This window comes from Gordonia alkaliphila (genome assembly GCF_039542465.1).
Classification (GTDB): domain Bacteria; phylum Actinomycetota; class Actinomycetes; order Mycobacteriales; family Mycobacteriaceae; genus Gordonia; species Gordonia alkaliphila.
On record NZ_BAABIE010000001.1, the window covers coordinates 56719 to 113504 of the forward strand.

General features: G+C 69.9%; 54 protein-coding genes and 1 riboswitch (2 of these 55 only partly in view). Of the genes, 37 read left to right on the forward strand and 17 right to left on the reverse strand.

The window, feature by feature from the left end:
* Positions 1 to 490 carry the beginning of an isochorismate synthase gene (locus tag ABD989_RS00265; RefSeq protein WP_345312003.1) on the reverse strand. 596 nt of this gene lie to the left of the window's left edge, so the window shows 490 of its 1086 coding nt (coding positions 1–490); the start codon lies at positions 488 to 490; the stop codon falls past the left edge of the window.
* Between the two features lie 127 nt (positions 491 to 617).
* Positions 618 to 732: riboswitch (SAM riboswitch) on the forward strand.
* 16 nt (positions 733 to 748) lie between these two features.
* Here ABD989_RS00265 and ABD989_RS00270 point away from each other — a divergent pair.
* Positions 749 to 1999, forward strand: coding sequence for an aminotransferase class V-fold PLP-dependent enzyme (locus ABD989_RS00270; protein WP_345312004.1), 1251 nt, complete (start codon positions 749 to 751; stop codon positions 1997 to 1999).
* 117 nt (positions 2000 to 2116) lie between these two features.
* On the opposite strand, the gene ABD989_RS00275 is transcribed toward ABD989_RS00270, so the two are convergent.
* Entirely contained in the window at positions 2117 to 2596 is a 480-nt protein-coding gene (locus ABD989_RS00275) for an inorganic diphosphatase (protein ID WP_345312005.1), read from the reverse strand.
* A 119-nt stretch (positions 2597 to 2715) separates the two neighbouring features.
* Between ABD989_RS00275 and dacB the strand changes: the two genes are divergently transcribed.
* The 17 genes from dacB to ABD989_RS00360 all read left to right on the forward strand — a co-directional run bounded on the left by dacB (position 2716) and on the right by ABD989_RS00360 (position 22346).
* The gene (gene dacB / locus ABD989_RS00280) at positions 2716 to 4104 is read left to right on the forward strand and encodes a D-alanyl-D-alanine carboxypeptidase/D-alanyl-D-alanine endopeptidase (RefSeq protein WP_486327073.1); all 1389 of its coding nucleotides are present in this window, start codon (positions 2716 to 2718) and stop codon (positions 4102 to 4104) included.
* Between the two features lie 94 nt (positions 4105 to 4198).
* A complete protein-coding gene (locus ABD989_RS00285) occupies positions 4199 to 5278 on the forward strand; it encodes a zinc-dependent metalloprotease (RefSeq protein WP_345312007.1) in 1080 nt (359 codons plus the stop codon).
* The gene (gene tilS / locus ABD989_RS00290) at positions 5257 to 6234 is read left to right on the forward strand and encodes a tRNA lysidine(34) synthetase TilS (RefSeq protein ID WP_345312008.1); all 978 of its coding nucleotides are present in this window, start codon (positions 5257 to 5259) and stop codon (positions 6232 to 6234) included. Before ABD989_RS00285 ends, tilS begins: the two co-directional genes overlap by 22 nt.
* Positions 6235 to 6278: 44 nt before the next feature.
* Positions 6279 to 6845: a hypoxanthine phosphoribosyltransferase gene (gene hpt / locus ABD989_RS00295; protein WP_345312009.1), complete on the forward strand. Its 567-nt coding sequence runs from the start codon at positions 6279 to 6281 to the stop codon at positions 6843 to 6845.
* Positions 6846 to 7011: 166 nt separating this feature from the next.
* A complete protein-coding gene (ftsH, locus tag ABD989_RS00300) occupies positions 7012 to 9414 on the forward strand; it encodes an ATP-dependent zinc metalloprotease FtsH (RefSeq protein ID WP_345312010.1) in 2403 nt (800 codons plus the stop codon).
* A gap of 48 nt (positions 9415 to 9462) precedes the next feature.
* Positions 9463 to 10065, forward strand: a complete 603-nt coding sequence (folE, locus tag ABD989_RS00305) for a GTP cyclohydrolase I FolE (RefSeq protein ID WP_246993748.1) — start codon at positions 9463 to 9465, stop codon at positions 10063 to 10065.
* Positions 10065 to 10985 (forward strand): dihydropteroate synthase, encoded by a 921-nt coding sequence (gene folP, locus ABD989_RS00310; RefSeq protein WP_246993749.1) that lies wholly within the window; start codon positions 10065 to 10067, stop codon positions 10983 to 10985. Before folE ends, folP begins: the two co-directional genes overlap by 1 nt.
* Positions 10978 to 11364 carry a dihydroneopterin aldolase gene (gene folB / locus ABD989_RS00315; protein WP_345312011.1) on the forward strand — a complete coding sequence of 129 codons (387 nt, stop codon included), beginning with the start codon at positions 10978 to 10980 and terminating at the stop codon, positions 11362 to 11364. The genes folP and folB overlap by 8 nt, the downstream gene beginning before the upstream one ends.
* Complete coding sequence (folK, locus tag ABD989_RS00320; RefSeq protein WP_345312012.1) at positions 11361 to 11885, forward strand: 2-amino-4-hydroxy-6-hydroxymethyldihydropteridine diphosphokinase; 525 nt, start codon at positions 11361 to 11363, stop codon at positions 11883 to 11885. The genes folB and folK overlap by 4 nt, the downstream gene beginning before the upstream one ends.
* Complete coding sequence (locus tag ABD989_RS00325; protein WP_345312013.1) at positions 11882 to 12421, forward strand: DUF3180 domain-containing protein; 540 nt, start codon at positions 11882 to 11884, stop codon at positions 12419 to 12421. The genes folK and ABD989_RS00325 overlap by 4 nt, the downstream gene beginning before the upstream one ends.
* Before the next feature lie 85 nt (positions 12422 to 12506).
* Entirely contained in the window at positions 12507 to 13766 is a 1260-nt protein-coding gene (locus ABD989_RS00330) for a DUF6779 domain-containing protein (protein WP_345312014.1), read from the forward strand.
* A gap of 573 nt (positions 13767 to 14339) precedes the next feature.
* Complete coding sequence (locus tag ABD989_RS00335) at positions 14340 to 15014, forward strand: MspA family porin (protein ID WP_345312015.1); 675 nt, start codon at positions 14340 to 14342, stop codon at positions 15012 to 15014.
* 383 nt (positions 15015 to 15397) lie between these two features.
* Complete coding sequence (locus ABD989_RS00340) at positions 15398 to 19144, forward strand: nSTAND1 domain-containing NTPase (RefSeq protein ID WP_345312016.1); 3747 nt, start codon at positions 15398 to 15400, stop codon at positions 19142 to 19144.
* Between the two features lie 103 nt (positions 19145 to 19247).
* Positions 19248 to 20156: a Rossmann-like and DUF2520 domain-containing protein gene (locus ABD989_RS00345; protein WP_345312017.1), complete on the forward strand. Its 909-nt coding sequence runs from the start codon at positions 19248 to 19250 to the stop codon at positions 20154 to 20156.
* Positions 20157 to 21119 carry a pantoate--beta-alanine ligase gene (gene panC, locus ABD989_RS00350; protein WP_345312018.1) on the forward strand — a complete coding sequence of 321 codons (963 nt, stop codon included), beginning with the start codon at positions 20157 to 20159 and terminating at the stop codon, positions 21117 to 21119.
* Between the two features lie 4 nt (positions 21120 to 21123).
* On the forward strand, positions 21124 to 21549 hold the full coding sequence (gene panD, locus ABD989_RS00355) for an aspartate 1-decarboxylase (RefSeq protein ID WP_246993759.1): 426 nt from the start codon (positions 21124 to 21126) through the stop codon (positions 21547 to 21549).
* Positions 21549 to 22346, forward strand: coding sequence for a type III pantothenate kinase (locus ABD989_RS00360; RefSeq protein ID WP_345312019.1), 798 nt, complete (start codon positions 21549 to 21551; stop codon positions 22344 to 22346). The genes panD and ABD989_RS00360 overlap by 1 nt, the downstream gene beginning before the upstream one ends.
* Here ABD989_RS00360 and ABD989_RS00365 read toward each other — a convergent pair.
* A complete protein-coding gene (locus tag ABD989_RS00365) occupies positions 22343 to 22942 on the reverse strand; it encodes a TetR/AcrR family transcriptional regulator (RefSeq protein WP_246993761.1) in 600 nt (199 codons plus the stop codon). The two genes, ABD989_RS00360 and ABD989_RS00365, sit on opposite strands and share 4 nt — an antisense overlap.
* A 105-nt stretch (positions 22943 to 23047) precedes the next feature.
* Here ABD989_RS00365 and ABD989_RS00370 point away from each other — a divergent pair, with 105 nt between their 5' ends.
* From ABD989_RS00370 to ABD989_RS00380, 3 genes are read left to right on the forward strand one after another with little or no spacing between them, the layout of a single operon-like run.
* A complete protein-coding gene (locus tag ABD989_RS00370; protein ID WP_345312020.1) occupies positions 23048 to 24223 on the forward strand; it encodes a thiolase family protein in 1176 nt (391 codons plus the stop codon).
* Positions 24224 to 24262: 39 nt separating this feature from the next.
* Positions 24263 to 25423, forward strand: a complete 1161-nt coding sequence (locus tag ABD989_RS00375) for an acyl-CoA dehydrogenase family protein (RefSeq protein WP_345312021.1) — start codon at positions 24263 to 24265, stop codon at positions 25421 to 25423.
* A complete protein-coding gene (locus ABD989_RS00380) occupies positions 25420 to 25863 on the forward strand; it encodes a MaoC/PaaZ C-terminal domain-containing protein (protein ID WP_246993767.1) in 444 nt (147 codons plus the stop codon). The genes ABD989_RS00375 and ABD989_RS00380 overlap by 4 nt, the downstream gene beginning before the upstream one ends.
* Positions 25864 to 25937: 74 nt before the next feature.
* On the opposite strand, the gene ABD989_RS00385 is transcribed toward ABD989_RS00380, so the two are convergent.
* Complete coding sequence (locus ABD989_RS00385; protein WP_246993768.1) at positions 25938 to 27635, reverse strand: TIGR03767 family metallophosphoesterase; 1698 nt, start codon at positions 27633 to 27635, stop codon at positions 25938 to 25940.
* Between the two features lie 236 nt (positions 27636 to 27871).
* On the opposite strand from ABD989_RS00385, the gene ABD989_RS00390 reads away from it, so the two are divergent.
* Both ABD989_RS00390 and lysS read left to right on the forward strand, forming a co-directional pair.
* Positions 27872 to 28288, forward strand: coding sequence for a rhodanese-like domain-containing protein (locus ABD989_RS00390; protein ID WP_246993770.1), 417 nt, complete (start codon positions 27872 to 27874; stop codon positions 28286 to 28288).
* Positions 28289 to 28352: 64 nt separating this feature from the next.
* The gene (lysS, locus tag ABD989_RS00395) at positions 28353 to 29879 is read left to right on the forward strand and encodes a lysine--tRNA ligase (RefSeq protein WP_345312022.1); all 1527 of its coding nucleotides are present in this window, start codon (positions 28353 to 28355) and stop codon (positions 29877 to 29879) included.
* Positions 29880 to 29891: 12 nt separating this feature from the next.
* Here lysS and ABD989_RS00400 read toward each other — a convergent pair whose 3' ends face one another.
* Positions 29892 to 31400 carry a bifunctional aminoglycoside phosphotransferase/ATP-binding protein gene (locus ABD989_RS00400; protein WP_345312023.1) on the reverse strand — a complete coding sequence of 503 codons (1509 nt, stop codon included), beginning with the start codon at positions 31398 to 31400 and terminating at the stop codon, positions 29892 to 29894.
* Between the two features lie 78 nt (positions 31401 to 31478).
* On the opposite strand from ABD989_RS00400, the gene ABD989_RS00405 reads away from it, so the two are divergent.
* Entirely contained in the window at positions 31479 to 32177 is a 699-nt protein-coding gene (locus ABD989_RS00405) for a GAP family protein (protein WP_345312024.1), read from the forward strand.
* Between the two features lie 35 nt (positions 32178 to 32212).
* Here the strand turns inward: ABD989_RS00405 and ABD989_RS00410 are convergent, their stop codons facing one another.
* Positions 32213 to 33760, reverse strand: coding sequence for a FadD3 family acyl-CoA ligase (locus ABD989_RS00410; protein WP_345312025.1), 1548 nt, complete (start codon positions 33758 to 33760; stop codon positions 32213 to 32215).
* Between the two features lie 41 nt (positions 33761 to 33801).
* On the opposite strand from ABD989_RS00410, the gene ABD989_RS00415 reads away from it, so the two are divergent.
* From ABD989_RS00415 to ABD989_RS00440, 6 genes are all read left to right on the forward strand, one after another.
* A complete protein-coding gene (locus ABD989_RS00415; RefSeq protein WP_246993780.1) occupies positions 33802 to 35076 on the forward strand; it encodes an acyl-CoA dehydrogenase family protein in 1275 nt (424 codons plus the stop codon).
* On the forward strand, positions 35073 to 35885 hold the full coding sequence (locus ABD989_RS00420; protein ID WP_246993782.1) for an SDR family oxidoreductase: 813 nt from the start codon (positions 35073 to 35075) through the stop codon (positions 35883 to 35885). Before ABD989_RS00415 ends, ABD989_RS00420 begins: the two co-directional genes overlap by 4 nt.
* A 51-nt stretch (positions 35886 to 35936) precedes the next feature.
* Positions 35937 to 37109 carry an acetyl-CoA C-acetyltransferase gene (locus ABD989_RS00425; RefSeq protein ID WP_345312026.1) on the forward strand — a complete coding sequence of 391 codons (1173 nt, stop codon included), beginning with the start codon at positions 35937 to 35939 and terminating at the stop codon, positions 37107 to 37109.
* Between the two features lie 125 nt (positions 37110 to 37234).
* On the forward strand, positions 37235 to 38743 hold the full coding sequence (locus ABD989_RS00430) for an aldehyde dehydrogenase family protein (protein WP_345312027.1): 1509 nt from the start codon (positions 37235 to 37237) through the stop codon (positions 38741 to 38743).
* Positions 38744 to 38875: 132 nt separating this feature from the next.
* Positions 38876 to 39475 carry a TetR/AcrR family transcriptional regulator gene (locus ABD989_RS00435; RefSeq protein WP_246993788.1) on the forward strand — a complete coding sequence of 200 codons (600 nt, stop codon included), beginning with the start codon at positions 38876 to 38878 and terminating at the stop codon, positions 39473 to 39475.
* Between the two features lie 77 nt (positions 39476 to 39552).
* On the forward strand, positions 39553 to 41115 hold the full coding sequence (locus ABD989_RS00440; RefSeq protein WP_345312028.1) for an AMP-binding protein: 1563 nt from the start codon (positions 39553 to 39555) through the stop codon (positions 41113 to 41115).
* A 105-nt stretch (positions 41116 to 41220) separates the two neighbouring features.
* On the opposite strand, the gene ABD989_RS00445 is transcribed toward ABD989_RS00440, so the two are convergent.
* On the reverse strand, positions 41221 to 42333 hold the full coding sequence (locus ABD989_RS00445) for a class I SAM-dependent methyltransferase (RefSeq protein ID WP_345312029.1): 1113 nt from the start codon (positions 42331 to 42333) through the stop codon (positions 41221 to 41223).
* Positions 42334 to 42426: 93 nt separating this feature from the next.
* Here ABD989_RS00445 and ABD989_RS00450 point away from each other — a divergent pair, with 93 nt between their 5' ends.
* On the forward strand, positions 42427 to 42888 hold the full coding sequence (locus ABD989_RS00450; RefSeq protein WP_345312030.1) for a hypothetical protein: 462 nt from the start codon (positions 42427 to 42429) through the stop codon (positions 42886 to 42888).
* A 76-nt stretch (positions 42889 to 42964) separates the two neighbouring features.
* Here ABD989_RS00450 and ABD989_RS00455 read toward each other — a convergent pair whose 3' ends face one another.
* From ABD989_RS00455 to ABD989_RS00470, 4 genes are read right to left on the reverse strand one after another with little or no spacing between them, the layout of a single operon-like run.
* Positions 42965 to 44050 (reverse strand): NAD(P)H-dependent flavin oxidoreductase, encoded by a 1086-nt coding sequence (locus ABD989_RS00455; protein ID WP_345312031.1) that lies wholly within the window; start codon positions 44048 to 44050, stop codon positions 42965 to 42967.
* Entirely contained in the window at positions 44047 to 44808 is a 762-nt protein-coding gene (locus ABD989_RS00460; RefSeq protein WP_246993798.1) for a CoA-transferase subunit beta, read from the reverse strand. The genes ABD989_RS00455 and ABD989_RS00460 overlap by 4 nt, the downstream gene beginning before the upstream one ends.
* On the reverse strand, positions 44805 to 45698 hold the full coding sequence (locus tag ABD989_RS00465; protein ID WP_246993800.1) for a CoA transferase subunit A: 894 nt from the start codon (positions 45696 to 45698) through the stop codon (positions 44805 to 44807). Before ABD989_RS00465 ends, ABD989_RS00460 begins: the two co-directional genes overlap by 4 nt.
* Positions 45699 to 45700: 2 nt before the next feature.
* Positions 45701 to 46462, reverse strand: a complete 762-nt coding sequence (locus ABD989_RS00470; RefSeq protein ID WP_246993802.1) for an enoyl-CoA hydratase family protein — start codon at positions 46460 to 46462, stop codon at positions 45701 to 45703.
* 68 nt (positions 46463 to 46530) lie between these two features.
* Here ABD989_RS00470 and ABD989_RS00475 point away from each other — a divergent pair, with 68 nt between their 5' ends.
* From ABD989_RS00475 to ABD989_RS00485, 3 genes are read left to right on the forward strand one after another with little or no spacing between them, the layout of a single operon-like run.
* Positions 46531 to 47307, forward strand: coding sequence for an SDR family oxidoreductase (locus ABD989_RS00475; protein ID WP_246993804.1), 777 nt, complete (start codon positions 46531 to 46533; stop codon positions 47305 to 47307).
* Positions 47308 to 47335: 28 nt separating this feature from the next.
* On the forward strand, positions 47336 to 48232 hold the full coding sequence (locus tag ABD989_RS00480; RefSeq protein WP_345312032.1) for an SDR family oxidoreductase: 897 nt from the start codon (positions 47336 to 47338) through the stop codon (positions 48230 to 48232).
* Positions 48219 to 48584, forward strand: a complete 366-nt coding sequence (locus tag ABD989_RS00485) for a DUF8021 domain-containing protein (RefSeq protein ID WP_345312033.1) — start codon at positions 48219 to 48221, stop codon at positions 48582 to 48584. Before ABD989_RS00480 ends, ABD989_RS00485 begins: the two co-directional genes overlap by 14 nt.
* Before the next feature lie 66 nt (positions 48585 to 48650).
* Here the strand turns inward: ABD989_RS00485 and ABD989_RS00490 are convergent, their stop codons facing one another.
* The gene (locus ABD989_RS00490; RefSeq protein WP_345312034.1) at positions 48651 to 49307 is read right to left on the reverse strand and encodes a GNAT family N-acetyltransferase; all 657 of its coding nucleotides are present in this window, start codon (positions 49305 to 49307) and stop codon (positions 48651 to 48653) included.
* Between the two features lie 101 nt (positions 49308 to 49408).
* Between ABD989_RS00490 and fadD8 the strand changes: the two genes are divergently transcribed.
* Positions 49409 to 51004, forward strand: a complete 1596-nt coding sequence (gene fadD8, locus ABD989_RS00495) for a fatty-acid--CoA ligase FadD8 (protein WP_345312035.1) — start codon at positions 49409 to 49411, stop codon at positions 51002 to 51004.
* Between the two features lie 33 nt (positions 51005 to 51037).
* Here fadD8 and ABD989_RS00500 read toward each other — a convergent pair whose 3' ends face one another.
* From ABD989_RS00500 to ABD989_RS00510, 3 genes are read right to left on the reverse strand one after another with little or no spacing between them, the layout of a single operon-like run.
* The gene (locus ABD989_RS00500; RefSeq protein ID WP_345312036.1) at positions 51038 to 51541 is read right to left on the reverse strand and encodes a group III truncated hemoglobin; all 504 of its coding nucleotides are present in this window, start codon (positions 51539 to 51541) and stop codon (positions 51038 to 51040) included.
* Positions 51542 to 51582: 41 nt separating this feature from the next.
* A complete protein-coding gene (locus tag ABD989_RS00505; protein WP_246993814.1) occupies positions 51583 to 52065 on the reverse strand; it encodes a nitroreductase family deazaflavin-dependent oxidoreductase in 483 nt (160 codons plus the stop codon).
* Positions 52066 to 52070: 5 nt separating this feature from the next.
* On the reverse strand, positions 52071 to 53234 hold the full coding sequence (locus ABD989_RS00510; protein ID WP_345312037.1) for a steroid 3-ketoacyl-CoA thiolase: 1164 nt from the start codon (positions 53232 to 53234) through the stop codon (positions 52071 to 52073).
* A gap of 160 nt (positions 53235 to 53394) precedes the next feature.
* On the opposite strand from ABD989_RS00510, the gene ABD989_RS00515 reads away from it, so the two are divergent.
* Both ABD989_RS00515 and ABD989_RS00520 read left to right on the forward strand, forming a co-directional pair.
* A complete protein-coding gene (locus tag ABD989_RS00515) occupies positions 53395 to 54666 on the forward strand; it encodes a cytochrome P450 (RefSeq protein WP_246996927.1) in 1272 nt (423 codons plus the stop codon).
* A complete protein-coding gene (locus tag ABD989_RS00520; protein WP_345312038.1) occupies positions 54653 to 55114 on the forward strand; it encodes a nuclear transport factor 2 family protein in 462 nt (153 codons plus the stop codon). The genes ABD989_RS00515 and ABD989_RS00520 overlap by 14 nt, the downstream gene beginning before the upstream one ends.
* 95 nt (positions 55115 to 55209) lie before the next feature.
* On the opposite strand, the gene ABD989_RS00525 is transcribed toward ABD989_RS00520, so the two are convergent.
* Positions 55210 to 55632 (reverse strand): DoxX family protein, encoded by a 423-nt coding sequence (locus ABD989_RS00525; protein ID WP_345312039.1) that lies wholly within the window; start codon positions 55630 to 55632, stop codon positions 55210 to 55212.
* 202 nt (positions 55633 to 55834) lie between these two features.
* Positions 55835 to 56786 carry the 3' portion of a thiolase domain-containing protein gene (locus ABD989_RS00530; protein ID WP_345312040.1) on the reverse strand. The gene runs 218 nt beyond the window's last position, so only the last 952 of its 1170 coding nucleotides appear in the window; the start codon falls outside the window, past its right edge; the stop codon is at positions 55835 to 55837.

Here is a 56786-nt window from a genome sequence, read left to right on the forward strand (position 1 = left end):
GGAGTTCCGGGCTCGCGCCGAGCAGCCACTGTCCGGCGTGGCCGGGGGCGGCGTCGAGGGTGGCGCCGAAGATCGCCGCGCCGGGCCCGATGTGGGCGAAGGCGGCCAGCAGATCGGTGGGCGCGACGGCCGACTCCAGCGTCCACTCCGCTTGTCGGGCCAACACCACCTTCGCCACGGTGCCCGCGTCGATGGCGGCCAGTGCTGCGCGCACCCGCGCGGCGTGCTCGGCCGCGGGGGTGAGGGTTTCGGCGAGGAGGCGCGCGGGTCGGGGCGGATGCGCCCGCAGCGGCGCCGAGTGGGACCATCGTTCGGGAACGGTGAGAGCGGCCGCGGCGGCCGTGTCGAAACCGAGGGCACCGGTCACCACGGGGGCGGATCCGGCGGCCAACGCGGCCCGCGCCGGGGCCACCGCGTCGAAGCCGGCGGTGACGCCCTCACCGCGACAACCGTGCCCGTCGCGGGCGAGGACGAAACTGGGCTGCGGCACGGGTCCACGCTACTGCCCGCCGGTCCGCGACCTGCGTCACAGTCGCGAAAGGGCAGGTCAGGCTAGTTAAACTCACCGCGCTCCTAACCGTCGCGGGAGCGTCGCCGATTCGGCACAGTAGTCAGCGGGTCACGAGTATCAGCGTCTAAGCCCGGGCTGGCTGATCGGCAACCCTCCACCGCGGTGGGGTGCTCCCGGTGACGACCCGGCTGTCGGCCGACTGGTCGCGGCAAGCGCGGATTCGCTAGGAGCTTTGTCATGACCGCTGTGCTGGACGCCCCCGCCTACCTCACCGATTCGTTCGCCGGAGCCGGCGTCACCGCGCTGGCCGAAGTGGTCGGTGCCGAGCAGACCGTGCCCACCGTCGACGGGACCGCCGTCCGGTACGCCAACTTCGACTACGCGGCCAGCGCCCCGGCGTTGACCGAGGTCGCCGCGGTCTTCACCGAGGCGCTCGGCCAGTACGCGAGCGTGCACCGCGGCGCCGGTCACCTGTCGCAGGTCACCACCGCCCGGTACGAGCAGGCCCGCGAAACGGTCCGCAGCTTCGTCGGCGGCCGTGCCGACGACACCGTGGTCTTCACGCGCAACACCACCGACGCGATCAACCTGGCCGCACATGCGGTGCCCGGCGACGTGGTGGTCCTGGACATCGAGCACCACGCCAACCTGCTGCCGTGGCAGCGGACCGGGCGGGCGCGTGTGGTGACCGCGCAGCCGACCTTCGCCGACACCCTGGCGGCGCTCGACGCGGAACTGTCTCGCAAGCCGGCCGCGCTGCTGGCGGTGACCGCGGCGTCGAACGTCACCGGTGAGGTGCTGCCGATCCGCACCCTCACCGCGCTGGCGCACCGCCACGGCGCACGCATTCTGATCGACGGGGCCCAGCTGGTGGCGCACCGGCCGGTGTCGTTGGCCAGCTACGGCGTCGACTACCTGGTCTTCTCCGGCCACAAGGTGTACGCGCCGTTCGGGGCCGGGGTGCTGATCGGCCGGTCGGACTGGCTCGACGACGCCGCGCCCTACCTGGCCGGCGGCGGTGCCACCGCGCACGTCGACCTGGACGCGGGTACCGACTGGCACACCGGTGCCGCCCGCCACGAGGCCGGCAGCCCCAACGTGCTGGGCGCGGTGGCGATCGCCGCGGCCGCCGACACCATCAAGAACCTCGGCTTCGAGCTGATCGGGTACCACGAACGCGACCTGCTCACCCGCCTCGACGAGGGCCTGGCCGCGCTCGACGCGGTGACACCGCTGCAGATCTTCGACGACGTCGAGGACCGCGTCGGTATCGCCGGCTTCGTCGTCGACGGCTTCGCCGCCCGCGAGGTGGCCGAATACCTGAGCAACCACCACGGCATCGGGGTGCGCGACGGCAAGTTCTGTGCGCACCCGCTGCTCACCCGCCTCGGCTACCCGGAGGGGGCGGTGCGCGTCAGTTTCGGCCTCGGCACCGGTTCCGAGGACGTCGATCGTCTGCTCGCCGCCTTGGCCGAGCTGACCGCCTGACGGCGATCGAGCGCTCGACCTTTGAGGGGTGGGTCGAGCGCTCGACGTGGGATCGACGGAAAAACGGCACCCGAACGCGCAGGCGTCCGGGTGCCGATTCGGCTTCAGTGAGTCAGATCAGGGCTGGTAGCGATCCACCGCGGCCTGCGCCACCTTGATGGCCTCGTCCTTGCCGACCCAGCCGCCGGGGGTGACTTCCTTGCCCGGCTCGAGGTCCTTGTAGTGCTCGAAGAAGTGCGCGATGGCGCCCAATTCGAAATCGTCGACGTCGCCGATGTCCTGGATGTGATCCCAGCGAGGATCGCCGGCCGGCACGGCGAGCAGCTTGTCGTCGCCGCCGGCCTCGTCGGTCATGGTGTACATGCCGACGATGCGGGAGCGGACGATCACGCCCGGGAACACCGATTCGGTGAGCAGCACCATCGCATCCAACGGATCGCCGTCCTCACCGAGGGTGTGGTCGATGTAGCCGTAATCGGCGGGGTAGCCCATCGAGGTGTAGAGGTACCGGTCGAGGTACACCTTCCCCGTCTCATGGTCGACCTCGTACTTGTTACGGGCGCCCTTGGGGATTTCTACGGTGACCTCGAACTCCATACGTTCTCACTCCTCTGGTCTGCGGGGGACGATCAGGGGTCAAGGATACTGTGGGAACAGTCAGGCCCACGCGGGCAGCCCAGAAGTTGTGGCGCGCGGGTAGCGAAGAGCCCGAAGGGATTCCTGTGGCGACGAAGATCGGCCGACGTCGGTGGCGGTCGGTATTGCTGACCGCACTGAGCGTCCTGCTGGTGGCGGCGCTCGCGGTCGGCGGCTTCCTCGCCTACAACTGGTACTACCTGCGGCCCGAGCCGGTGCCGGTCGGTACCCCCGCCCAGCCGGCCGCGGCGACCGTGGATCCGAGCATCCTGCCGGTGGATCCGTCGGCGCCCGCGCCCACCGCCCGCGGCGTGGCGGCGCAGCTGCGCGCCGGGCTCAAGGATCGTGACCTCGGCAAGCTCACCGGCATGGTCTCCGACCCGCTGACCGGCCAGACGCTGTGGACGCAGTCGCCCGACGAGCCGCGCACGCCGGCCTCCAACGCCAAGATCCTCACCGCGGCCGCGGCGCTGCTGCAGTTGGACCACGACGCCCGCCTCACCACGGAAGTGGTGGCCGGTGAGGACGGCCAGGTGATCCTGGTCGGCGCCGTCGATCCGACACTGTCCGGGCAGGCCGAAGGCTCGGACACCTACTACACCGATGCGCCGCGCATCGCCGACCTCGCCGCCCAGCTCCAGCGCTCCGGCATCGAGATCACGTCGGTCGCGGTGGCGCCCACCTCGGTCACCGGACCCGCGATGGAACGGACCTGGGACGACGCCGACATCGAAGGCGGCGACATCGCACCGATCACCTCGCTGATGATCGACGGCGCGCGCAAGGACCCGATGGACGAGTACTCGCCGCGGTCGGACACCGGCCCGCTCGACGCCGGGCGGGCCTTGGCGGATGCGCTCGGTCTGCCCGGTCCGGTCGCCGAGGCGGAACCGGCGTCGACGGCGAAGGTGCTGGCCTCGGTCCAGTCGGCGCCGCTGAGCGCCCGCGTCGGCGACATGATGCGGCTGAGCGACAACGTGCTCGCCGAGACCCTCGCCGTGGAGCTGTCGGTGGCGATGGGCGGCCCGCCGAGCATCGCCGGCGGAGCGGACGCCGTGGTGCAGGTGCTGCGGTCCAACGGATTCGACGTCGGCGGCGTGGTCCTGCGGGACGCCTCCGGGCTGTCGGCCGCGGACAAGGTGCCCGCCCGGCTGCTCGACGAGCTGGTGTCGGCGGCGGCCGGCGACAAGCAGCCGAAGCTGCGCCCGCTCCTGGACACCTTCCCGGTGGCCGCAGGCACCGGAACCCTGACCGATCGTTTCGATCCGAAGACCAACCCCGGTGCGGGCTGGGTGCGGGCCAAGACCGGCACCCTGACCGGAGTCAGTTCGCTGACCGGCATCGTGCAGACCGTGGACGGGCGGGTGCTGGCCTTCGCATTCATGTCCGGCGGCACCTCGCCGGCGGACGCGCGACCCGCACTGGACGCGCTGGCCGGCGCGCTCCGGGAGTGCGGTTGCCGTGGCTGACGCCGAGAGCCCGACCACCACAGACCTGCCGGACCCATCGACCCTGCCGGACCCATCGACCCTGCCGGACCCATCGACGAGGAGTGCTGACGCGGTGACTGAGACCCAGATCGAGGACGATGCTCCGGAAGCGGCGCAGGCACCCAACATCGACTGGGGCCTGGCCGCGTCGCTCGGCCGCAAGGTGGCCCGGCCCGGTCCGCGCGTCACGCGCTACACGATGGACCAGATCCACGCCGAGCTCGCCGACGCCTCGGTGCGCGCCGAAGCGCCGGTCCGCGAGGTGACCGGCCTGGCCGACGGACTGCAGGTCCCGACCGCGCGCATCCTCGACCGCGCCGGCTGGATCGACGCGGCGGCGCTGTCCATGCCGGCGATGTTCGGCGGCGAGTCGGCCGTCGGCGAGAACCCCGGACTGGTGCAGAACACGCTCGGCAAGGTGGCCGGAGCGCAGGCCGGCGGGTTGCTGGCCTTCCTCTCCGGCGCGATCCTCGGCCAATACGACCCGTTCTCGATCGACGACGAGACCGGCGAGGCCGGGCGGCTGCTGCTGGTGGCGCCCAACATCCTCGCCGCGGAACGACAGCTCCGCGCGGTGCCGTCGGACTTCCGCCTCTGGGTCTGCCTGCACGAGGTGACCCACCGTGTGCAGTTCTCGGCCAACCCGTGGCTGGCCGGCTACATGCAGGAGAACGTCGCGACGCTCACCGATGATGCGGGGGAGTCGACGCTGGACATGATCACCCGTATCAACGAGTCGGTGCGCAGCGGCCGCAGCCGGGAGAAGGGCGTGCTCGGCGTGATGCAGCTGATGCAGGCGCCCGAGCAGCGCGACGCCATGGACCGCGTGCTGGTCCTCGGCACCCTCCTCGAGGGGCACGCCGATCACGTGATGGACGCGGTGGGCCCGGCGTTGGTGCCGACGGTCGCCGACATCCGGGCCGGCTTCGACGCCCGACGCCGGCGCCCGCAGAATCCGCTGCAACGTATCATCCGAGCGCTGATCGGCATGGACGCCAAGATCGCGCAGTACGTCCGCGGCAAGGCCTTCGTCGACGCCGTGGTGGCCGAGGTCGGCATGGACGCCTTCAACACGGTGTGGACCTCGCCGGAGACCATGCCGCTGATCGGCGAGATCGACAAGCCGGACCAGTGGATCGCGCGGGTGCTCTGACCGGGCGTTCGCGCGCCCAGCAGGAGGTGATCGGGGCGGTCCGCGGATTCGCACGCGCCCACCTGGCCGGGCCGGATGTGGCCGTCGCGGTGTCCGGCGGTGCGGACTCGCTGGCGCTGACCGCGGCCGCGGTGCGCGCCGGGCTGTCGGTGACCGGGCTCGTCGTCGACCATCAGTTGCAAGAAGGTTCGGCGGCGACCGCGGCGTGGGCGGCGGCGACCGTCGTCGAACTCGGTGCCCAGGCGCGGGTGCTGACCGTGCGGCCGGACGGGGGCGGCGGTCCCGAAGCGGCGGCGCGCCGGGCGCGGTACGACGCGCTGGAGCAGGCGCGCGGCGGCCGGCCGGTGCTGCTCGGGCACACCCTCGACGACCAGGCCGAGACGGTGCTGCTGGGTCTGGGCCGCGGTTCCGGGGCCCGCTCGCTGTCCGGGATGGCCCCGTGGACGGCGCCCTGGGGGCGCCCGCTGCTCGGCGTGCGCCGTGCACAGACGCGGCAGGCCTGCGCCGACTGGGGACTGGAACCGTGGCAGGACCCGCACAACGACGACCCCCGGTACGCCCGCGTGCGGGTGCGCCACGACCTGCTGCCGCGCTGCGAGGAGGCGCTGGGCGGCGGGGTGGCGCAGGCTCTGGCGCGGACCGCCGACCAGTTGCGCGCCGACGACGCAGCGCTGACCGAGTGGGCCGACCGCGTCTACCCGGAGATCTGCGACGGCGTCGAGCTGGTCGTCGAGGCCGCGGCCGCGCTGCCCGGCGCCGTCGGGACGCGGGTGCTGCGACGTTGGCTGGCGCGGGTCGGCGCAACCGAGCCCACCGCGGCCGTCGTCGCGCAGGTCTGGGCACTGATCGCCGACTGGTCCGGGCAGGGGCCGGTGGCGATCGGCGGGGACGCGGAGCATCGCCTGGTGGTGCTTCGGAGCGCAGGCTTCCTCCGCGCCGAGCACCGGCCGCGCTGAACCGGGGGACCCGGGTACCGACGTCTCACGGCTGTGGGAAACTAGTGGGCGTGGCGAACGGGTACCCGGAAAACGACATCGAGACGATCCTGATCACCGAAGATCAGATCGCGCAGCGCACGGCCGAGATGGCCGCGACGATCGCGGAGCGGTATCGGGACACGCCCGACGACCTCCTGCTGGTCGGCGTGCTCAAGGGCGCGGTCATGTTCATGACCGACCTGGCCCGCGCCCTGCCGGTGCCCAATCAAATGGAGTTCATGGCGGTCAGCAGCTACGGCTCGTCGACCTCCTCGTCGGGCGTCGTCCGCATCCTCAAGGACCTGGACCGCGACATCGCCGACCGCGACGTGCTCATCGTCGAGGACATCATCGACTCGGGTCTGACGCTGTCGTGGCTGATGAAGAACCTCGCGACCCGGTCGCCCCGGTCGCTGGAGGTGGTGACCCTGCTGCGCAAGCCGAAGGCGGCGCAGCTGGCGGTGGAGGTCGCCGACGTGGGCTTCGACATCGAGAACGAGTTCGTCGTCGGCTACGGCCTGGACTACGCCGAGCGGTACCGCGATCTGCCGTTCATCGGACGACTGGATCCGTCGGTCTACTCGAGCTGATCCGCTCGCGTTCGGGCCCGTCGTCGAACGCCGCTTTCGCCCTGCGGGAACAGAATGCCGGTCGCGGGGCGTTGAAAGGTAGCCTCGTAAAGCGAGACTGACGGGAAGGACAAGGGTCGACGCACGCCCTCAGCGGGTGCGGTGCGCGCAGGCCCGTGCGAAAAGTATGAACCGAAAGAAGCTCTACCGGAATCTGGCCATCGTGGCCGTGATCATCCTGGCCCTCTGGGGTATCTCGGTGCTGACCTCCGACGACAACGAATACACCGGTGTCGACACCTCGGTCGCGATGTCGCAGCTGAACATCAAGAACACCGAGTTCATTCAGATCGACGACAAAGAGCAGCGCCTCCGGATCACGTTGAAGGATCCGATCAAGGTGCAGGACCAGGACGTCACCAAGATCGAGGCGCAGTACCCGTCCGGTGTCTCGGCGCGTGTCTTCCAGTCCGCCACCACCACCGGCGCGCCCTATCAGACGCACATCACCAAGGACTCCGGTTTCTGGCAGTCGCTGCTGATCTTCGTGCTGCCGATGGTGATCCTGTTCGGTCTGTTCTTCTTCGTGATGAGTCGCATGCAGGGCGGCGGCCGCGGCGGCGTCATGGGCTTCGGCAAGTCCAAGGCCAAGCAGCTCACCAAGGACATGCCCAAGACCACCTTCGCCGACGTCGCAGGCGCCGACGAGGCCGTCGAGGAACTCGACGAGATTCGCGACTTCCTGCAGAACCCGGCTCGCTACCAGGCGCTCGGCGCCAAGATCCCCAAGGGCGTGCTGCTCTACGGTCCGCCCGGCACCGGTAAGACCCTGCTCGCGCGCGCCGTCGCCGGCGAGGCGGGCGTGCCGTTCTACACGATCTCCGGTTCGGACTTCGTGGAGATGTTCGTCGGTGTGGGCGCCTCGCGGGTCCGCGACCTGTTCGAGCAGGCCAAGGAGAACAGCCCCTGCATCATCTTCGTCGACGAGATCGACGCCGTCGGTCGCCAGCGCGGCGCCGGCCTGGGCGGCGGTCACGACGAGCGCGAGCAGACGTTGAACCAGCTGCTGGTGGAGATGGACGGCTTCGGCGAACGCTCCGGCGTCATCGTCATGGCGGCCACCAACCGCCCCGACATCCTCGACCCCGCGCTGCTGCGTCCGGGCCGTTTCGACCGGCAGATCCCGGTCGGCAACGCCGACATCGCCGGTCGTCGCGCCATCCTGGGCGTGCACGCCAAGGGCAAGCCGATCGCGCCCGACGCCGACCTGGACGGGTTGGCCAAGCGCACCCCGGGCATGTCCGGCGCCGACCTGGCCAACGTGATCAACGAGGCCGCGCTGCTCACCGCGCGCGAGAACAAGACCGTGATCACCAACGAGCTGCTCGAGGAGGCGGTCGACCGCGTCATCGGCGGTCCGCGTCGTAAGAGCCGCGTGATCAGCGAGCACGAGAAGAAGGTCGTGGCCTACCACGAGTCCGGTCACACGCTGGCCGCGTGGGCGATGCCCGATCTCGATCCGATCTACAAGGTCACCATCCTGGCCCGCGGACGCACCGGCGGTCACGCACTGGCCGTGCCGGAGCAGGACAAGGACGTGATGACCCGCTCGGAGATGATCGCGCGCCTGGTGATGGCGATGGGCGGTCGTGCCGCCGAGGAACTGGTGTTCCACGAGCCGACCACCGGCGCCAGCTCGGACATCGATCAGGCCACCAAGATCGCTCGCGCGATGGTGACCGAGTACGGCATGAGTGCCCGCCTCGGTGCGGTCCGCTACGGCCACGACCAGGGCGATCCGTTCCTGGGTCGCGGCGGCATGGGCGGCGGCACCCCGGAGTACTCGTCGGGCATCGCCGCCGAGATCGACGAAGAGGTGCGTCGTCTCATCGAGGCCTCGCACACCGAGGCCTGGGCCATTCTGGACCAGTACCGGGACAAGCTCGACGAGCTGGCCGGCGCACTGCTGGAGAAGGAGACCCTGGTCCGCAAGGACCTGGAGGAGATCCTCGAAGGCGTCGAGAAGCGGCCGCGGATGACCGAGTTCAGCGAGTTCGGCAACCGGACCCCGAGCACGAAGCCGCCGATCAAGACGCCGGGCGAACTGGCGATCGAACGCGGCGAGCCGTGGCCCCCGGTGCCCGAGCCCGCTCCGGCGCCGCCGCAGCAGCCGTTCCCGCCGCAGTACGGACATCCGGGACCGAGCCAGGGCATGGGACACCAGCCCGCGCCGCAGTATCCGGACCTGAGCGGTCGTGCGCCGGGGCAATACCCAGGCTCGAACGGTCAGCCGGTGCCGTCGCAGCCCCAGAACGGTCAGCCCCAGAACGGTCAGCCACAGAACGGTCAGCCACAGAACGGTCAGCCCCAGTACGGCGAGCCCCAGACCGGTCAGCCCCAGTACGGGCAGCAACCGCAGTACGGGCAGCAACCGCAGTACGGGCAGCAACCGCAGTACGGGCAGCCCCAATACGGGCAGCCGGCGCCGGGTCAGTCCGGCGAACACGGTCAATCGCGCCCGGACTACGGTGCACCGCGCGACTGGCAGGCACCCGGATGGCCGCCTGCGGACGACCCGCGCAACAACTGATTCGGTGCCCGATTCACTCAGGTTCCACAGGAAGGAAGCACGGTCTTCATGAGCGACGATGAGGTGCTGGTCACCGCGGACGGCCGCAAGTTCGATCAGGCGCGCGCCGAGGCCGCGGTGCGGGAGCTGCTGTTCGCCGTCGGCGAGGACCCCGACCGCGAGGGTCTGCGCCGCACGCCGGAGCGGGTGGCACGCGCGTACCGCGAGATGTTCGGCGGGCTGTACACCGAGCCGAGCGACGTGCTCGCGACCGTCTTCGACGAGGATCACCGCGAGTTGGTGCTGGTCAAGGACATCCCGATGTACTCCACGTGCGAGCACCACCTGGTCGCTTTCCACGGCGTCGCGCATGTCGGCTACATCCCGGGCGCCAGCGGACAGGTGACCGGCTTGAGCAAGCTGGCGCGACTGGTGGACCTGTACGCGCGTCGGCCGCAGGTGCAGGAACGGCTGACCAGCCAGATCGCCGACGCGCTGGTGGAACGACTGAATCCGCGCGGGGCGATCGTGGTGATCGAGGCCGAGCACCTGTGCATGGGCATGCGGGGCATCCGCAAGCCGGGCGCGAGCACCACCACGTCGGCGGTGCGCGGCATCTTCCAGACCAGCGCGGTCTCGCGCGGTGAAGCACTCGACCTGATCACGCGCTGATGGCCGCCCGCCGGGACGCGGCGCCGACGCGGACCCTCGTGATGGGCGTCCTCAACGTCACCGCGGACTCGTTCTCCGACGGCGGGCGCTACCTCGATCCGCGAGCGGCGATCGAGCACGGATTGGCCCTCGCGGCCGCGGGCGCCGACATCGTCGACGTCGGCGGGGAGTCGACGCGGCCGGGCGCCGATCGGGTGGATCCGGCGGTGGAGGCGCAGCGCGTGGCGCCGGTGATCGCGGCGCTGGCGGCCGAAGGGGTGCGGGTGTCGGTCGACACCATGCGCGCCGCGGTGGCCGCGGCCGCCATCGAAGCCGGTGCGAGCCTGGTGAACGACGTCTCCGGGGGACGAGCCGACGCCGGCATGGCCGCGGTGATCGCCGACTCCGGGCTCCCGTGGGTCCTGATGCATTGGCGACCGTCGGACACCGAAGCCGACGGCGACCGGCACTTCACGCACCGCAGCGCGGACGCAGGCGGCTACCGCGACGTGGTGGCCGAAGTGTCCGGGGAGCTGCTGGGCCGGGTCGACGCGGCCGTCGCGGCCGGGGTGGATCCGGATCAACTCGTGCTGGACCCCGGTCTGGGATTCGCGAAGACGGCGGAACACAACTGGGCACTGCTGCACGCTCTGCCCACCCTGGTGGGTCTGGGTTTTCCGGTGCTGATCGGGGCCTCTCGCAAACGCTTCCTCGGCACCCTGCTCGCCCGCGACGGCGTCGATCGGGAGCCGGACGGGCGCGACGTGGCGACCTCGGCGATCTCGGCGCTGTCCGCGGCAGGCGGTGCGTGGGGCGTGCGTGTACACGACGTCGCGGCCAGCCGCGATGCGGTGGCGGTGGCCGCGGCCTGGCGCGACGGTGGCGACCGAGCCCCCCGCACGGGCGCGGCCGCGGTGACGAAAGGATTGACGGATGGCTGATCGGATCGAGCTGCGCGGCCTGCGTGTGCGCGGCAATCACGGCGTCTTCGAGCACGAGCGTCGGGACGGCCAGGACTTCCTCATCGACATCACGCTCTGGCTGGATCTGCGGCCCGCGGCGGTGAGCGACGAACTCTCCGACACCGTCGACTACGGGGCGTTGGCGCAGCTGGCCCACGACATCGTCGCGGGTGCGCCACGGAACCTGATCGAGACGGTGGGCGCGCAGATCGCCGACGAGGTGATGACCGACGAGCGGATCTCCGCGTGCGAGGTGACCGTGCACAAGCCGTCCGCGCCGATCCCGCTGGCCTTCGACGACGTCGCGGTGGTGACCCGCCGGTCGTACAAGTCGGCGCCGGGCCGGGCGGCACGATGACCGGCCGGCCGGGGGCCAGCCGCGTCGTCCTGTCGGTCGGCGCCAACCTCGCCGAGCGGGACGCCCGGTTGGCGTCGGTGATCGCGGCCCTCGGCGACCGGCTGGTGGCCGCCTCCGACGTGTACACCACCGCGCCCTGGGGCGGGGTGCACCAGGACGACTTCCTGAATCAGACACTGATCGCCGAGGCCGACCTGAGCCCGGCCGACTGGCTGGCGTTCTGTCACGACTGCGAACGCGCCGCCGACCGCACCCGCGAGGTGCGGTGGGGGCCGCGGACGCTGGACGTGGACGTGATCTCCGTCGAGGTCGACGGTGTGGCCGTGCGCTCGGACGATCCGGACCTGACGTTGCCGCACCCGCGGGCCGCCGAGCGGGCTTTCGTCCTGGTGCCGTGGCTGCAGATCGAGCCGGACGCGCGGCTGTGGACGCCGACCGGTGAACGCGCGGTGACCGATCTGCTCGAGGCGCTGCCCGCGACGGAGCGCAGCGGTGTGCGGCGTGCCGAGGCGACACGATGACGATGCCGAACGGGACCGACCCGCTGCCGCCGTCGGACGACGACGAGCACAGGCTCGGTCCGACGCGGATCCGCGACCTGGCGGCCATCGCCGTGGTGGCCGGTCTGCTGATGTGGGTGTTGGCGCGCTATTACTACGGACTCCTGCCGTCGTTGCCGTGGCTGGCGGGCATCTCGCTGTACGTGCTGGCGGCGCTGGAAGTGGTGATCGGCTTCCTGGTGCGCGCCCGCGTGTCCGGCGGTCGCGTGGGGTCCGGCAAGGGGCAGGTGCACCCGATCAACGTGGCGCGGTCGGTGGCGCTGGCCAAGGCGTCGGCGATCCTCGGGGCGATCGCGCTCGGAGGCTGGCTGGGCATGCTGGTCTACCTCATCGATCGCCTGCACATCGACGTGGCGGCGGCCGACATGCCCGCGACCATCGTCGGCGCGGTCGGCGGGCTGGTGCTCGCGGCGGCGGCGTTGTGGCTCGAGCATTGCTGTCGTGCGCCGGACGACCCCAGCCCGGACGCCACCGACGCCCCGCCCCACCCTGTCTGACCGGACCGCGACCGGGCGGGTTCTACGGCGACTCTCCGCAGGCCGCTGCCCGGAGTCGGTGTGACGGCCAGGTAAGTTGGCCAGCATGACCAGCACAGACAGCGCAGATCGGGCGACCCGTCGTACGCCGCGACGGGGAGCTACGCCGTCGGACGCGGGAACGGGTGGAGGCGGTCGTAAGGCCGGGGCCTCGAAGGCCCCGAACGCGAAGACGAACTCGCAGGTGTCGCCCGCACAGTGGCTGATCGGGCTGTTCATCGTGCTGGCGCTGATCTCGAGCCTCCTGATGGTGCTCGGCAAAGACATCTCGATCACCGGCTCGCTGGCGGTGATCGCGGCACTGTGGGCCGCGGTGATCGGCGCGGTCCTGGTGACCAAGTACCGCAGGCAGGCCGACGTCGCCGAGTCGCGCAACCGCGATCTGCGACTGGTGTATGAGCTGCAGTTGGAGCGGGAGATCGCCGCGCGCCGCCAGTACGAGGCCGAGGTGGAGACCGCCGTGCGGCAGGAAGTGGCGCAGGAGACCAACGAGGAGTTCGAGGCGCTCAAGACCCAGGTGCTCGCATTGCGAGCCAGCCTGGAGAAGTTGCTCGGCAATCCGCTGCCGGAGGTGCCGCTGGCGCTGCGCCCGGAACGCCGTCGGGAACTGGGTTCGGGACTGGTCGGTGCCGGCTACTCCGAACTCGGCGATCTGACCGATGATCGGGTGGCCGCGAACCTCGACTTCGAGTCCACCGCGCCGCCCGCGGAGCCCGGCCGGCACGCGCCGGCGCCCACCGAGTACGAGTACGACAGTGCCGAGGACGCCCCGTCGGCGGTGGAGATGACCGAGATCATTCCGGTGGTCACCGATGAGGCGCCGGCCGCCGATTACACCGCCTCGGAGTACGAGTACACCTCGTCCGAGTACACCGCTCTGGAGTACACCGAGACCGCCGCCGCGGGCCCCGAGTACGGCGAGCAGGAGTACGTCGAACAGGCTTACGGCGAGCAGGAGTACGTCGAACAGGGTTACAGCGAGCAGGGTTACGGCGAGCAGGGTTACGGCGTCGAGCAGCAGCAGTACGGCGCGCAGCAGCAGTACGTCGACCAGCAGTACACCCAGGCGATCCCGCAGCAGTCCGGTCGCCAGTACGCCGACGCCTACGACGCCGCCGCCTACGAGCCGCCGGCGTCCCCGGTCTCGCCGGTGCCGCCGGTGCCCGAGGTGCCGCCGATGCCGACTCGTTCGCGCCGCGCCGCGGACGACGACGGTGCGCACTCGGCCGGCCAGCCCGCCTCCGAGCTGTTGAATCGTCTGCGGCAGGGCAGTGGCGACGCAGGTGGCGGCCGCCGCCGTCGCTGAGCCCTCCCCGGCCTCCGGTGCCGTCGCACGCGTGCCTCGCGCACGCTGCGGCGGCACCGTTGTCTTCGGACGTCGCGGCAGCGGCGTTCTCCCTGTTCGCGCGGGTTCGAACTTCCGGACCGGAACCCCTCTTCGGTCACTGACCTGGCGGTTCCGGATTCGTTTCCCCTCGGGGTGCGCGCGGCTTCCTAGCGTGTGCGGTGAGAGATCTGCGGGTGGCGCGGATCGACGTGGCGCGCGGTCGCGGGCCACGTCGCTGCCAGGGAGAGTGGGGGTCGGAGCGATGGCGGACGAACGTCGGTCCTGGTGGACGCTGACCAAACTGATCGAGGTCGCGATGCTGCTCGCCGTCCTACTCGTCCTGGTCGGCGCGTAGCCCGCACCCCGTCGGGGCAGTCGTGCTGTTCGCCCAGGTCACGGTCTGTCCGGATTCCGGACCGGAATCCTTCCTTAAGTCTGTGAACTGCAGGTTCGGCCTTTCGGTGCAGTTCGGGGGAGATGCGGCTTCGTAGCGTCTTCGGTGAGGGATCGGCGAGTCACGCCGGTCCGATGTCGACTCACTGGAGAGTGATCATGAAGGTTCGCAAGGCCGTTCTGGCCGTCGTCGTCGGGGCACTGTCGGTGTCGGGTCTGGTCGCCGGTTCGGCGAGCGCCGCCACGCACCAGACCCGGGAGGGGCTGGCGATCGAGCTGTCGGCCGCGCAGCAGTCGGTCCGCAAAATCGCGCCGCTGGACTCGTCGCCGCTGTCCGGTGAAGCGTTGCTGTCGTCGAATGTGCGCGCTGCGGTGAAGAACATCGGTGACAAGAAGGTGCGTGCGACGCTGGAGCTGGGCTACCAGATCGGCTACCCGGTGTCGGTGGCACCGGACGGCGTCGCGATCACCGCGCACACGCCGGAGCTGAAGCTGTCGAGCGGGGTCAACGCGAAGCTGGCGCCGGATGTGGCGATCAACGGCACCGGCGGCGGTCTCGCACTGGGCGAGGTCGGGTTGGAAGCCGGTGCCGAGGCCACCGTGATCCCGTCGGCCGATCTGGAGTTCAAGGTGGAGGCCGGGAAGATCAAGACCGTGACGCTTGCGGAGATCGCGATGACCAAGCCGGTCGCCGACATCGTGCTGTCGGGCGTGAACCTGAACATGACCAACGCGCTGGGACCGATCAGCGTGCGTCCGTTCGCGAAGATCTCGGTGACCTCCGAGACCGGCGTGTACGTGTACTACGCGTACGGCGCGACGACCCGCATCTGACGGGTCCGGCGGTCGGGCCACCCTCCGGCCCGCCGCACCGAGATTTCGGGTGGGCACCTTGCGGTCGGGGCAAGGTGCCCACCCGGATTCATCGGAAGCTGCCGCACTAGCGGGTGCCCCGCACTTCGCTCTCGGATCGCCAGTTTTATGTCCTCGGAGGTACCGCTGAGGGGCCCTTTCGGACATAAGAGTCCGCGGGTCGGCGGTGGGCACGGAGACGGCAGGATTTCTTGTACGCGGGGCGGATCCGGGATGAGCGCTTCGGGTGTGATGTCGGTCGCGCCGGTGGTCGTGAGCCTGTCGGCGGACGGTGTCGGCTGCCTATTCTGACGGGGTACGAGCCTTCTTGTCGGGGGACGGCTCATGGTCCGCGAAGCGAAGACATGACATTTTCTGCCGCACTACGAAGCCTGTGGGCTGCCGCGGGCGACCCCACGTTGAAGAACGTCAGCGCCGCGGTCGCCGCGCGCGGTCGGCCGGCGGGCATCACCGTGAGCCGCAGCCTGGTGGCCCGGCTCAGCGACTGGCGCGCCGGCCGCCACCTGCCGCGCGAGTTCGAGGGCGTTCTGCTGCTCACCATCGCCGAACTGCTGGACCGGGCCCGGAAGCGCGACGCGCTGGCCGGGCTCCCGGTGCGGATGGAGCAGTGGGAGGAACTCTGGCGGCAGGCGCGGCTCGCCGAACTCACCCGCGACGTGGAGAGCCCCTATCCGGGGCTGGCGGCCTACGGGCCGGATACCGCGGCCCGCTTCTTCGGCCGGACGGCGCAAGTCGAGGCGGTCACCGCGCTGGTCGACGAGGCCCTGTCGGAGGGCGGCGGTGCGGTAGCTCTCGTCGGCGTGTCCGGTTCGGGGAAGTCGTCGCTGCTGGCCGCCGGCGTCCGCCCCGCACTGCTCCAGCGGGGCATGCGCGTGGTCGCGATGACACCCGGCGTCGATCCCGACCGGGAACTGTCGCGCGTGCTGGCCGAAGCCGAGGGCGAGGAAGCGGCCGGGCCGCTGACGGTGATCGTCGACCAGGCCGAGGAACTGTTCACCGTGGCCGACGGCGCGGACCCCGCGGCCTTCCTGGATCGCCTGATCGGGCTGACCGAGGCCGACGACGAGTATCCGACCGCGGTACTGATCGGCCTGCGCGCCGACTTCGTGGGTGAGTGGCTGGTCTATCCGCGGTTGCTCGAGGCTCTGAACAAACGGACGTATCTGCTCGGCCCGATGAGTCGCGACGATCTGCGTGACGTGATCACCAGCCCGGCCGCGAGCGTCGGGGTGAAGCTCGAGCCGGGCCTGGCCGAGCGGATCCTCGTCGAATTCTGCGGACCGAACCTGCAGGACTACGACGCGGGCGCGTTGCCGCTGCTCAACCACGCACTGGCGACGCTGTGGGGGCATCGCACCGGGAACCGACTCACCCTGCGCGCCTACGAGAACTCCGGTGGCGTCTTCGGGTCGCTCGGCGACACCGCCGAACAGATGTGGTCCGGGCTGACGCCCGAGGTCCGAACGGCCGTCAAACAGCTGCTGCTGCGGCTGGTGCACCTCGACGACTCCGGTCGCAACACCCGCCGCTACCGCGCCCGAGGCGAACTCCTCACCGGCGACACTGCGCAGCGCACCTCCCGGGCAACGGCACTGGACGAATTGCTGGCCGCGCGCCTGGTGGTGGTGGACGGCGACGACCGGGTCGGATTCACCCACGAGATCGTGATGCGGTCCTGGCCGCGCCTGCGCACGTGGATCGACGAGAACCGCGCCGACCTGCTGGCCCGGCAACAGCTGGAGGCCTCCGCCGATACGTGGTCGGAGTCCGGCCGCGATCGCAGTCTGCTGCTGCGTGGGGCGTCGCTGGCGCGGGCTCGGCACGCGGCCGCCACCGGGGAAGTGTCCGCGGCCGCCTGCGCCTTCGTGGCCGCTGCGGACCGGACCGAGCAGCGCACCGCACGGCTGCGGCGCACGGCGATCCTGGCGCTGGTCCTCGCAACGGTGCTCGGACTGACGCTCAGTGTCGTCGCCTATCGCGCACGCAGCGAAGCGGTCGCGCAACGGACCACCGCGGAACTGGGCAGACTCGTCGCCGAAGCAGATCGGCTGCGCGACTCCGATCCGACGATGTCCGCACGCCTCACCCAGCTGGCGCGGGACGAGGCACCGTCGGACTCCGCCGATTCGCGACTGGTGGCGACCGGCGCGCTGCCGCTCGCCATGCCGATCCGCACCGACAGCGGCGCGGTGTACACCGTGGACGTCAGCCCGGACGGGAAGCGGGTGGCCGGCACCGGATCCGACGGCGCCGCACGGATCTGGACGATCGACGACCCGGACGCCGACCCGCTGGTGCTCACCGGCCACACCGGCTTCGTCACCTCGGTGGCCTGGTCCGGGGACGGCTCGGCGCTGGCCACCACCTCCGACGACGGCACCGCGCGGATCTGGTCCCTCACCGACTCGGGCGCCGCCGAGACCGACCCGACGGTGCTGCGCGGACACGACGGACGCGTGGTCTACGCGGCGTGGGCGCCGGACGGACGACGGCTGGTCACCGCGGGCATGGACGGCACGGTGCGTGTCTGGGACACCGCGACCGGCGCGCAGCTCGCCGAACTCGACGGGCACACCGCCGACGTGCGGACGGTCGCATGGAGTCCGGACGGGACACTGATCGCGTCCGGCGGATCGGATCGGACCGCCCGACTGTGGGACGGCGCGACGTATGCGCCGCGCGGCGTGATCGACGGACACCGCGACACCGTGCACGCCCTGGACTTCGCCGACGACTCCGCCACGCTCGCGACCGGCTCCGACGACGCCACGATCCGGCTCTGGAACGTGACCGATCCGGCCGCGCCCGCGCTCGGCGGCCCGATGATCGGACACACCGCGCCCGTGTGGTCGGTGGGCTTCAGCCCGGGTGGCCGGCGCCTGGTGTCGGCGTCGGTCGACGGCTCGGCCCGCGTCTGGAGCGTCGCGCAGCCGGAACTGCCCGTCCAGCTGGGGCCCACGCTCGACGGCGCCGGCAGCTCGGTGTTCTCGGCCACCTTCACCCCCGACGGGCGCCGCGCGGTGACCGCCGGCGCCGACGGCACCATCCGGATCTGGACGCTGCCGACCACGGTCCTGGCCGGGCACACCGGCCGGGTGATCGCACCGTCGATCGCCGCCGGGCGCATGCTCACCGGCGGTGCCGAGGGCACCCTGCTGCTGTGGTCGTCGACCGATCAGGCCGCACCCGCGCTGCTCGCGTCGACCACCACCGCGCGCCGGGCCCGCATCGATCAGATCGCGCTGTCGCCGGACGGTCGGCTGGCCGCGGCCGCGACGTCGGCGAGCACCGTGCAGATCTGGCCGATCGACGACGCCGGCCGCTTCGGCGCCTCGACGACGGTGCGGGTCGACACCCTCGACCAGCAGCGCGTCTCGTTCGCACCGGCCGCCACGCACACCGGTGACCAGCTGATGCTGACCGGTGACCGCGACGACTCGTTCGCGCTCTGGCGGGTGGCACCGGACGGCGCGGCCACGCGGGTCGGCGCACCGCTGGTGCACGGTTCGGCCGGCACCTGGGCCACCGCCGCGGCCTGGAGTCCGGACGGCCGGCGCCTGGTCACCACCGGTGTGGACGGCGTGCTCACCCTGTGGGACGTGGCCGATCCGGCGCATCCGCGCAAGCTCGGCATCGGCGAGGCCGATCCGCGCCGGGCGATCAACGCCCTCGCCTGGGCGGGCGACGTCGTCGCGTCCGGCGGGGACGGCGGGCTGGTGCAGCTGTGGCGCGTCGAATCCGACGGACTGTCGCTGCTGGCGACCCGGCACCAGGCCGGCGGCGGCACGGTGCGCACCGTCGACTTCGCCGACGACGGCCACCGCCTGATCACCGCGGGCGACGGCCAGACCATGGTGGTGTGGGACACCGCCGACCCCGCCGAACCGCGGCAATGGGGCGAGCCGCTCGGCGCACCGGGCGCCGGGCGCTGGTACGCCGCCGTGCTGCCCGACGGCGACGCCGTCGCGGTGGGCGGGGACCGGGGCGCGCTGACCGTCGTCGTGCTCGATCCGGCCTACGCCGACACCCGGATCGACGACGCATCCCCGCCGCTCACCGACGCCGAACGCGAGCATTTCGGGATCCGGTGAACCCGGTCACACTGACCTGGCATCGCCCGCGTCACGCGCCTATCGTTGCGGTGTACGTCTGGTACCCACGCTGGTGGGACTGGAACTGCTCTGGAGGACAACGGTGACCACACCCATCCCTGCCCCGCGCTTGACCGTCGGCATCTGCTCGACCGGTCGCGTGGGCACCGCGCTCGGCGAGGCCCTCGCCGCCGCGGGACATCGGGTGGTCGCGGCACACGCACCGTCGCCGGCCTCCCGCGAGCGCGCCGAGCGCCGCCTCCCCTCCGCCCGACTGGGCACCGTCGACGACGTGGTCGCCGCCGCCGAACTGGTGCTGCTGGCCGTTCCCGACACCGAACTCCCCACCGTGATCGATCAGGTGGCCGCCGCGCTGCGGCCCGGCCAGATCGTCGCGCACACCGCGGGCGCGCACGGCGTCGACATTCTGGATCCGATCGCGCAGCGCGGCGGCATGGTCCTCGCGATCCATCCGGCGATGACCTTCGTCGGCGGCACCGAGGACACCGAGCGGCTGTCGTCGTCGTGCTTCGGCATCACCACCGCCGATCCGTTCGGCGACGCGGTGGCCGCGGCGCTGGTCCTGGAACTCGGCGGCACCCCGGTGCGGATCGACGAAGCCCAGCGCACCCTATACCACGCGGCGCTGGCGCACGGCGCGAACAATCTGATCGCCCTGATCACCGACGCGGTGACGGCCCTGCAGGCCGCGATCGACGGACCGCATCACCTCGCCGCGCAGGCGACGGTGGACGGCGGCGCGACGGGTCTACCCGAGCAGATCCTCGGACCGCTGGTGCGCGCCTCGCTGGAGAACGTGCTGAACCTGGGGCCCTCGGCGCTGACCGGCCCGGTGGCCCGCGGCGACCGCGCCACCGTGCAGCGACACCGCGGTGCGCTGGAAGAACTGCCCGACCCCGGCGTGGCCCTCGGCTACCGGGTGCTGTCCGCGCGGGCGGCCGTCCAGGCCGGCGCGCCCGCCGATCTGCTCGACTCGATTGAGGTGAAGTGAGTGACGACGATTCTTGAGGCCTCGCAGGCCCCGTACACCCCCGGCGCGTTGACGGTGCACCGCGATCCCGCGGAACTGCACCGCGTCAGCATGGCGCTGCGGGCCACCGGCAAGCGCGTCGCGCTGGTGCCCACCATGGGCGCGCTGCACGAAGGCCACCTGCAGCTGGTGCGCACGGCCAAGGGCCGCGGCAACACCGTGGTGATCGTGTCGATCTTCGTCAACCCGCTGCAGTTCGGTGCCGGCGAAGACCTCGACGCCTACCCGCGCACCTTCGACGAGGACTGCGCCAAGCTCGCCGCGATGGGCGTCTCGCTGGTCTTCGCGCCGACCGTCGCCGGCATGTACCCGAGCGGCCCGCGCACCACCATCCACCCCGGTGAGGCCGGTCGCATGCTGGAGGCCGCGCAGCGCCCGACGCACTTCTCCGGCATGTTGACCGTTGTCAACAAGCTGCTGAACATCGCCGCGCCGCACGCCGCCTACTTCGGCGAGAAGGACTACCAGCAGCTGGTGCTGGTGAACCAGATGGTCACCGACCTCAACATGGACGTCGAGATCCACGGGGTCCCGACGGTCCGCGAGGCCGACGGTCTGGCGATGAGTTCGCGCAACCGGTACCTGTCGAGCCAGGAGCGCGAGCTCGCGACCACCCTCTCGGCGGCCCTGCTGGCCGGGGCGTACGCCGGCGAGAAGGGCGGACCGGCGGCGCTGGCCGCGGCGCAGGCGGTGCTCGCCACCGTGCCGGAGATCGACGTCGACTATCTGGAACTGCGCGACCGTTCCCTCGGCCCCGCGCCGGAGACCGGAGACGGGCGCCTGCTGGTGGCGGCGCGTCTGGGTCAGACGAGGTTGATCGACAACGTCGGCGTCGACATCGGCGGAGTGCGCCGAGCCTTCGACGACGACGCCCAGGAAGAGTTTTTCGCAGCGGGCGCGCACGCCCGCGGAGATGAGGATTAAGCCAATGTTCCGCACCATGATGACGTCCAAGATCCACCGCGCCACGGTGACCCAGGCCGACCTGCACTACGTCGGCTCGGTGACCATCGACGCCGATCTGCTCGACGCCGCCGGTCTGCTCGAGGGCGAGCAGGTCGCGATCGTCGATATCAACAACGGCAACCGCCTGGAGACCTACGCGATCGCCGGTGAGCGCGGCAGCGGCGTGATCGGCATCAACGGCGCGGCCGCGCACCTGGTGCACCCGGGCGACCTGGTGATCATCATCGCCTACGGCATGCTCAACGAGGCCGAGGTGGCTGAGTACGCGCCCAAGGTGGTCTTCGTCGACGAGCAGAACCGTCCGGTCACGCTCACCGACGATCCGGCCGACGTGCCGGCGGGCTCGGGCCTGAAGGATCCGCGCCGGTTGGTCGACGTGTCCGCCTGATGCTCCTCACGGTCGACGTCGGCAACACCAACATCCACATCGGGGTGTTCGCGGGGGCCGGCGACCATGCTTCACTGGTGCGCGACTGGCGGATTCACACCCGGCCGCACCTGACCGCCGACGAGCTGGCGCTGACGCTGCGCGGGCTGCTCGGCGACGACATCGAGCGGGTCACCGCGGTGGCCGCGCTGTCGACCGTGCCGTCCCTGCTGCGCGAGATACGGGTCATGGTGACCCGCTACTTCGGTGCGGGTCCGCACCTGCTGCTGGAACCGGGCGTGCGCACCGGGATCCCGCTGCTGGTGGACAACCCGAAGGAGATCGGCACCGACCGCGTCGCGAACGCACTGGCCGCGCATGCGCTGTTCCCGGACCAACCGATCGTGGTGGTGGCCTTCGGGACCGCGACGGTGATCGACGCGGTGTCGGCCAAGGGCGAGTTCCTGGGCGGCGCCATCGCGCCCGGCGTGAACCTGGGCGTCGAAGCCCTCAGCGAGCACACCGTCACGGTGCGCAAGGTGGAACTGCGGCCGCCGCGCAGCGTGGTCGGCAAGAACACCGTCGAAGCCCTGCAGTCGGGCATCCTCTTCGGGTTCGCGGGACAGGTCGACGGCCTGGTGACCCGGATCCGCGAAGAGCTTCCGGGGTTCGACGGCCCGGACGTCGCGGTGGTCGCGACCGGCTTCCTCGCGCCGCTGATGAAGGACGAGTGCCGCACCCTCACCGACCACGCGCCGTCGCTCACACTCGACGGCCTACGCCGCGTCTACGAACGCAGTCGTACCCGGCGCCCCTAGCTCGTCGAAGGGTAGTCGACGCGCACCCGTAGGCGCGGTTGCTGGTCGGCGCCGTCGTCGACCAGCTGGTCCCACATCGCGTCGGCCATCGGCTGCAGGAACAGTCGGCCCAGCTGCTGCATCATCAGGCTCACGGTCTGCTCGGCCTCGCTGCGATCCGGTGACGCGATGCCGGCCGCGCGGAGTTTCACGATCTCGCTGCGCGTCAGCTCGGTGAGGCGCGTGAGCAGCGGATTCGCTTCCGTCGAGGGATTGAGCAGTACTCGGCGCATGTAGTCGACCATGGCGGGATTGGCGTCGAGCATGCGGTGTACCGCGAGGTTACGGGCATCGGACACCGCGCGCGGGTCGCCCTGCGTCGGCACCGTCGCCAGCGCGCGCACGTGATAGTCGACGATCAGATCCTCGACGGCATCGCGCAGCCCCTCCTTGTTGCCGAAGTGGTGCTGCACCAGGCCCACGGTGACCCCGGCGTCGGCCGCGATCGACCGCATGGACACCCGATCCTCGCCCTCCCGCGCGTACCGGGTGAGTGCGACGTTGCGGATCCGCGCCTTGGCGGTGAGGTCCTTCTCGTCCATCAGGGGGCCGGTCATCGGTGTCCTTCCAATCTGCTGCGATGGCAGCCTACCAAGGCTTTACGTCGTGATAGTTTGCTATACGCTCGTATAGTGTTGATCGACACGAGGGAAGGCGCAGGGATGAACACGCGAGAAGCAGTCATCGTCGGAGCGGTGCGGACGCCGGTGGGTCGACGTGGAGGTGCGCTCAGCGCCTGGCACCCGGTCGACCTGATGGGCGAGACCCTGGCCGCACTGGTCGAGCGCACCGGAGTGGCGCCGGCCGACATCGACGACGTGATCGTCGGCGCCGTGCTGCAGCACGAGGCGCAGTCGGGCAATCTGGGACGGCACGCGGTGCTGGCCGCGGGCCTGCCCGAGTCGGTGCCCGCGGTGACCATCGACCGCCAGTGCGGTTCAGGTCTGCAGGCGGTCAGCTTCGCCGCGCAGGCGGTGGCCTCCGGCGCGCAGGACGTGGTGGTCGCGGCGGGCGTGGAGTCCATGTCGCAGATCCCGATGCCGCCCGCCATGGTGCCGGGCGCACCGCTCGGCCCGCAGTACAGCCCGCGTGAGCTGGCCCGATACGACGGCGGACTGATGGCGCAGGGCGCGTCGTCGGAACTGCTCAACTCCCGCTACGGGTTCACCCGCGAAGCGCTGGACGCGTTCGGCGTGCGCAGCCACGAGCGCGCCGCCGCCGCCACGGCCGCCGGGAAGTTCACCGCGCAGACGGTGCCGCTGCACGTCGATCCGGCCGACCCGTCGTCGCCCGTCCTCGACCGGGACGAAGGCATTCGCGAGAGTCAGGACCCGGCCAAGATCGCCGCGCTGAAGACCGTGTTCGCCGAGAACGGCACCACCACCGCGGCCAACTCCTCGCAGCTGGCCGACGGCGCGGGCGCGCTCCTCATCGTCGACCGCGCGTACGCCGAGAGCCACGGCATGACGCCGCGGGCCCGCTTCCTGGCGACGTCGGTGGCGGCCGCCGATCCGATCATCCAGTTCACCGCCATCCTCGACGCCTCCGAGAAGGCGCTCACGCGGGCTGGCCTGACCGTCGACGACATCGACCTGTTCGAGGTCAACGAGGCCTTCGCGGGCGTCCCGATGCTGTTCGCGCAGCACTTCGGGATCGACGACGACAAGCTCAACGTGAACGGCGGCTCGGTGGCGGTGGGGCACCCGCTCGGCTCCACCGGTGCGCGCATGCTGACCGACCTGCTGCACGAACTCGAACGACGCGGTGCCCGCCGCGGCCTGCTGACCATCTGCGAGGCCACCGGCACCGCCAACACCACCATCATCGAACTCGTCTGAGTTCCTCGACCGATCCACCGACACGAAAGTTTCTCCGAGATGACCAAGCTCTTCCCCGAATACATCGCGCCCTGGCAGACCGAGGAGCACGGCGACCTGCGCAAGCACGCCGCCGCCTTCGTCGCCAAGGAACTGACCCCGCACCAGGACCGCTTCGCGCGCCAGCACGAGGTGGATCGCGACGTGTGGAACCGGGCCGGCGACGCCGGACTGCTGCTGCTCGACGTGCCGACCGAGTACGGCGGCTCCGGCGGCGACTTCGGCCATGAAGTGGTGGTGCAGCAGGAACTGGCCTACGGGCTGGACACCGCGCTCGGCTACGCCGTGCACTCGACGATCGTCGCCCACTACATCAACGCGTACGCCACCGAGGAACAGAAGAAGCGCTGGCTGCCGCTGTGCGCGAGCGGCGAGAGCGTGCTGGCCATCGCGATGACCGAGCCGGGCACCGGGTCGGATCTGCAGTCGGTGCGGACCACGGCGATCCGCGAGGGCGACCACTACGTGGTCAACGGCTCCAAGACCTTCATCTCCAACGGCAGCCAGTGCGACCTGCTGGTGATCGTCGCCAAGACCGATCCCAGCCTGGGCGGCAAGGGAATCTCGCTGCTGGTGGCCGAGACCAAGGACCTGGCCGGCTTCGAGCGCGGCCGCGTGCTGGAGAAGATCGGCCAGCACGGTCAGGACACCCGCGAACTGTCGTTCACGGACATGAAGATCCCCGCGGCGAACCTGCTCGGCGGCGTCGAAGGCCAGGGCTTCATTCAGCTGATGAGTCAGCTGCAGCGCGAGCGCCTGATCATCGGCGTCGGCGCGGTGGCCGTGGCCGAGACCGCGGTGGCCGAGGCGATCGCCTACGCCAAGGAGCGGACCGCCTTCGGCAAGCCGATCCTGAACTTCCAGAACACCAAGTTCGTGTTGGCCGAATGCAAGGCCGACGTGCTGGCAGGCAAGACGCTCATCGATCACTGCGTCGCCGAGCAGATCGCCGGTCGGCTGGATCCGGCGACGGCCTCGATCGCCAAGCTGTGGGGCACCGAGAAGCAGAAGGAAGTGGTGGACCGCTGCCTGCAGATCTTCGGCGGCTACGGCTACATGATGGAGTACCCGATCGCGCAGATGTACGCGGCCACCCGGGTGCAGACCATCTACGGCGGCACCAGCGAGATCATGAAGGAACTCATCGGGCGTTCGCTGTGACCGAGCCGGTGCGCCTCGGTGGGCGCGACCTGGTGGTCGGCGCCCGCTACCGGTCCGGCGCCTACGAACTGACCGAGGAAGCGATCGTCGACTTCGCGCGGCAGTGGGATCCGCAGTACTTCCACGTCGACGTGGAGGCGGCGCAGGCCAGTCCGTACGGCGGGGTGATCGCCAGCGGCATTCAGACGATGGCCGTGATGCAGCGGCTCACCGTGCAGGAGGTCTACACCGGCTGGCGGGTGATCGCCGGGCGCGCGCTGCGCGAGGTGGAGTTCCTGCGTCCGGTGCGCCCCGGTGACGCACTGCACGTCGAGATGCGGGTCGACGCGGTGGAGATCGACGAGGAACGCGACCGCGCCGACGTCACGACGGTCAGTGAACTGATGGCCGGCGACCGGGTGGTGCTGCGGTCGGTCACCGCAGTGGTGGTGCACGCCTGAGGTCGCCGATCATGTCGTGAGACTGGTGCGCTTGGTGTCCTCAGGCCACCAAGCGCACCAGTCTCACGGCGCAGTCAGCGATGCGGGTGGGCCAGCAGGAGCTCGCAGTTGCGGTCGGCGGCCTTGCCGATCCGTTCGGCGTCGTAGTGCAGGTCGTTGAACGACAGTTCGCGGTACAGACTGGCCAGTCCGGTGGGGGACAGGTCGTCCTCGTCGGCGGTGTACGGGCTGTCCGCCTCCAGCAGCGGCGTGAAGATACTGAGGGTGCCGTCGCCGTTGTCGGTGATCTCCAGGATGCGGGCCAGCTGCGGAAAATCGATGTGGCTGGCGGTGTTGATCTCCCAGAAGCTGTTCTTCTCGGTGGCGCCGCGGTGCGCGATCATCTCGTTCTGGTGGGTGTGGCCGTTGACCCAGGCGATCAGGTTCTTGTGCTGCTTGAGCACCGCCACCAGCTCCTCGCCGAGATACTGCTTCTCGCCGGGGGTCTCCGGGTTGGGGAGCGTGGCGGTCATCGTCGTCGAGGTGTGGTGGCTGAAGACCAGCACCAGTTCGTCGCTGAACTCACGCAGCTTGCGCTCGATCCAGCGCAGCTGCTTCTCGCCCATCGAGCCGTCGGAGATACCGAGGCTGTTGCACGTGTTCATCGCGATGCCGCGCACGCCCGGCGCGATCTGGAACGAGTACCAGGTGGGACCGTCCGGGTCGCGGAAGCCGTGGCCCACCGGACCCGCGCCCTTGATCGCCGGATTGAAGTGGCTGCGGACGAACTCCCGCGGGGTGAACGGACGACGCCGCGCATCCGGGGTCACGTCGAACGCCGGCCCGGTGATCCGCAGCTGCGCCAGCAACGGCCCGAGGGCGGCGGGATTCGACGTCATGGCGCCGGCGATCTCGGAGACTGCGGGGTCGCTGCCGGGCAGGTCGAACTTCACCGACGACAGGTACATCCAGTCGAGGAAGCCGTTGGGCACGGTCCCGAGGAACTGTTCGTCGTGATTGCCGAAGACGGCGTACCAGGGCGCGTCCAGGCCGGGGCTCTGGAGGGTGCGCATGGCGGCGCGCAGGTAGCCCGGGATCTGCACGAAGCCGCGGTCCTTGTAGATGTCGCGCGAGGCGAGCTCGGGCCGCCAGTACAGATCCGAGCCGAGCGCCTGGACGCCTTCGAAGCGGTCGCGGGCGCCGGTGTTCGGGGTCACCGAGCCGCCGGACAGCAGCTTCTGGAACCAGGTGAGCTCGATGAGCTCGTGGTTGTCGGTGTTGTCGCCGGTGCTCACCACGCAGTCGAAACGACGACCGGTGAACGGTCCGGACGCCACCTGATTGATCCGCTTGATCAGGGCGACGGCGCCCTGCGCGCCGAGCGCCTCCTGCGGGCGGAAGGCCGGACCCTGGATCGGGTGCACGTACTCGAACCGCGCGGGACTCTGCACGTCGGTGATGTGGATGTCGGTGATCTGGACGAACGACGCCAACGCCGTGCGGCGGCTGTCCCGGCCGGACCGGGCGGCCGCCAGTTCCTGCCGGACGTACAGCGGCCAGCCCGCGCCCTCGGTCAGCTTGCGGTAACCGCCCTTGCGGGCCTTGCCCGGCACCGCCACCCGATCGAGGGTGGTGCCCGCGGCGTTCGCACTGTCGAGGGCGCTCGGCTCGGCGCGAACCAGGCCCGCGGCGCCGCTGGTCGCGGCGACCGCACCGGCTGCGGCTGCGCCCGCGGCCAGGAAGGTGCGGCGGGAGACGCCGTCGTGCGCGCGGGGATCCGGTGAATGTGACATGACGGACACTCTAACTGTCGGCGAACGCCGGGGGCATCGAACCTGGCCGGCGGTATTAAATTCGGCCTGACGTAAACCTTGGGTCGGCCGGAAAGCTGTGGCAGACTCGACGTCGTGATCATGAGTTGTCCGGAGTGTTGTCAGCGCTGAAAGCGCAGTCGCCCGAGCGTCGCAGCAGCGGCCCGGGTCGATGGAAACCTCCCACTCATTCTTCGATCACCTCCAGGACTTCTCTGATGCTCACGCTCGACGCACCCGTCACCACCGTCGTCTCCATCGCTCCCGAACCCGCGCCGCTGTCGGTGCCGACCGCGCACTACCGGACCGCCCTCGCCGACGGCGCCGTCGTCGTCGATCTGCGCGACGACACGGACCGTGCCGCGCACGGCGCCCTGATCGGGGCGCTCGCCCTGCCACTCGACGAGGCGCTCGACGCGTTGACGCCGGGGACGCCGGAAGCGTTGCGGGCCGCGTCGACGCAGGCGCAGTGGCTCCTCGTGACCGACGACGGCTACGACGCGGAATGGCTGGCCTGGCACCTGCAGGCCCGCGGCGTGCGGCGCGCGCGCTTCCTGCTCGGCGGTCATCGGGCCCTCCGCGCCGCCGGCGTCGGTCTGGCCGACACTTCCGACGCGCACCTGTTCTTCTCCTGACCCGCACCCGCCCCGGCGGGTGGGAATTGGCGGCGTACCAGCGGCGGGCCTACCCTGATATCTCGTGAGTGACCAGGCGCCCCCCACAGACGATCAGACCGACGATCAGACCCCCGAGCAGCTGCGGATTCGACGCGAGAAGCGTGCGCGGATGCTCGACGAGGGCTTCGAGGCCTACCCGGTGGGCGTCGCCCGCACCCATACCCTCGCCGAACTGCGCGCGCAGTACGGCGAGCTGGAGGCCGGCACGGAGACCGGCGTGCGGGTCGGGGTGGCCGGCCGCGTCATCTTCCTGCGCAACAAGGGCAAGCTCTGCTTCGCCACGCTGCAGGAAGGCGACGGCACCAAGCTGCAGGCGATGATCAGCTTCAACGGTGTCGGCGAGGAGTCGCTGGCCCGGTGGAAGTCCGACGTCGACCTCGGCGACATCGTCTTCGTGCGCGGCGAGATGATCAGCTCGCGCACCGGTGAGCTGTCGGTGATGGCCGACCACTGGGAGATGGCGTCCAAGGCGCTGCGTCCGCTGCCGGTGGCGCACAAGGAGATGAACGAGGAGTCGCGCGTCCGTCAGCGCTACGTCGACCTCATCGTGCGCCCCGAAGCCCGCGAGATCGCGCGCCTGCGCGTGGCCGTGATGGCCGAGCTGCGCAAGTACATGACCGGTCGCGACTTCCTCGAGGTGGAGACCCCGATGCTGCAGACGCTGCACGGCGGTGCCGCGGCGCGTCCCTTCGTGACCCACTCCAACGCCTTCGACATGGACCTGTACCTGCGCATCGCGCCGGAACTGTTCCTCAAGCGCTGCGTGGTCGGCGGCATCGACAAGGTCTTCGAGGTGAACCGCAATTTCCGCAACGAGGGCGCGGACTCCACCCATTCGCCCGAGTTCGCGATGCTGGAGACCTACGAGGCCTACGGCGACTACAACGACTCGGCCACCATGATGCGCGAGCTGATCCAGGCCGTCGCGATGGGCGCGGTGGGCACGCTGACGCCGACGATGGCCGACGGCAGCACCTACGACCTGTCCGGCGAGTGGCTGACCATCGAGATGTACCCGTCGCTGTCGGAGGCGTTGGGCCGCGAGATCGTTCCGGAACAGACGAGCGTCGAGGAACTGCTGGCCATTGCCGACGAAGTGGGTCTGGAGGTCCCGAAGGACAAGGGCTACGGCCACGGCAAGCTCGTCGAAGAGCTGTGGGAGCACCTGGTCGGCGCCAAGCTCGACCAGCCGGTCTTCGTCCGGGACTTCCCGGTGGAGACGTCGCCGCTGGTGCGCGCGCACCGCAGTGTGCCCGGCGTGGTGGAGAAGTGGGACCTGTACGTGCGCGGCTTCGAGCTGGCCACCGGCTACTCCGAGCTGATCGACCCGGTGATCCAGCGAGAGCGGTTCGTCGACCAGGCACGACTGGCCGCGGCCGGCGACGACGAGGCCATGGTGCTCGACGAGGAGTTCCTCACCGCGATGGAGTACGCCATGCCGCCGACCACCGGCACCGGCATGGGCATCGACCGCCTGCTGATGGCCCTCACCGGCCTCGGCATCCGCGAGACCGTGCTTTTCCCGCTGGTCAAGCCGCGGGCGGACTAGCTTTCCGGCCCACTAGATAAGGCGAGCGACGACGCCGCGGGCACCGCCCGCGGCGTCGACGCGATGCCACGTCGGGCCCGGGGCCTGCAGTGCCGCGGTCTGCGCGCGGGCGACGTCGGCGTCGGCGTCCGACGCGTCCAGGCCGCGCGCGGCGATGCGGGCGATCCGCTCCTGTTCGCTCAGCTCCAGCCAGACACCGAGGAAACGCGCGTGGGCCGCGGTAGCGGCCTCGGCGATCCGGTCCTGCTCGGCGGCGCTGCCGAAGACCGCGTCGCCGATCACGCTCATGCCGCCGTCGAGCGCGGCCGCGGCCAGCCGTTCCAGCTCGCCGTAGACGCGGGCACTGGCCTCCCGCGTGTAGCCGGTCGCGGGCAGTCGGTCGAACACCGCCACCCCGGCGAGACGTTTGCGCAGCACGTCCGAACGGAGGATGCGCGCGCCGGGCGCCGCACCCATCGCATGGGCCACGCCCCGCGCCACCGTCGACTTGCCGGTGCCCGACGCCCCGCCGATCGCCAGCGCGACGGGCGGGACCGGATCGAGCAGCGATGACGCCAACGCCAGGTATTCGAGCGCCGGACCGACCGCCCCGGCGGCCGCGCTCACGTGGGCGCGCACCGTCGCCCGGATGCTGAGCAGCAGCGGCAGCAGCCGATAGCCGTCCTCGTCCCGACCGGAGGCGTCGAAGTAGGCGTTGGCGACCGCGTTGGCCTCGTGCCGACGGCCCCGCTGCCACAGGTCCATGAGCAGGAACGCGAGGTCGTAGAGCACGTCGGTGGTGGCCAGTTCCGGATCGAACTCGAGGCAGTCGAACGGGACCGGGACGTCGTCGAGGACCACGATGTTCGCCAGGTGCAGATCCCCGTGCCCGCGGACCACGCGGCCCGCGCGGGCGCGCGCGTCGAGAAGGTCGGCGTGCTCGGCGATCAGCGCGCGTTGGCGGTCGGTCAGCCACTCGGCCTGCGCCGGCGGCAGGATCTCCGGGAACCGGGACATGCTGCCGAGGTTGCCGACCACCACGTCGAGCAGGCGGGCGGCACCCTCGAGGTCGTCGCTGACCTCGGCGACGGCGTGCATGTGCACCAGCTGGTCGGCGAGGGCGGCCAGGAGGGCGTCGTCGAGCCGGTCGTCGTCGGCGTACTGCGCGCACAGCGCGTCGTCGGGGAAGCGGTCCATCTCCAGGACGTAGTCGATCGGGTCACCGGGGCCGTCGAGTTCGACGCCCGCGTCGGTGCGGGTGATCGCGTGGACGCCGCGGTACAGCTGCGGCGCGGTGCGCAGGTTCAGCTCGTACTCGTCGGTGAGGGCCCGACGGCGGTCGGCGATGCCGGAGAAGTCCAGGTAGCGGTAGGTCACCGGCCGCTTCATCTTCCACGCGCGATCGCCGTTGAGGACGATCACCGCGCCGTGTGTGACGATGTGCTCGGTGGTCGCGCCCGGATCGAGGGCGTCGGCGCGGCGGAGAAGGTCGACGAGCGGTGCGCCGGGGTCGACGTCCGACGGATCGGGTGCGTTCTGCATGGGAAATTGCCAGTTCTGTCCGATGAGGTGATTGACTTCCATTGTTACGCAGTCGAACCGGAGCGAAGCGAGGACATCATGTGGGCAGGATTGGGCCCTTCGCTCCCGATGGCCATGGGCTTGGCATTGAGCCCGGTGGCCGCCACCACGGCGTTGGTGCTGTTGCCCGCGCCGCGCGGACGGATCAAGACCCTGCTCTTCCTGGCCGGCTGGTACGCGGTGCTCTTCGCGGTGATGGCGCTCGCGATGGTGTTCACCGACGCCGCCGACGAGGACGATCCGACGGGCACCGCCGAAGGGATCGACATACTCCATCTGGTGTTCGGCATCCTCTTCTTCCTCCTCGCCATCGCCGCGTGGATCAAGCGGCCGGCGCGCGATCGGGAAGACGGCGTTCCGCTCGAGGGTGAGGAGGCCAAGCCCGGGATGATGGCGCGACTCGACGGACTGGGTATCTGGGCCTGCTTCGGCGTCGGCGTCGCCGAGGCCGTGCTGATCATCAAGAACATCCCGCTGGGCGTCAGTGCCGGTGCCACGCTGGGCCGCGCGGATCTGTCGACCGCGGGCGGTCTCGGCACGGTGGCGATCCTCACCGCGGTGGCGAGCCTGAGCATTCTGATCCCGCTGGTGGCGGTGCTGATCGGCGGCAGCCGCGCGACGGGCTCGCTGCGCCAGGCACGTGCGTGGATCGAAGCGCACATGACCGCCATCACGCTGGTGGTGCTGATCGTGTTCGGCACGATCTTCCTGGGCGAAGGCCTCAACCTCGCCGGCTGACCGGCCGCAACGGCTCGGTCGGCGCGGCGGGTGCCTCAGCGCAGTTCGCGTTTGAGGATCTTGCCGGACGCGTTGCGCGGGAAGGCGTCGACGAACACGATCGAGCGCGGCACCTTGAAGTTCGCCAGGTGCTCCTTGGCGTAGGCGAGCACCTCGGTATCGGTCACGACCGCATCCGGGCGGCGCGTCAGGTAGGCCTTGCCCACCTCGCCGAGGCGGGGATCCTCGACGCCGACCACGGCCGCCTCGGTCACGCCGGGCACGCGCAGCAGGACCTGTTCCACCTCGGCCGGGTACACGTTGAACCCGCCGCAGATGTACATGTCCTTGAGGCGGTCGGTGATGGTGAGGTTGCCGCGCTCGTCGAGGACGCCGACGTCGCCGGTGTGCAGCCAGCCGTCCGGGTCGATGGTCTCGGCGGTGGCCTCGGGGTTGTCGAGGTAGCCGCGCATCACCATCGCGCCGCGGGCCAGCACCTCGCCGCTCTCGGCCAGACGGATCTCCATGCCGTCGTAGGCGCGCCCGCAGGTGTTGGCGACGGTCAGCGCGTCGTCGTCGGGACGGCAGGTGGTGATGAAACCGCTGGTCTCGGTCTGCCCGTAGGCGGTGATCACGATGTCGATGCCGAGCTCGGACTGCAGGCGTTCGACCAGCACGACGGGCACGATGGTGGCGCCGGTGACCACCAGGCGCAGGCTCGACAGGTCGTACCGAGCGCGCTCGGGGTCGTCGAGGATGGTCTGGAAGATGGTGGGTGCTCCCGGGAAGACGGTGATCTTCTCGGTGTCGACGAGCCGCATCGCCTCGGTGGGGGAGTAGACGGCCAGCGGCAGCATGGTGGCACCGAACAGCAGGCTCGGCAGGATCCCGGCCTTGTAACCGAAGGTGTGGAAGAACGGGTTGGCCATCAGGTAGCGGTCGCCCGGCGTCAGTCGTCCGTTGGCGCCCCAGCCGTGCGCGCCGGCCACTGTGTGCCGGTGCTCGGCCAGTACGCCCTTCGGGGCACCGGTGGTACCCGAGGTGAAGAGGATGTCGCTCAGGTCGTCCGGGGCGACGGCCTCGGCACGACGATGCGCGGTGGCGATCGCGTCGTCGTCGGCGCCGCCGAGGAAGCTGCGCCAGCCGAGCGCACCCTCCAGGACGTCGTCCGACGATCCCAGCGGGACACCGATGACGGTGCGGTTCTCGGCGATCGGCGAGGCGAGCACCTCGGCGAGGCGGTTGATGCCCGCGAACTCGTCGGCGGCCACGACGACCAGTGCGCCGGAACGGTCGATGATGTCCTGCGCCTCGCTTACCGTGTACCGGGTGTTGAGCGGCACCAGCACGGCGCCGGCGTAGTGGGTGCCCAGCGCGGCGACCGGCCAGTGGTGGCTGTTGGGCGCCCAGACGGCGACGCGGTCGCCGGGCTCCACGCCGAGGCCGACGAGTGCGCCCGCGAACGCCGCGACCTCGTCCGCGAGCTGGGCCCACGTCAGGTCGACCGGCTCACTCCACTGATGGTCGCGAACGGCGAGGTCGTTCGGCCACTGCGTACGTGCGCGATGGAGTGCGGCGGGTGTGGTCATCGGACTCGGCAGCATAAGCAAAACCTAGCAAATGCTTGGTAGGTTAAGCTAGCGACATGACCGCACAGAGTTCGTCGATCGACCTCGCCGATCGCAGTGTCGACCTCGGCAAATGGGCCGACGCCACGCCGGACGCCGCCGCCGTGTTCACCGCCGCGGTGCGCGACTGGCTCGCACAGAATCTGACCGGGAGGTTCGCCGATCTGCGCGGACGCGGCGGGCCGGGCAGTGAGCACGAGTTCTTCGCCGAGCGCCTGGAATGGGATCGGCATCTCGCCGCCGCCGGCTGGACCTGCCTCGGCTGGCCCGTCGAGCACGGCGGCCGCGGAGCCACCATCGAGCAGCGCATCCTGTTCCACCAGGAGTACGCCCGCGCGAACGCCCCGGCGCGCGTGAACCACCTCGGCGAGGAACTGCTGGGACCGACGCTCATCGAGTACGGCACGCCGGAGCAGCAGGCGCGCTTCCTGCCCGGCATCGTGGGCGCCACCGAACTGTGGGCCCAGGGCTACTCGGAGCCGGGTGCCGGCAGCGACCTCGCCGGTGTGGCCACCTCGGCCGTCCTCGACGACGGCCGGTGGGTGATCAACGGCCAGAAGATCTGGACCTCGCTCGCGCACCTGTCGCAGTGGGCGTTCGTCATCGCCCGCACCGAGAAGGGTTCCACCCGGCACCACGGACTCAGCTTCCTGCTGGTGCCGCTGGATCAGCCGGGCGTCACCATCCGGCCGATCCAGCAGATCACCGGCACCAGCGAGTTCAACGAGGTCTTCTTCGACGACGCGGTGACCGACGCCGACCTGATCGTCGGCGCGCCCGGCGACGGCTGGAAGGTCGCGATGGGCCTGCTGCAGTTCGAGCGCGGCGTCTCCACGCTCGGCCAGCAGGTGGGCTTCGCGCGCGAACTGGAGAACCTCGTCGACCTGGCGAAAGCCAATGGCGCCGTGGACGATCCGGAGATCGCGAGCCGCCTGCGTCGCGCCAAGGTCGGGCTGATGGTGATGGAGGCCAACGCTCGCCGCACCCTCGCCGGCGACATCGTCTCCGAAGCCGGCGCCGCCTCGGTGGCCAAGCTGCTGTGGGCCAACTGGCACCGCGACCTCGGCCAGCTCGCCATCGACGTGGTCGGTGCGCCCGGGCTCCTCGGGCCGGACCAGACCTCCGAGGGGCGCGTCAACGACATCTACGACCCCGAGCACGTCGAACTCGACGAGTGGCAACGACTCCTGCTGTTCACGCGCGCCGACACCATCTACGGCGGCTCCAACGAAGTGCAGCGCAACATCATCGCCGAGCGCGTGCTCGGCCTTCCCCGAGAGGCCCGCCCATGAGTTCCGATCGTCCCGTTTCGCCGCTGGCCACCCCGCCCGAGGAGATCGGCGGCCACAACCTGCTGGCCGGCAAGAAGGCCGTCGTCACCGCCGCGGCCGGTACCGGCATCGGTTTCGCCACCGCGCGCCGCCTCCTGCTCGAGGGCGCCGACGTGCTGATCTCCGACTTCCATGAGCGTCGCCTCGGCGAGACCGCCGAGACCCTCGCCGCCGAGTTCAGCGCCGATCGGGTCAGCACCTTCGTCTGCGACGTCTCCAGCACCGAGCAGGTCGACGCCCTGATCGACGCTGCCGCCGCGCAGCTCGGCCGCATCGACGTGCTGGTGAACAACGCCGGCCTCGGCGGCGAGACCCCGGTCGCGGACATGACCGACGAGCAGTGGGACCGCGTCCTGGACATCACGCTCACCAGCACCTTCCGCGCCACCCGCGCGGCGCTGCGCTACTTCCGCGACGCCCCGCACGGCGGCATCATCGTCAACAACGCCTCGGTGCTCGGTTGGCGCGCGCAGCGCGGCCAGGCCCACTACGCGGCCGCCAAGGCCGGCGTCATGGCGCTCACCCGCTGCTCGGCGGTGGAAGCGGCGGACTACGGCGTGCGCATCAACGCCGTCTCGCCGTCGATCGCCCGCCACCCGTTCCTGGCCAAGGTCACCAGCGACGAACTGCTCGACGAGCTCGCCTCCCGCGAGGCCTACGGCCGCGCCGCCGAGGTCTGGGAGATCGCCGCGACCATCGCCATGCTGGCCTCCGACTACACCACCTACCTGACCGGTGAAGTGGTCTCCATCTCCAGTCAGCGCGCCTGACTTCCCAACCCTTCTGCTGCTGAATCCTGTTGCTACCGAGGAGCTTTCCTGATGTCTGACACCCGCACTTCCGGCCCCCAGGCCTACATCGTCGACGCGATCCGAACCCCGGTCGGCAAGCGCGGCGGCGCCCTCGCGGAGGTCCATCCCGCCGATCTGGGCGCCCACGTGATCTCGGCGATCGTCGAGCGCACCGGCATCGATCCGGAGGTGGTCGACGACGTGGTCTTCGGCTGCGTCGACACCATCGGCCCGCAGGCGGGCAACATCGCCCGCACCGCGTGGCTGGCCGCGGGCATGCCGCTCGGCGTGCCCGGCACCACTGTCGACCGGCAGTGCGGTTCCAGCCAGCAGGCCATCCACTTCGCGGCGCAGGCCGTGATGAGCGGCACCCAGGACGTGGTGCTGGCCGGCGGCGTGCAGAACATGAGCGCCATCCCGATCAGCCAGGCCATGATCGCCGGACAGCAGTTCGGCTTCACCACGCCGACCGCCGAGTCGAAGGGCTGGACCGCGCGCTTCGGCCACGCCGAGATCAGCCAGTTCGTCGGCGCCGACATGATGGCCAAGAAGTGGGACATCTCCCGCCGGGAGATGGAGGAGTGGGCGCTGCAGAGCCATGAGCGCGCCTTCGCCGCGATCGCCGAAGGGCGATTCGACAACGAGATCGTGCCGGTCGGCGACTTCGCCGTCGACCAGTGCCCGCGCCAGTCGAGCCTGGAGAAGATGGCCACCCTGGACGTCCTGATGGAGGGCTCGGATCTGACCGCGGCGATGGCCTCGCAGATCTGCGACGCGGCGTCGGCCACCCTGGTGGTCTCCGAGGACGCGCTGGAGCGCTACGGCCTCACCCCGCGCGCCCGCATCCACCACATGACCGTCCGCGGCGACGATCCGGTGATGATGCTGTCGGCACCGATCCCGGCCACCAAGCACGCACTCGCCAAGACCGGCATGTCGATCGACGACATCGACGTCGTCGAGATCAACGAGGCCTTCGCGCCGGTGGTGCTGGCCTGGCTCAAGGAGACCGGCGCCGATCCGGCCAAGGTCAACCCGAACGGCGGCGGTATCGCGCTCGGCCATCCGCTCGGCGCGACCGGCGCCAAGCTGTTCGCCACCATGCTCAACGAGCTCGAGCGCACCGGCGGCCGCTTCGGTCTGCAGACCATGTGCGAGGGCGGCGGCACCGCCAACGTGACCATCATCGAGCGGCTCGGCTGAGCGCTCGATCGGGACCCGTAACAGGACTTATGTGATCTGCTTCATGCCTGCGGTAGCATGAGAGACGAAGGCACTGTTTTGTCCCAGGGCCTCACTATCAATCACGGGGAAACGTGGAGGGTCGAATGACCAAGCCTGCAGATGTGACCGTGCGCGCCGGAGACAAGGTGTCTTCTGAGGCGCACACCATGACCGAACTGCTCGAGATTCAGCGAGCCGCATTCCTGCGGGACGGCATTCCCGACGTGCGCACGCGCGTCGACCGGATCAACCGTCTCGGCCAGCTGCTGCTCGACAACGAGAAAGCGATCTGCGAGGCGCTCGACGCGGACTTCGGCACCCGCCCGCGCGAGCTGTCGGTGGCCGCCGACATCGCCGGCACCATGATCGACCTCACTCACCAGCGTCGCCACGTGGCCGAGTGGATGGCCGAGACCAACGTCGCCAAGCTGCAGGGCATGCTGGGCTTCAAGCAGCGTCTGCGCCACGACCCGCTCGGCGTGGTCGGCGTGATGGGGCCGTGGAACTTCCCGCTGAACCTGACCTTCGTGCCCGCCGGTTCCGCGTTCGCCGCCGGTAACCGCGTCCTGATGCGCCCGTCGTCGATCACCGCGAAGACCACCGATCTGATCGCGAGCCTGGCACCGGACTACTTCAACGTCGACGAGCTCGCGGTGATCACCAGCAAGCACGGCGGCGGTTCGGAGTTCGCCAAGCTCGACGTGGACCACATGTTTTTCACCGGCTCGCCCGAGGTGGGCGCCTCGGTGGCGCAGGAGGCGGCCAAGCGGCTGACCCCGGTCACCCTGGAGCTCGGCGGCAAGAACCCGGCCGTCGTGGACCCGGACACCGACATCACCGAGGCGGCCAACTTCCTGGCCGACGCTCGCATGATCAACGGCGGCCAGGTGTGCCTGTGCCCGGACTACGTCTTCGTGCCCGAGGGCAAGGTCGGCGAGTTCACCGAGAAGGTGCTCGCGCGCTGGACCGCGAACTACCCGACGATCGTCGAGAATTCGCAGTACACGTCGACCATCAACGACAAGAACTACCAGCGCATCGTCGGCCTGATCGACGACGCGGTGGAGCTCGGCGCCACCAAGCACCAGGTCGCGCCCGCCGGTGAGGAATTGCCGAACGCGGCCAAGCGGAAGATCGCCCCGACGCTGCTGACCGACGTCAAGGCCGGCATGAGGATCGAAGAGGACGAGGTCTTCGGTCCGGTGCTGACGGTGTATCCGTACCGCGCGCTGTCCGAAGCGGTCGACAAGATCAACGCGGCCGGCCACCCGCTGACCCTGTACTGGGTCGGCAAGGACAACGAGAACCTGCAGTACATCGCCGACCACACCCGCAGCGGTTCGATCAGCGGCAACGACTTCGGTCTGCACCTGGTCTCCGGTGGCCTGCCGTTCGGCGGCGTCGGCCGCTCGGGCATGGGCAACTACCACGGCGAGTTCGGGTTCCGGACCTTCAGTCATCCGCGTGCGGTGACGGTCTCGACCCTGCCGATCAAGTTCGCCGAGGTCATGGCGGCGCCGTTCACCAAGAGCGACGTCCGGATGACCAACGGCCAGCTGAAGTTCTGGAAGTTCCTGAACGGACGCGCGTCGCGCAAGTCGGCCCGCGGCTGACGATCGCTGTCCCGGCGCCCCGGCGAGTACTGCTCGCCGGGGCGCCGTGCTGTTCCGGGCTCCGGCTGTTCGACGCCTCCTGGGCCCCAAGCAAGCACTTGGTAGGGTAGTAGGGGAAAGGGAGGTGTGCTCATGGCGGGAAAGACGACCACCGGCGGATCGCGTCGCGACGAACTACTCGGCATCGCGGGCGAACTGTTCGCCGATCGGGGCCTGCGCTCGACGACGGTCCGCGACATCGCCGATGCCGCGGGCATCCTCTCGGGCAGCCTGTACCACCACTTCGACTCCAAGGAGTCGATGGTCGATGAGCTGCTCCGCGGCTTCCTGGACGAGCTGTTCGAGCGCTACCGCACCATCTCCGAGGCCGGCCTGTCGGCGGCTGACGCGTTGCGCCAGTTGGTGATCGCGTCGTTCGAGTCGATCGATGCGCGGCACACGGCGGTGGCCATCTACCAGAACGAGGCGCGGCAGCTGGCCGGCCAGGAGCGCTTCGAGTACATCGGTGAGCGCAACGTCGAGTTCCGTCACCTGTGGGAATCGGTGCTGCGACGGGGCGTCGACGACGGTGAGTTCCGGGCCGATCTCGACGTCGACCTGGTCTACCGCTTCCTGCGCGACACCGTCTGGGTGGCCGTGCGCTGGTACCGGCCCGGCGGCGGCAAGCCGGTGGACCTGGTGGCCGATCAGTATCTGTCGGTGGTGCTCGACGGGATCCTGCCCCGCCCGTGACAGTTCGGTTAATCACAATTTACTGATTAGTGGCTGTACTCGCGCGTAGGTTTGTGAGACAGCGCATACTGGGCCGCATGAGTGAACACGCCGCTGCAATCAGCACCCAGATCGACGACTGGCTCGCGGTCTACGACACCGCCGACTCCGACGCGGCCTACCTCCTCGTCGACCGGCACGACCCCGCCCGCGTCGCCTTCACCCAGATCGAGGTGGGCGCCGACGGAGAACTGCTCACCGAAGACCTCACCTACGGGCAGCTCGCCGACCAGTCGCGGCGCCTCGCGACCGCGCTCGCGGCGCGCGGGATCGGCTGCGGCGACACCGTCGGCGTGCTGATGGGTAAGCGGTCCGAGCTCGTGGTGTCGCTGCTGGCGATCGCCCGCCTCGGCGCGGTCTACATTCCCCTGTTCACCGCCTTCGCCACCCCGGCCATCGAGATGCGACTGACCGGCGGCGCCGCGAAGCTCGTGATCACCGAACCCAGCCAGGTGGACAAGGTCAAGGGTCTCGAGGGCGTCGAGACGCTGGTGGCCGGACCCGAGTTCGACGCGCTCATCGCCGACAGCGAGCCGCTCGCGGAGTCGGTCGCCGTGGGCGGCGACGGCATGCTGGTGCTGCTGTTCACCAGCGGTACCACCGGCAACCCGAAGGGCGTGCCGGTGCCGGTGCGCGCACTGGCCGGCTTCCACGCGTACATGCACTACGGCCTGGACGTGTCCGACGACGACGTCTACTGGAACGCCGCCGACCCCGGCTGGGCCTACGGCCTCTACTACGGCATCCTCGGTCCGCTGGCCATCGGCCAGCGGAACCTGCTGCTGCACGCGGGCTTCTCGCCGGAGGTCTTCGTCAAGGTCCTCGGCGAGCTCGGCGTCACCAACCTGGCGTCGGCGCCGACGGTGTACCGCAGCCTGTCCAACAACCCGTCGATCACCGGCTTCGGCCTGCGTCGCGCGTCGTCGGCGGGTGAGCCGCTGACGCCCGACGTGGTGTCGTGGGCGGTCGGCGCGCTGGGCTGCGAGGTCCGCGACCATTACGGCCAGACCGAGCACGGCATGTTCATCAACAACCACTGGCACGACGACGTGCGCAAGCCGGTGATTCCCGGCTCGATGGGCTTCTCGATGCCCGGCTTCACCTGCGGCATCGAGCGCGGTGAGATCGCCATCGACACCGCGGCCAGCCCGCTGATGTGGTTCACCGGCTACCTCGACGCACCGGAGAAGACGGCCGAGCGGTTCACCGGGCCCGACCGCACCGGCTGGTACCTCACCGCCGACGCCGGTCGTCAGGAGGAGGACGGTCGCTTCTACTTCACCGCGCGCGACGACGATGTGATCATCATGGCCGGCTACCGCATCGGACCGTTCGACGTGGAGAGCGTCCTGATCACCCACCCGTCAGTGATCGACGTGGCCGTGGTGGGCCGCCCCGACCAGCTGCGCGGCGAGGTCCTCGAGGCGTTCTGCGTGCTGGCCGACGGCGTGGTGGGCGACGACGCCCTCGAGCAGGAACTGCAGGTGCTGGTCAAGGAGGGCTTCGCGGCCCATGCCTACCCGCGCGCCGTGCACTTCGTCGACGAACTGCCGAAGACCCCGAGCGGCAAGATCCAGCGCTTCAAGCTGCGCCAGAACTAGTCGCTGCCGCGTCGGTTTCCGTTCCGCCCGTCGGTTTCGGTTGGGCCCGTCGTTCTAGAACGACGGGGCCGGCCGAAATCGGCAGGGGGAGCCGAAACCGGCGGGTCAGCGGCGGCGGGACGACGTGACGGTGAACTTGCTGTTCCGGGCGACCTGCCGGGTGGAGCCGATCATCTTCTCCAGGGACGGGCGGTACTGCAGGTGCGAGTTCCACACGCACCACAGTTCGCCGCCCGGGGCCAGGGCCCGCGCGGCCTCGGCGAACAGGTGCCGGGCGATGGCCGTCGACACCGCCGCGTCGTTGTGGAACGGCGGATTGAGCAGCACCAGTTCGGCGGTGCCGTCGGCGACGGTCTCCAGGCCGTCGGCGCGGACCACCTCGACGCGGTCGCTCAGCTGATTGGCGGCCGCGGTCCAGGTGGCGGAGTCGACGGCCGCCGCGGAACGGTCGACGGCCAGGACACGGAGGTCCGGGTTCGCCGTGGCGAGGGCGGCGGCGATGAGACCGGTGCCGCAGCCGAGGTCCACCGCGGTGGCGGTCTTGGGCAGTCGCGCCAGATTCTGGAGCAGGAACCGCGTGCCGATGTCGACCTTGGTGCCGGCGAAGACGCCGCCGTAGGCGGCCACCCGCAGGCCGATGTCGGGATGATCGGCGGTGCGAGGCCAGGCGCCGAGCACGGCGCGTGCCGCCTCCGGTCGGGCGCCGGTCGCGGTGAGCACGCGTGACTTCTGCCGGGCGTGACTGACGTCGACCCGGTCGAAGACGGTGCGCAGGACGTCGTTCATCGACACCGACATGTGCTTGATCCGGCCCGCGGCGATCACCGTGACGCTCGGATCGGCGAAGGCGGCGATCAGGCCCGCGACCTCGGCGAGTCGGTCCACCGACCGTGGCAGTCGCAACAGCACCGTGGTGGCCCCGGCGAACAGTTCCGGGCCCAGCGGCAGCGACGTGTAGCGGTCCGTCAGGCCGCGTGCCTCGGCGGCCGCGGCCAGCGCGCGTTCACCGGTGATCAGGTCCTGGTGGACGCGAATCTGCTGCGCCCCGCGCTCGGCGGCGCCCAGCGTGAGGGCGCCCGCGACGTCGTCGATCACCACGAGACGCCCGGCGGGCGTGGCCGCGATGACGGCGGCGGCCTCGTCGAGGAGCAGGCGGTCGGCGGCATCGGCATCGGTGGCGGGGGCGTCTGGGGTGGGCGGTTGCGCGGGGGATTCCACGATGCGGAGCCTACCGAGCCAGGGGCGTTCGGCGCCGACCGCGTCGGTAGAATCCGAGGGTGCTCGAGCGGTTCGGGCGGGGAAGGCGAAGGCATGCGACGACGGACCCCGATGGTGTGGAGTGCTGCGGTGGTGAGCGCGGCGACGCTGCTGGTCGGCTGCTCCGTCGACGGCTCCGCCGAGCGCGAACCCGGTGTCCCGGACGCCGCGGGTGCGACGACGTCGGCGGCCGCCACGAGCGCGGCTCCCAAGACTTCGACCGCGAAGACGTCGGCCGAGCAGAGTTCGGCGGCGAAGAGCTCCACCACGTCGTCGCGGACATCGTCGGAATCGGCTCCGTCGACGGCGAGCGGAGTGGCCGACAAGGCGATGACGATGAGCTGCGACACTTACAAGGGACTGACTCCCAGCGAGCAGAAGGAAGTGGTGGTCGAGATCGGCAAGCAGCTGAACAAGAAGCAGCTCGTCGAGAACGAACGGTCGTGGGCGATCGTCAACACCTTCTGCGCCGGCGGGCGGGTCCGCGACAGCCCGGGCGTGCGCGACTCCGAATAGTCGACCGACGCAACGCGACTGCCCCCGTTCCGGGAAACCGGAACGGGGGCAGTCGTTTTCGCGTGGCGCGGTGTGATCAGGCCAGTCGGGACAGCATGCCGAGGCGGTCGTGCGCCTGCGTCATCACCGACTGGATCAGCTCGTCGCAGCTGGGCAGATCGTCGATCATGCCGACCACCTGACCGGACGCCAGGACGCCGGCCTCGGTGTTGCCGTCGACCAGTCCGGCCTTCAGCAGCATCGGGGTGTTGCCTGCCATGATGATCTGCTGCCAGGTGCGGTCACCCGAGCTCTTCATGGTGCGACCGTCGCGGAGCATGGTGGTCCAGCGCATGCCGGTGAGCTGCTTGAACTCGTTGGCATTGCGCGCGGCGGCGATGAGAGCCTTGGCGCGCGAACCGCTTTCGAGCGCCGCCACCAGTTCGGTGCGCAGCACGCGGTGCGGCATGCCGTCGACCTTCACCGAGACCACGGTGTCTTGCAGACCCCGCTTGAGGTACTCCTGCTTGACGCTCTCCGGCACAGCCGAATCCGAGGTCAGCAGGAACCGGGTGCCCATCGCGATGCCGTCGGCACCGTAGGCCAGCGCGGCCACCAGGCCGCGGCCGTCGAAGAAACCGCCCGCGGCGATCACCGGGATCGACGTGGGGCCGTTCTGCCCGCCGAGGGCGTCGATCACCGACGGCAGCAGCAGCGAGGTGGCCACCGGGCCGGTGTGCCCGCCGCCTTCGCCGCCCTGCACGATCACGGCGTCGGCGCCCCACGAGGCCACCTTCACCGCGTGCTTGGCCGCACCGATCGACGGCACCACCACTGAGCCCGCGTCCTTGAGCTTGGCGATCAGCTCCGGCTTCGGGGCCAGCGCGAACGAGGCCACCTTCACGCCCTCGCGGATCATCAGATCCACCCGCTCGGGCGCGTCGGTCGCGTCGGCGCGCAGATTCACGCCGAACGGTCGGTTGGTGAGCGACTTGGTCTTGCGGATCGCTCCCTCGAGCTCGGCGTAGGTCATCGTCGCCGAGGCGAGGATGCCCAGGCCGCCCGCGTTCGCGGTGGCCGCGGTCAGCGACGGACCGGAGACCCAGCCCATGCCGGTCTGGACGATCGGGTACTCCACCCCGACCATCTCGGTGAAGCGGGTGGAGAGGGTGGCGGCTCTCATGCGCGGACCTCACGGTCGCGGAACGACCGCGGATCCAGATCCTCGCGGATCAGCTTGAGCTGCTCGGCGGTCGGGGCCGCGGTGACCGGGGCGGTGTCGAGATCGGCGACCGGGAAGCCGGTGTTCTCGGCGACCTGCGCAGGCGTGACGCCCGGGTGCAGGGACAGCGCCCGCATGGTGTGGTCGGGGCCGCCGAAGTCGAAGACGCCCAGATTGGTGACGACGCGATGGATGTTCAGGTCGTCGTAGGCCGGGTTCGCCGGATCCACCTTGTCGAAGCCGACGCCGCAGACGATGTCGACGGTCTCGGTGAACACGCGCGTGCTGTGCTTGGGCACCCAGTAGCTGGTCGCGTGGTTGATGGTGTTGCCGGGCGCGCCGCGCAGACCGAACATCTGGCGGGTCGGCTGCTGCAGCGGACCGAACGCCGAGAGGTTCTGGTTGCCGTAGCGGTCGATCTGGTTGGCGCCCATCACCACGTGGCGACGGCCGGAGGCCACCACGTCGAACACCTTGCGGAACGGCATCCAGCCTTCGACCGGGCCCACCTTGCCGATGGCCGGGGTGTCGGCCAGGATCAGCGCGTTGCCGTCGGTGATCAGCAGGTCCTGCTCATTGGTCAGCCGGGCCAGGCGAGCGCCCAGCAGCGGCATGGTGGCCATCGGGGAGGCCATGATCTCGCCCGCACCGGTGAAGATGTCCGCGCACGCGGTGACGCAGTACTCGGCCAGGGTGGCGTCGGTGGTGTTCTCGCTCATCGAGCTTCCTCCTGCTGTTCCGCGTGCCACGCGGTCACTTCGTTCTGGTAGGTGGCCTCGTCGACGTCGAGGAACCGCTGCTGGAAGGCGGCCCAGGTCTCCGGGTCGCCGGCGGAGGCGACGTAGAACTTCTGGAAGGCCTCGTCGCGGTCGTAGCCGCCGGCGAAGGTGAAGTGCGCACCGTTGGGGGCGTGCACCACGCGGTCGACGTTCATCCGGTTGACGATCAGGCGCTCGCGCGGCACGGCGTCGACCAGTTCGGCGGTGCTGACCAGCTGGTCCACCTCGACGTAGCGGCGCTCGGCGGCGGCCAGGTACAGGTCGTCGAAGTACGGGTCGATGCCGGTGTAGGCGGCGTTGCCGTGAACGTCGGCGATGTCCAGGTGCACGAACGCGGCGTCCAGCTTGAGCGCCGGCATGGCGATCAGCGTCTGGGTGCGGCCGTCGGCGTCCGGGTACGGCGACTCGATGGTCTTGAGCTCGCCCTCCCAGAAGGCCGACACGTCCGAGCCGAGGCCGGCGCGGATCGGCAGGAACGGCACGCGCGAAGCGGCGGCCTCCAGGCCGCACTTGATCATGCCCTCGTCCATCTCGCGCGATTCGATGGCGCCGGTGGTGCGGGCCTTGGCGAACCACGGGTCGTAGAACGGCGCCGAGTCCAGGGACACGAAGCCGTAGTAGGCACGCTTGACCTTGTCGGCCGCGCACAGCAGGCCGATGTCGGCGCCGCCGTAGGCCACCACGGTCAGATCCTTGAGGTCGGACCGGGCCAGGGCGCGGACCAGCGCCATCGGCTTGCGCCGACCGCCCCAGCCGCCCAGGCCGATGGTCATTCCGTCTTCCAGATCGCCGATGACCTCATCGAGCGAACTCGTCTTATCCCGCGCCATGGTCAGCGCTCTCCCTTCGGCTTGCCCGTTTCGACGTATGCGTCACGGTGCTCGTCGGCCACTCCGGCCAGGTTCAGTTCGTAGGTGTACCGCTGCTCCAGCAGGTAGCTCTTCTTCACATCGACCGGATCGATGTTGTTGATGGCGGCCTTGGCCGCGCGGATCACCCGGGTGTCCTTGACGGCGATCTTGCGCGCCACCTCGAGGGCGGTCTCGAGCAGCTGCTCGGCGGGCACCACGCGGTACACCGAGCCGAAGTGCTCGAGCTGCTCGGCGCTGATGTTCTGCGCGGTGAAGTACAGCGTCCGCATCATGTGCGTGGGCACCAGGCGGGCGAGGTGCGTGGCTGCGCCGAGCGCGCCGCGGTCCACCTCGGGCAGACCGAAGACGGCGCCTTCGGCGGCGACGATCACGTCGGAGTTGCCCACCAGGCCGATGCCGCCGCCCACGCAGAAGCCCTGCACGGCGGAGATCACCGGGACGGCGCAGTCGTACACGGCGGAGAAGGCTGCGGCGCAGCCCAGGTTGGCGCCGACGAGGGCGTCGAAGCCCTCGGTCGCCTGCATCTCCTTGATGTCGACGCCGGCGTTGAAGCCGCGGCCGGACGCCGTGAGGATCACGACGTGGGTGGTCGGGTCTGCTCCGGCGGCGAGGATCGTCTCGGCCAGCTCGAACCAGGCGGCGCTGGGCAGGGCGTTGACCGGGGGATAGTCGACATTGACGACGACGATGCCGTCCTCGGGACGGGCGGTGCTGATCGGCACTCCTGGGCTCCTTCCGGGGCTCCATTACGGCACCAAGCAAATGCTTGGTTGTTTGGTAGAGTAGCACCATGACTGAAGCTGTGCACGAGGCCGGACTCGGCCTCGCTGGTAAGACCGTCCTGGTCACGGGTGGTGTGCGCGGAGTGGGTGCGGGCATCGCGCAGGTGCTGGCCGACCTCGGCGCCCATCCCGTGGTGTGTGCGCGCCGCCCGGGCGACGTCGACTTCGAGTTCCTGTCGTGCGATGTGCGCGATCCCGACGCCGTCGCCGCGATGATCGCCGAGATCGTGGACCGTCACGGGCGGCTCGACGGCGTGGTGAACAACGCGGGCGGCTCGCCGTTCGCGATGGCGGCCGACGCCTCGGACAACTACACCGCCAAGATCATCGGGCTCAATCTGCTCGCGCCGATGACCGTGGCCCGCGCTGCGCACGCGGTGATGGTGAACCAGGACGGCGGCGGCGCGATCGTCAACGTGTCCAGCGTCAGCGGCCACCGGCCGTCGCCGGGCACCGCCGCCTACGGTGCGGCCAAGGCCGGGCTCGACAACCTGACCACCTCGCTCGCCGTCGAGTGGGCGCCCGCCGTCCGCATCAACTCGGTGGTGGCCGGTCCGGTGCAGACCGAGGCGTCCCACCTGCACTACGGCGACGACGACGGCATCGCCGCCGTCGGCCGCACCATTCCGATGGGCCGCCTGGCGCAGCCGGTCGACATCGGCAACGCGGTGGCCTTCCTGCTCTCGCCGATGGCGGAGTTCATCACCGGCTCCACGCTGACCGTGCACGGCGGCGGCGAGAAGCCCGCCTTCCTGGATGCCGCGAACGCCGGCAACGACGTCTGACAAGTTCCGTAAGAGAGAGTGGAAAACTTTGAGTAACAAGGGAAATGAAGGTCGGGTCGTCATCGTCACCGGCGCCGGCCAGGGCATCGGACGCGAGCATGCGCTCGCCTTCGCCGCCGACGGCGCGGCCGTGGTGGTCAACGACTACGCCGCCGACGCCGCGACCGCGGTGGCCGCGGAGATCGTGGCCGCAGGCGGCCGCGCGGTGGCCGCGCCCGGCGACGTGGCCGACTGGGCCGACGGCGAGCGCATCGTCGCCACGGCGATCGCCGAGTTCGGCGGCCTCGACGTGCTGGTGAACAACGCCGGCTTCGTCCGCGACCGCATGCTGATCTCGCTGTCCGAGGACGAGTGGGATTCGGTGGTGCGGGTGCACCTCAAGGGGCACTTCGTCCTGCTGCGGCACGCCGGTGCGTACTGGCGGAGCGAGGCCAAGGCGGGCAACGCGCGCCAGGCTCGGGTCATCAACACCTCGTCCGGTGCGGGCATCTTCGGCTCGGTGGGGCAGGGCAACTACGCGGCCGCCAAGGCCGCCATCGCCGAGCTGACCATTCAGGCCGCCGCCGAACTCGGCGGCTACGGCGTGACGGTCAACGGCATCGCCCCGGCCGCGCGCACGCAGATGACGATGGGCGCCGGCGACGCGATGGCCGCGCAGATGGCCGCGCCCGCCGACGGCTCGTTCGACTCCATGGACCCGGCCAACATCTCCCCGCTGGTGGTCTGGCTGGGCTCGCCCGGCTCCGCCGACGTGACCGGCCGACTGTTCGAGGTGGAGGGCGGCGTCATCACGGTGCTCGACGGCTGGCAGCGCGCCGCGTCGATCGACAAGGGTGCCCGCTGGGAGCAGGACGAGCTCGGTGCGGCGGTCGCCGACCTGATCGAGAAGTCCCCGACACAGGTCAAGCCCTATGGCGCTCGCTGACGACGACAAGGTCGCCGCGGCCAAGGCGTACGTCGATGCGCTGGTGAGCCACGATGCGACCCACGTGCGACTGCACCCGGACTGCACGCGCACCGAACTGGGGATCAAGACCGGACGCAGCGGCGGGCACATCGCCCGCAGTCTGACGTTCGGGCCGCAGTTCCGGCTCATCCATCAGGTCAGCGACTTCTCCGCGACCGTCGACGGCGATCGAGTCGACACCAGTTACCTGGTGCACGTGCAGCCGAAGTTCCTGCGGTTGTCCTCGCGGGTCACCGAGAGCTTCGACCTCGACGAGGTCGGGCGCATCACGAAGATCATCGCCACCTTCTCCGCGCCCGTTCGCGGCTGAGCGACCGACGACAGCGGCGCCGGAACCCCGATCGGGGTTCCGGCGCCGCTGTCGTTGTTCGTGGGCTCAGGCGCCGGGGGCGCGCACCACCATGGGGACGCCCGGGAAGTACATCGCCATCTCCGAGCGCGACTTGCGGAGCGCTGCGGTGCCGAAGCCGTGCTTGCGCTGGCCCGGACGGATCCAGATGCGGACGTCCACCTCGCCGTCGGACAGTTCGCCGAATACCAGGCCGACCTTGGCGTCGCCTTCGAGGGCCACGAGCCAGACGGCGTCCTCGTTTTCCACGCGCGCCACGCCCTTGGCGATCTCGTCGGACAGTGCGCCGGAGGGGGCACCGGAGCCGTCGGCTGCCAGGCCCAACTCCTCGGTCCGCTCGGACAGGATGTCCTCGTCGGCGTCGGCGGAGAACGGGCGGAGATCCAGGGTTTCGCCGGCGGCGGCCGGACGGTCGGCGGCGGTGAAGGTGATCGCGGCGTTGAGATCGTCGAGCTCGGCCTGGTTCTTACGGCGCTGATCCTTCGTGAGCTGGTGGAAGCTCATGTTCAGCACGGCTTCGACGCCGAGCGGCGAGGTGCCGAGGAGTTCGGCGATCGCGGACACGGCGGCGGCGCGGTCGTCGGAATCGACCACGACGTCGAGAACCTCGTGTCGACGCTCCAGTGCGGTGAGCAGAGCTTCGGTCATTTCACGTCGGGCGGTCGCCTTGTCCACATCAATCATGCTTTCGATCGTAGGCCGAAATCGGCTGGCGCGGTGGGCTTGTAGCGAGATGTTTACGTACCGCCCTATCGTCAAACTGAAACACGTTCTAGTGTGAATGCATGGCTGAGAATGTGACTCACGAGTTGACTGACGAGTACCTGCGAACGGGCGTGCACCTGGGCGACCTGATGGTGTCGGCGCTGAAGCGACATGCGGATGCGCAGGTGCTGAGCATCGGTGACCAAGATCTCACCGGTCGCGAGATGGCCGACGCGATCAGCCGGTATGTGCAGGCCTTCGAATCGGTCGGTGCCGGCACCGGCACCGCGGTGGGGCTGCTCGCGTTGAACCGCCCCGAGGTGCTGCTGGTCATCGGTGCCGGGCAGACGCAGGGCTGGCGACGTACCGCGCTGCACCCGCTCGGCTCGCTCGACGACCACGCGTACGTGCTCAACGACGCCGGGGTCGCCACGCTGGTGATCGACCCGGTGCCCAGCTTCGTGGAGCGGGCCGTCGGCCTGCTGGAGAAGGTGCCCGGCCTGGAGCGGATCCTGACGCTCGGCCCGGTGCCGGCGGAACTGGCCGAGGTCGGCGTCGACATCATCGCCGAGGCGGACAAGTACGCGGCGCAGCCGCTGACCGCCAAGATCCTCGACCCCGAGCACGTCGTCTCCATCACCTACACCGGCGGCACCACCGGCAAGCCCAAGGGCGTTGTCGGCACCGCGCAGGCGATGGCCACCATGACGTCGATCCAGCTCGCCGAGTGGGAGTGGCCCGACCGCCCCCGTTTCCTGATGTGCACGCCGCTCTCGCACGCGGGCGCCGCCTTCTTCGTGCCGACCCTGATGAAGGGCGGCAGCATGGTGGTGCTGAGCAAGTTCGATCCGGCCGAGGTGCTGGCGACCATCGAGCGGGAGAAGATCACCGCCACCATGCTGGTGCCGTCCATGCTCTACGCGCTGATGGACCACCCGGACTCGAAGACCCGCGACCTGAGCTCGCTGCAGACTGTCTACTACGGCGCCTCCGCGATCAACCCGGTGCGGCTGGGCGAGGCCATCGAACGCTTCGGGCCGATCTTCGCGCAGTACTTCGGACAGTCCGAGGCGCCCATGGTGATCAGCTACCTCCGCAAGGACGAGCACACCCCGGAACGGCTGGCCAGCTGCGGTCGGCCGTCGGCCTTCCTGCGCACCGCGCTGCTCGACGACGAGGGCAATCGGGTCCCGCAGGGCGAGCCGGGCGAGATCTGCGTGTCCGGTCCGCTGCTGGCCGGCGGCTACCTGGGGCTGCCGGAGCAGACCGCCGAGGCCTTCCGCGACGGCTGGCTGCGCACCGGCGACGTCGCGCGCGAAGATGCCGACGGCTTCTGGTACATCGTCGACCGCACCAAGGACATGATCGTCACCGGCGGCTTCAACGTCTTCCCGCGCGAAGTGGAAGACGTGATCGCCGAGCATCCGGCCGTCGCGCAGGTCGGCGTGATCGGTGTGCCCGACGAGAAGTGGGGCGAGGCGGTGACCGCGGTGGTGGTGCTCCGCGAGGAGGCCGACGACGCCGGCCGCGCCGCGGTGACCGCGGCGATCCAGTCGGCGGTCAAGGACCGCAAGGGCGCCGTGCAGTCGCCCAAGACCGTCGTCTACATCGACGCGCTGCCGCTGACCGGGCTGGGCAAGCCGGACAAGAAGGCGTTGCGGGTACAGTTCGCCTGACCTACGAGTTCGCCTGACTCGCGGCGCCGCACGTCAGCTTCTGGGGCGTGCGGTGCGCCGGGGCGGCCCGGTCCGCACCGCCTGGCGGTGCGGGCTGTGTACGCCGAGCTGATGGCCGGTGGCCTCGAGCCAGTCGGCGATGGGCGTGGCGAGTTCACCGGTCAGCATCCGGCACATCGAGTAGGCGATGCGGGCGCCCTGGAGTTTGGCGAGATCAGCCTTGGGGCCGGCGTGCCGATCGTCGATCGTGGTGTGCCACAACGTCAGCCAGCGTTCGAAATGACGAGGCTCCAAGTGCGCGAGCTGGTGCAGCTCGCGGTGCGGCTCGAAGACGTTGTTGCGGTACTCGCCCTCTTTGAGGATCGCCTTGCACCAGAAATCGGTGATGGCGGGCAGATGCTTGGACAGGTCCATCTGCGCGATGTCGACGAAAACCGGGCCGAGCAAGTCGTCGGCGAAGGCCCGGTGATAGAAATCGCCGAGCAGCTCGACGACCTCGGCGCGGTCGGCGAGGTCGCGGGGGTCGGACCTGCTCATGCCTCGACCCTACGCGTGCGCGTCGGGCCGAGGCATGGGCGTTAAGGCCGTGGTTCGCAGACCACCACCGGGATGTCTCGCTCGGTCCATGCGTCATAGGTGTCGTAGTCGGCGTAGACGTCGACGAGCTTGGCCCACAACGCTTCTCGCTCCGCGCCGGTGGCGGTGCGGGCACGGAGGGGATACTTGTCGCGGCCGAGCTGGATCTCCACGTCCGGGTTCGCGACGAGGTTCAGATACCAGGCCGGGTGGTTCGCCAGTCCGCCCTGCGACGCGACGACGACGAAGGCGTCGCCCTCGCGCAGGTAGATCAGCGGCGCGGTCCGCGGCTGTCCGCTCTTGCGGCCCGTGGTGGTCAGCAGGCAGACCGGCGCGGGTTTGCGCAGGCCCGCACCGACCCGCCACCGGTTGCCGAGTCGTCCGCCGGACAGCCGGTACATGCCGGTGTTCAGGCGGGAGCCGACCTTGATGAGGGTCGCGACGATCGGGGAGTCCAGTTGGGCGGGTCGGTTCTGCGGGTCCATGGCGGTTAGATGCGCTCCAGAATCGTGGCGGTCGACAGGGCGCCGCCGGCACACATGGTGACCAGCGCGGTCTGCTGATCGCTGCGCTCGAGCTCGTGCAGAGCGGTGGTGATCAAGCGGGCGCCGGTGCTGCCGACCGGGTGGCCGAGGGCGATCGCGCCGCCGTTGACGTTCACCTTGTCCATGTCCGGGTTGTGCACGCGCGCCCACGACAGGACCACCGAGGCGAAGGCCTCGTTGATCTCGACGAGGTCGATGTCGGACATGCTCATGCCGGACTTGGCGAGCACGCGCTCGGTGGCCTGCACCGGGCCGTCGAGGTGGTAGTATGGCTCGGCGCCGACGAGGGCCTGCGACTTGATACGTGCGCGCGGGGTGAGCCCCAGCTCGCGGGCGCGGTCGGAATCCATGATCAGCACGGCGGCGGCGCCGTCGGAGATCTGCGACGACGTGCCGGCGGTGTGGATGCCGCCTTCGACGACCGACTTGAGCGCGCTGAGGGTCTCCAGGGTGGTCTCGCGCAGGCCCTGGTCGCGGTTCACGGTGAGCGTCTCGCCGGTGAGCTCGCCCTCGCGGGTGCGCTCGGGTGCGGTCATGGTCAGCACCTCGCGGTCGAACCGGCCCTCCTGCCAGGCGCGCTTGGCGTTCTGCTGGCTGCGCACGCCCAGGGCGTCGACCTCGGCGCGGGTGATGCCCCGTCGTTCCGCGATGCGCTCGGCGGCGGCGAACTGGTCGGGCATGTCGATGCTCCACGACTCCGGGCGACGCGGGCCCGCGTGGGTACCGACGTTGGCGCCGAGGGGCACGTGCGACATGCACTCGACGCCGCAGCTCATGCCGACGTCGATGGCGCCGGTGGAGATCAGGCCGGCGATCAGGTGGGTGGCCTGCTGGGCCGAGCCGCACTGGCAGTCGACGGTGGTGGCACCGGTCTGCCAGGGCAGGCCGGCGTGCAGCCATGCGGTGCGGGTGACGTTGTTGCCCTGTTCGCCGACCTGCATCACGGCGCCGCCGATCACCTGCTCCACCAGGAGCGGATCGATGCCAGCGCGTTCGATCACACCGGTCTGAGCTGCGCCGAGGATCTCCGCGGCATGCAGGCCGGAGAGCCAGCCGTTGCGCTTGCCGATCGGGGTCCGTGCCGCTTCGACGATTACCGGGTCGCCCATGATGTGCCTTCCTGAAGGGTGGAAACTGAGAATATCCACAAAACTAGAACAGGTTCTTGTCACCTTTCAAGCAGTGTGGCACAGTCGTCAGTACCAAAACTGTAACCAGTTCTCATTCGGAGAACTGCCGGATGTGGATAGAGGTGGAGGCGTGACCCAGATGATGAATGGTGCCGCGGCGTCCGATTCGCAGGGAAAGTGCCCGTTCATGGAGCAGGAAGGTTGGGACTTCACCAATCCGGACCTGCTCGAACAGGGCATTCCGATCGCGGAGTTCGCCGAGCTGCGTAAGACCGCGCCGGTCTGGTGGAACGAGCAGGCGCCCGGCAAGGGTGGCGGCTTCCATGACGGCGGCTACTGGGTGATCTCGCGACACAAGGACATTCGCGACATCTCGAAGAACGCGGCCGACTGGTCGACCGCCGAGAACGGCGCGATCATCCGCTTCGAGGACGACATGTCCCAGGACCAGATCGACGTCACCAAGGCGATCCTGATCAACCAGGATCCGCCGGAGCACACCCAGAAGCGCAAGATCGTTTCGCGTGCCTTCACCCCGAAGGCCGTCGGTGCGCTGGAGGAGAAGCTCGACGCTTCGGCGCGCCGCATCGTGAAGGCCGCCGCCGAGTCCGGCAAGGGTGACTTCGTGCACCAGGTCGCCGTCGACCTGCCGCTCGAAGCCATCGCCGACCTGCTCGGTGTGCCCGAGGCCGACCGCGTCAAGCTGTTCGACTGGTCCAACTCGATGATGAACGCCGACGACCCGGAGTTCACCACCGACCCGATGACCGCGTCGGCGGAGATCCTCGGCTACGGCTACAACATGGCCGAAGCGCGTCGCAAGTGCCCGGCCGACGACATCGTGACCACCCTGGTCAACGCCGACGTCGACGGTCACGCGTTGGACGAGGCCGAGTTTGGCTTCTTCTTCATCCTGCTGACCGTGGCCGGCAACGAGACCACGCGTAACGCGATCACGCACGGCATGAACGCCTTCCTGGACAACCCCGATCAGTGGGAGCTGTTCAAGAAGGAGCGCCCGGCCACCGCGATCGACGAGATCGTCCGCTGGGCCACCCCGGTGAACGTCTTCCAGCGCACCGCCAAGAACGACGTCGAGATCGACGGTCAGCTGATCAAGAAGGGCCAGCGCGTCGGCCTGTTCTACGGCTCGGCCAACTTCGACGAAGACGTCTTCGACGATCCGTACACCTTCAACATCATGCGCGACCCCAACCCGCACCTGGGCTTCGGCGGCAACGGCACCCACTTCTGCGTGGGCGCCAACCTGGCCCGCATGGAGATCAGCCTGATGTTCAACGCGCTGGCCGATCTGGTGCCCGACATCACCAAGCTCGAGCAGCCGCGTCGTCTGCGCCACGGCTGGATCAACGGCATCAAGGAACTCCAGGTCGACTATGGCGTCAAGTGACGGTGTGGCGGCGCAGCTGCCGCCCTACCTGAACATCGATCGGGAGAACAACCCGGCCGTCGTGGCCGGCCGTCGCTCCCGCGAGGCCGTGGCCGCGCGGGACAAGGACGCATGGCTGGCGAACTTCGCGGCCGACGGGATCGTCGAGGATCCCGTCGGACCGTCGATGTTCGACGAGGCGGGCGTCGGTCACCGTGGCGCCCAGGCGCTCTCCGAGTTCTGGGACAAGACCATCGGTACCACCGAGAAGATCGACTTCGTCTTCGACAAGGAGATCATCTGCGGCGACGAGGTTGCCTACATCGGCAAGATCGTCACCCATATCGCCGGCCACATCACCGAGGCCGAAGGCGTCTTCACCTACAAGGCGGACGCCGACGGCAACCTGGTGGCCCTGCGGGCCTTCTGGGAAGTGCAGAAGACCATGGAGTCGCTGCGCCCGGCCTAGTCGGTCGACGCAACTACGCGAAAGGCCCCCGCTCACCGGAAGGTGGGCGGGGGCCTTTCTCGCGTCGGCGAGTCCGGGGGGGGGGGGGGGGGGGGCTAGTTGTCGGTGCGCTTGCCGAGCACGTTGCCGTCGACCGACAGCGGGCCCTGCGCGACGAAGCCGACGGCGATCAGACCGGCGATGAGGGCCAGGTTGAACTCGTAGCCGCCGTCGCCGTTCCAGAAGCCCTGGTCCAGGTGGGTGGTGATGATGGCGCCGGCCATGTCGATGATCAGCAGGATCGCCGCCACCGGGACGGCCAGGCCGATGATGAGCGCCGCGCCGCCGACCAACTCGACGATGCCGGCGAACCAGGCCGAGAAGGTGGGTGCCGGGACGCCCATGGCCTCGAAGCCCGTGGCGACATTGCCGATGCCGGTCTGGAAGAACTTCTGCCAGCCGTGGGCGAAGAAGATGACGCCCAGAATGATGCGCGCGATCGTGGTGGCGATGGACTGTGTCTGCACTGATGTCGGCACGGGCGAACTCCTTGATTGTGGGAATGGAGTCACAAGCGTAAACCGGACCGGGGTCCGTATGTTGAGCGGGGGCTGAGAATCTGTCGGCCGGATTCGACTTCGGCTGCGGCCGAGGGGGATTGACCAAAGCAGCGAGACGGCATCGGAGTGGATGCCGCCTCGCTGGTTGTTCCGCGCTGAGCCCGCTGGGAGCTCGGGAGGGTTACGGCTTGTCGGCCCCGACCACCCACATGGAGAAGTACTGCGAGCCGCCGCCGTAGGCGTGGCCGAAGGCCTTGCGGGCGCCTTCGACCTGGTGGTCGCCGGCCTTACCCATCACCTGGATGGCGGCCTCGGCGCACCGGATCATGCCGGAGGCGCCGATCGGGTTGGAGCTGAGCACGCCGCCGGAGGCGTTGACCGGCAGCTTGCCGCCGATCTCGGTCTCGCCGGCCTCGGTGAGCTTCCAACCCTCGTTCTCCGGCATGAAGCCGAGGTTCTCCAGCCACATCGGCTCGAACCAGGAGAACGGCACGTAGATCTCGGCCGCGTCGATCTCCTCGAGCGGGTTGGTGATCCCGGCGTCGCGCCACAACGCGGCAGCCGCATCCCGGCCGGCCTGCGGGCTCACCACGTTGCGGTGGCTGTAGCTCAGCGGCTCGGTGCGCATGGCGGTGGCATGCACCCACGCGACCGATCGGCCATCGGCGATCGCGGCGTCGGCGGCCGCTTCGTCGCCGATCACCACGGCGCAGGCGCCGTCGGACGACGGGCAGGTCTCGTCGTAGCGGATCGGATCCCACAGCATCTGCGAGGCCATCACCTTGTCGACGGTGATGTCGGGCTGGTGCAGGTGGGCCAGGGGGTTCTTGGCGCCGTTGCGCCGGTCCTTGGCTGCCACCATCGCGCCGATGTGCCCGGGTGCGCCCGAGTTGTTGATGTAGGCGCGCACGTGCGGGGCGAAGAAGCCGCCCGCGCCCGCGCCGACCGGCATGGTGAACGGCACGGCGATGGAGAGCGCCCACATCGCGTTGGATTCGGACTGCTTCTCCCACGACACGGCCAGCACGCGGCGGTGCACGCCGGAGGAGACCATCGACGAGCCGACGATGGCGGTGGAACCGCCGACCGAACCCGCGGTGTGCACGCGGATCATCTGCTTGCCCACGGCGCCG

Coding starts and splice junctions, on each gene's coding strand:
- ABD989_RS00270 (WP_345312004.1), top strand. CDS start 749: ATGACCGCTGTGCTGGACGCCCCCGCCTACCTCACCGATTCGTTCGCC.
- ABD989_RS00275 (WP_345312005.1), bottom strand. CDS start 2,596: ATGGAGTTCGAGGTCACCGTAGAAATCCCCAAGGGCGCCCGTAACAAG.
- ftsH (WP_345312010.1), top strand. CDS start 7,012: ATGAACCGAAAGAAGCTCTACCGGAATCTGGCCATCGTGGCCGTGATC.
- folE (WP_246993748.1), top strand. CDS start 9,463: ATGAGCGACGATGAGGTGCTGGTCACCGCGGACGGCCGCAAGTTCGAT.
- folP (WP_246993749.1), top strand. CDS start 10,065: ATGGCCGCCCGCCGGGACGCGGCGCCGACGCGGACCCTCGTGATGGGC.
- folB (WP_345312011.1), top strand. CDS start 10,978: ATGGCTGATCGGATCGAGCTGCGCGGCCTGCGTGTGCGCGGCAATCAC.
- folK (WP_345312012.1), top strand. CDS start 11,361: ATGACCGGCCGGCCGGGGGCCAGCCGCGTCGTCCTGTCGGTCGGCGCC.
- ABD989_RS00325 (WP_345312013.1), top strand. CDS start 11,882: ATGACGATGCCGAACGGGACCGACCCGCTGCCGCCGTCGGACGACGAC.
- ABD989_RS00330 (WP_345312014.1), top strand. CDS start 12,507: ATGACCAGCACAGACAGCGCAGATCGGGCGACCCGTCGTACGCCGCGA.
- ABD989_RS00335 (WP_345312015.1), top strand. CDS start 14,340: ATGAAGGTTCGCAAGGCCGTTCTGGCCGTCGTCGTCGGGGCACTGTCG.
- ABD989_RS00340 (WP_345312016.1), top strand. CDS start 15,398: ATGACATTTTCTGCCGCACTACGAAGCCTGTGGGCTGCCGCGGGCGAC.
- panD (WP_246993759.1), top strand. CDS start 21,124: ATGTTCCGCACCATGATGACGTCCAAGATCCACCGCGCCACGGTGACC.
- ABD989_RS00360 (WP_345312019.1), top strand. CDS start 21,549: ATGCTCCTCACGGTCGACGTCGGCAACACCAACATCCACATCGGGGTG.
- ABD989_RS00365 (WP_246993761.1), bottom strand. CDS start 22,942: ATGACCGGCCCCCTGATGGACGAGAAGGACCTCACCGCCAAGGCGCGG.
- ABD989_RS00370 (WP_345312020.1), top strand. CDS start 23,048: ATGAACACGCGAGAAGCAGTCATCGTCGGAGCGGTGCGGACGCCGGTG.
- ABD989_RS00375 (WP_345312021.1), top strand. CDS start 24,263: ATGACCAAGCTCTTCCCCGAATACATCGCGCCCTGGCAGACCGAGGAG.
- ABD989_RS00385 (WP_246993768.1), bottom strand. CDS start 27,635: ATGTCACATTCACCGGATCCCCGCGCGCACGACGGCGTCTCCCGCCGC.
- ABD989_RS00390 (WP_246993770.1), top strand. CDS start 27,872: ATGCTCACGCTCGACGCACCCGTCACCACCGTCGTCTCCATCGCTCCC.
- ABD989_RS00400 (WP_345312023.1), bottom strand. CDS start 31,400: ATGCAGAACGCACCCGATCCGTCGGACGTCGACCCCGGCGCACCGCTC.
- ABD989_RS00405 (WP_345312024.1), top strand. CDS start 31,479: ATGTGGGCAGGATTGGGCCCTTCGCTCCCGATGGCCATGGGCTTGGCA.
- ABD989_RS00410 (WP_345312025.1), bottom strand. CDS start 33,760: ATGCTGCCGAGTCCGATGACCACACCCGCCGCACTCCATCGCGCACGT.
- ABD989_RS00415 (WP_246993780.1), top strand. CDS start 33,802: ATGACCGCACAGAGTTCGTCGATCGACCTCGCCGATCGCAGTGTCGAC.
- ABD989_RS00420 (WP_246993782.1), top strand. CDS start 35,073: ATGAGTTCCGATCGTCCCGTTTCGCCGCTGGCCACCCCGCCCGAGGAG.
- ABD989_RS00425 (WP_345312026.1), top strand. CDS start 35,937: ATGTCTGACACCCGCACTTCCGGCCCCCAGGCCTACATCGTCGACGCG.
- ABD989_RS00430 (WP_345312027.1), top strand. CDS start 37,235: ATGACCAAGCCTGCAGATGTGACCGTGCGCGCCGGAGACAAGGTGTCT.
- ABD989_RS00435 (WP_246993788.1), top strand. CDS start 38,876: ATGGCGGGAAAGACGACCACCGGCGGATCGCGTCGCGACGAACTACTC.
- ABD989_RS00440 (WP_345312028.1), top strand. CDS start 39,553: ATGAGTGAACACGCCGCTGCAATCAGCACCCAGATCGACGACTGGCTC.
- ABD989_RS00450 (WP_345312030.1), top strand. CDS start 42,427: ATGCGACGACGGACCCCGATGGTGTGGAGTGCTGCGGTGGTGAGCGCG.
- ABD989_RS00455 (WP_345312031.1), bottom strand. CDS start 44,050: ATGAGAGCCGCCACCCTCTCCACCCGCTTCACCGAGATGGTCGGGGTG.
- ABD989_RS00460 (WP_246993798.1), bottom strand. CDS start 44,808: ATGAGCGAGAACACCACCGACGCCACCCTGGCCGAGTACTGCGTCACC.
- ABD989_RS00465 (WP_246993800.1), bottom strand. CDS start 45,698: ATGGCGCGGGATAAGACGAGTTCGCTCGATGAGGTCATCGGCGATCTG.
- ABD989_RS00475 (WP_246993804.1), top strand. CDS start 46,531: ATGACTGAAGCTGTGCACGAGGCCGGACTCGGCCTCGCTGGTAAGACC.
- ABD989_RS00485 (WP_345312033.1), top strand. CDS start 48,219: ATGGCGCTCGCTGACGACGACAAGGTCGCCGCGGCCAAGGCGTACGTC.
- ABD989_RS00490 (WP_345312034.1), bottom strand. CDS start 49,307: ATGATTGATGTGGACAAGGCGACCGCCCGACGTGAAATGACCGAAGCT.
- fadD8 (WP_345312035.1), top strand. CDS start 49,409: ATGGCTGAGAATGTGACTCACGAGTTGACTGACGAGTACCTGCGAACG.
- ABD989_RS00500 (WP_345312036.1), bottom strand. CDS start 51,541: ATGAGCAGGTCCGACCCCCGCGACCTCGCCGACCGCGCCGAGGTCGTC.
- ABD989_RS00505 (WP_246993814.1), bottom strand. CDS start 52,065: ATGGACCCGCAGAACCGACCCGCCCAACTGGACTCCCCGATCGTCGCG.
- ABD989_RS00510 (WP_345312037.1), bottom strand. CDS start 53,234: ATGGGCGACCCGGTAATCGTCGAAGCGGCACGGACCCCGATCGGCAAG.
- ABD989_RS00515 (WP_246996927.1), top strand. CDS start 53,395: ATGATGAATGGTGCCGCGGCGTCCGATTCGCAGGGAAAGTGCCCGTTC.
- ABD989_RS00520 (WP_345312038.1), top strand. CDS start 54,653: ATGGCGTCAAGTGACGGTGTGGCGGCGCAGCTGCCGCCCTACCTGAAC.